At 68.9% G+C, this 56,983-nt stretch carries 48 protein-coding genes and 1 riboswitch (2 of these 49 only partly in view); of the genes, 13 read left to right on the top strand and 35 right to left on the bottom strand.

All coding sequences use genetic code 11. From position 1 onward, the window contains the following. The 3 genes from ACZL02_RS03590 to ACZL02_RS03580 form a co-directional block, all read left to right on the top strand. A protein-coding gene (locus tag ACZL02_RS03590) for an ABC-F family ATP-binding cassette domain-containing protein (protein ID WP_472938805.1) crosses the window boundary here: on the top strand, window positions 1-856 show its 3' end. 1,028 nt of this gene lie to the left of the window's left edge; only the last 856 of its 1,884 coding nucleotides appear in the window; its start codon lies off the left edge, out of view; its stop codon occupies window positions 854-856. 229 nt (window positions 857-1,085) lie between these two features. Further along, the gene (locus ACZL02_RS03585) at window positions 1,086-1,451 is read left to right on the top strand and encodes a winged helix-turn-helix domain-containing protein (protein WP_472938804.1); all 366 of its coding nucleotides are present in this window, start codon (window positions 1,086-1,088) and stop codon (window positions 1,449-1,451) included. 30 nt (window positions 1,452-1,481) lie between these two features. Then, a complete protein-coding gene (locus ACZL02_RS03580; protein WP_472938803.1) occupies window positions 1,482-2,378 on the top strand; it encodes an alpha/beta fold hydrolase in 897 nt (298 codons plus the stop codon). Window positions 2,379-2,392: 14 nt separating this feature from the next. Here ACZL02_RS03580 and ACZL02_RS03575 read toward each other — a convergent pair whose 3' ends face one another. The 4 genes from ACZL02_RS03575 to ACZL02_RS03560 form a co-directional block, all read right to left on the bottom strand. Beyond that, on the bottom strand, window positions 2,393-3,364 hold the full coding sequence (locus tag ACZL02_RS03575) for a helix-hairpin-helix domain-containing protein (RefSeq protein WP_472938802.1): 972 nt from the start codon (window positions 3,362-3,364) through the stop codon (window positions 2,393-2,395). Between the two features lie 310 nt (window positions 3,365-3,674). Continuing rightward, window positions 3,675-4,904: a porin gene (locus tag ACZL02_RS03570; protein ID WP_472938801.1), complete on the bottom strand. Its 1,230-nt coding sequence runs from the start codon at window positions 4,902-4,904 to the stop codon at window positions 3,675-3,677. A gap of 377 nt (window positions 4,905-5,281) precedes the next feature. Next, a complete protein-coding gene (locus tag ACZL02_RS03565) occupies window positions 5,282-7,924 on the bottom strand; it encodes an AAA family ATPase (RefSeq protein WP_472938800.1) in 2,643 nt (880 codons plus the stop codon). Next, entirely contained in the window at window positions 7,924-9,054 is a 1,131-nt protein-coding gene (locus ACZL02_RS03560) for a metallophosphoesterase family protein (protein ID WP_472938799.1), read from the bottom strand. Before ACZL02_RS03560 ends, ACZL02_RS03565 begins: the two co-directional genes overlap by 1 nt. A 175-nt stretch (window positions 9,055-9,229) precedes the next feature. On the opposite strand from ACZL02_RS03560, the gene ACZL02_RS03555 reads away from it, so the two are divergent. Then, window positions 9,230-9,775, top strand: coding sequence for a gamma carbonic anhydrase family protein (locus ACZL02_RS03555; protein ID WP_472938798.1), 546 nt, complete (start codon window positions 9,230-9,232; stop codon window positions 9,773-9,775). Here the strand turns inward: ACZL02_RS03555 and ACZL02_RS03550 are convergent. The 4 genes from ACZL02_RS03550 to ACZL02_RS03535 all read right to left on the bottom strand — a co-directional run bounded on the left by ACZL02_RS03550 (window position 9,772) and on the right by ACZL02_RS03535 (window position 13,450). Further along, entirely contained in the window at window positions 9,772-10,497 is a 726-nt protein-coding gene (locus ACZL02_RS03550) for an energy-coupling factor transporter transmembrane component T family protein (RefSeq protein WP_472938797.1), read from the bottom strand. The two genes, ACZL02_RS03555 and ACZL02_RS03550, sit on opposite strands and share 4 nt — an antisense overlap. After that, window positions 10,497-12,179 carry an ABC transporter ATP-binding protein gene (locus ACZL02_RS03545; protein ID WP_472938796.1) on the bottom strand — a complete coding sequence of 561 codons (1,683 nt, stop codon included), beginning with the start codon at window positions 12,177-12,179 and terminating at the stop codon, window positions 10,497-10,499. Before ACZL02_RS03545 ends, ACZL02_RS03550 begins: the two co-directional genes overlap by 1 nt. Further along, window positions 12,172-12,750, bottom strand: a complete 579-nt coding sequence (locus ACZL02_RS03540) for an ECF transporter S component (protein WP_472938795.1) — start codon at window positions 12,748-12,750, stop codon at window positions 12,172-12,174. Before ACZL02_RS03540 ends, ACZL02_RS03545 begins: the two co-directional genes overlap by 8 nt. Window positions 12,751-12,787: 37 nt before the next feature. Then, entirely contained in the window at window positions 12,788-13,450 is a 663-nt protein-coding gene (locus ACZL02_RS03535) for a YkoF family thiamine/hydroxymethylpyrimidine-binding protein (RefSeq protein WP_472938794.1), read from the bottom strand. After that, a riboswitch (TPP riboswitch) is annotated at window positions 13,442-13,552 on the bottom strand. (Overlaps the previous gene by 9 nt.) A gap of 159 nt (window positions 13,553-13,711) precedes the next feature. Here ACZL02_RS03535 and ACZL02_RS03530 point away from each other — a divergent pair. Next, the gene (locus tag ACZL02_RS03530; protein WP_472938793.1) at window positions 13,712-14,836 is read left to right on the top strand and encodes a pyridoxal phosphate-dependent aminotransferase; all 1,125 of its coding nucleotides are present in this window, start codon (window positions 13,712-13,714) and stop codon (window positions 14,834-14,836) included. A gap of 54 nt (window positions 14,837-14,890) precedes the next feature. Here the strand turns inward: ACZL02_RS03530 and ACZL02_RS03525 are convergent, their stop codons facing one another. Continuing rightward, entirely contained in the window at window positions 14,891-15,166 is a 276-nt protein-coding gene (locus ACZL02_RS03525) for a sel1 repeat family protein (protein ID WP_472938792.1), read from the bottom strand. A 404-nt stretch (window positions 15,167-15,570) separates the two neighbouring features. On the opposite strand from ACZL02_RS03525, the gene ACZL02_RS03520 reads away from it, so the two are divergent. After that, window positions 15,571-15,909: a DUF2147 domain-containing protein gene (locus ACZL02_RS03520; protein ID WP_472938791.1), complete on the top strand. Its 339-nt coding sequence runs from the start codon at window positions 15,571-15,573 to the stop codon at window positions 15,907-15,909. 57 nt (window positions 15,910-15,966) lie between these two features. On the opposite strand, the gene ACZL02_RS03515 is transcribed toward ACZL02_RS03520, so the two are convergent. The 3 genes from ACZL02_RS03515 to ACZL02_RS03505 form a co-directional block, all read right to left on the bottom strand. Further along, window positions 15,967-17,163 carry a diguanylate cyclase domain-containing protein gene (locus ACZL02_RS03515; RefSeq protein WP_472938790.1) on the bottom strand — a complete coding sequence of 399 codons (1,197 nt, stop codon included), beginning with the start codon at window positions 17,161-17,163 and terminating at the stop codon, window positions 15,967-15,969. An 11-nt stretch (window positions 17,164-17,174) separates the two neighbouring features. Further along, a complete protein-coding gene (locus ACZL02_RS03510) occupies window positions 17,175-17,684 on the bottom strand; it encodes a putative pterin-binding protein (protein ID WP_472938789.1) in 510 nt (169 codons plus the stop codon). Between the two features lie 194 nt (window positions 17,685-17,878). Continuing rightward, complete coding sequence (locus tag ACZL02_RS03505; RefSeq protein ID WP_472938788.1) at window positions 17,879-18,580, bottom strand: glutathione S-transferase family protein; 702 nt, start codon at window positions 18,578-18,580, stop codon at window positions 17,879-17,881. A 177-nt stretch (window positions 18,581-18,757) separates the two neighbouring features. On the opposite strand from ACZL02_RS03505, the gene ACZL02_RS03500 reads away from it, so the two are divergent. Beyond that, window positions 18,758-20,260 carry an AMP nucleosidase gene (locus ACZL02_RS03500; protein WP_472938787.1) on the top strand — a complete coding sequence of 501 codons (1,503 nt, stop codon included), beginning with the start codon at window positions 18,758-18,760 and terminating at the stop codon, window positions 20,258-20,260. Window positions 20,261-20,268: 8 nt separating this feature from the next. Next, a complete protein-coding gene (locus ACZL02_RS03495) occupies window positions 20,269-21,267 on the top strand; it encodes an endonuclease/exonuclease/phosphatase family protein (protein WP_472938786.1) in 999 nt (332 codons plus the stop codon). A gap of 38 nt (window positions 21,268-21,305) precedes the next feature. Here the strand turns inward: ACZL02_RS03495 and ACZL02_RS03490 are convergent, their stop codons facing one another. Continuing rightward, the gene (locus tag ACZL02_RS03490) at window positions 21,306-21,698 is read right to left on the bottom strand and encodes a lysozyme inhibitor LprI family protein (protein ID WP_472938785.1); all 393 of its coding nucleotides are present in this window, start codon (window positions 21,696-21,698) and stop codon (window positions 21,306-21,308) included. Window positions 21,699-21,758: 60 nt separating this feature from the next. Then, on the bottom strand, window positions 21,759-23,411 hold the full coding sequence (locus tag ACZL02_RS03485) for an electron transfer flavoprotein-ubiquinone oxidoreductase (protein ID WP_472938784.1): 1,653 nt from the start codon (window positions 23,409-23,411) through the stop codon (window positions 21,759-21,761). Between the two features lie 365 nt (window positions 23,412-23,776). On the opposite strand from ACZL02_RS03485, the gene ACZL02_RS03480 reads away from it, so the two are divergent. Continuing rightward, entirely contained in the window at window positions 23,777-24,682 is a 906-nt protein-coding gene (locus ACZL02_RS03480; protein ID WP_496258405.1) for a uracil-DNA glycosylase family protein, read from the top strand. A gap of 61 nt (window positions 24,683-24,743) precedes the next feature. Here the strand turns inward: ACZL02_RS03480 and ACZL02_RS03475 are convergent, their stop codons facing one another. Beyond that, window positions 24,744-25,583 carry a helix-turn-helix transcriptional regulator gene (locus ACZL02_RS03475; protein WP_472938782.1) on the bottom strand — a complete coding sequence of 280 codons (840 nt, stop codon included), beginning with the start codon at window positions 25,581-25,583 and terminating at the stop codon, window positions 24,744-24,746. A gap of 98 nt (window positions 25,584-25,681) precedes the next feature. On the opposite strand from ACZL02_RS03475, the gene ACZL02_RS03470 reads away from it, so the two are divergent. Further along, window positions 25,682-26,575, top strand: coding sequence for an SDR family oxidoreductase (locus ACZL02_RS03470; protein ID WP_472938781.1), 894 nt, complete (start codon window positions 25,682-25,684; stop codon window positions 26,573-26,575). Window positions 26,576-26,842: 267 nt separating this feature from the next. Further along, on the top strand, window positions 26,843-28,090 hold the full coding sequence (locus ACZL02_RS03465) for an MFS transporter (protein WP_472938780.1): 1,248 nt from the start codon (window positions 26,843-26,845) through the stop codon (window positions 28,088-28,090). An 85-nt stretch (window positions 28,091-28,175) separates the two neighbouring features. On the opposite strand, the gene ACZL02_RS03460 is transcribed toward ACZL02_RS03465, so the two are convergent. Beyond that, entirely contained in the window at window positions 28,176-29,126 is a 951-nt protein-coding gene (locus ACZL02_RS03460; protein ID WP_472938779.1) for a DMT family transporter, read from the bottom strand. Between the two features lie 333 nt (window positions 29,127-29,459). Here ACZL02_RS03460 and pepN point away from each other — a divergent pair, with 333 nt between their 5' ends. Both pepN and ACZL02_RS03450 read left to right on the top strand, forming a co-directional pair. Further along, the gene (gene pepN, locus ACZL02_RS03455) at window positions 29,460-32,108 is read left to right on the top strand and encodes an aminopeptidase N (RefSeq protein WP_472938778.1); all 2,649 of its coding nucleotides are present in this window, start codon (window positions 29,460-29,462) and stop codon (window positions 32,106-32,108) included. Window positions 32,109-32,370: 262 nt separating this feature from the next. Next, the gene (locus ACZL02_RS03450) at window positions 32,371-34,608 is read left to right on the top strand and encodes a sensor histidine kinase (protein ID WP_472938777.1); all 2,238 of its coding nucleotides are present in this window, start codon (window positions 32,371-32,373) and stop codon (window positions 34,606-34,608) included. A gap of 131 nt (window positions 34,609-34,739) precedes the next feature. Here the strand turns inward: ACZL02_RS03450 and ACZL02_RS03445 are convergent, their stop codons facing one another. From ACZL02_RS03445 to ACZL02_RS03355, 19 genes are all read right to left on the bottom strand, one after another. Next, on the bottom strand, window positions 34,740-35,540 hold the full coding sequence (locus tag ACZL02_RS03445; RefSeq protein ID WP_472938776.1) for an EF-hand domain-containing protein: 801 nt from the start codon (window positions 35,538-35,540) through the stop codon (window positions 34,740-34,742). Between the two features lie 40 nt (window positions 35,541-35,580). Continuing rightward, the gene (locus ACZL02_RS03440; RefSeq protein WP_472938775.1) at window positions 35,581-38,550 is read right to left on the bottom strand and encodes a bifunctional [glutamine synthetase] adenylyltransferase/[glutamine synthetase]-adenylyl-L-tyrosine phosphorylase; all 2,970 of its coding nucleotides are present in this window, start codon (window positions 38,548-38,550) and stop codon (window positions 35,581-35,583) included. Further along, entirely contained in the window at window positions 38,525-39,955 is a 1,431-nt protein-coding gene (locus ACZL02_RS03435) for a sensor histidine kinase (RefSeq protein WP_472939100.1), read from the bottom strand. Before ACZL02_RS03435 ends, ACZL02_RS03440 begins: the two co-directional genes overlap by 26 nt. Window positions 39,956-40,004: 49 nt before the next feature. Continuing rightward, window positions 40,005-40,679, bottom strand: coding sequence for a winged helix-turn-helix domain-containing protein (locus ACZL02_RS03430; RefSeq protein ID WP_472938774.1), 675 nt, complete (start codon window positions 40,677-40,679; stop codon window positions 40,005-40,007). A gap of 127 nt (window positions 40,680-40,806) precedes the next feature. Further along, window positions 40,807-42,339 (bottom strand): Do family serine endopeptidase, encoded by a 1,533-nt coding sequence (locus ACZL02_RS03425; protein WP_472938773.1) that lies wholly within the window; start codon window positions 42,337-42,339, stop codon window positions 40,807-40,809. Window positions 42,340-42,660: 321 nt separating this feature from the next. After that, the gene (locus ACZL02_RS03420; protein ID WP_472939099.1) at window positions 42,661-43,128 is read right to left on the bottom strand and encodes a cytochrome c-type biogenesis protein; all 468 of its coding nucleotides are present in this window, start codon (window positions 43,126-43,128) and stop codon (window positions 42,661-42,663) included. A gap of 53 nt (window positions 43,129-43,181) precedes the next feature. Next, window positions 43,182-45,173, bottom strand: coding sequence for a heme lyase CcmF/NrfE family subunit (locus ACZL02_RS03415; RefSeq protein ID WP_472938772.1), 1,992 nt, complete (start codon window positions 45,171-45,173; stop codon window positions 43,182-43,184). Further along, window positions 45,170-45,667 carry a cytochrome c maturation protein CcmE gene (gene ccmE / locus ACZL02_RS03410; protein ID WP_472931440.1) on the bottom strand — a complete coding sequence of 166 codons (498 nt, stop codon included), beginning with the start codon at window positions 45,665-45,667 and terminating at the stop codon, window positions 45,170-45,172. Before ccmE ends, ACZL02_RS03415 begins: the two co-directional genes overlap by 4 nt. Further along, the gene (ccmI, locus tag ACZL02_RS03405; RefSeq protein WP_472938771.1) at window positions 45,664-46,890 is read right to left on the bottom strand and encodes a c-type cytochrome biogenesis protein CcmI; all 1,227 of its coding nucleotides are present in this window, start codon (window positions 46,888-46,890) and stop codon (window positions 45,664-45,666) included. Before ccmI ends, ccmE begins: the two co-directional genes overlap by 4 nt. Window positions 46,891-47,102: 212 nt before the next feature. Further along, window positions 47,103-47,498 carry a hypothetical protein gene (locus tag ACZL02_RS03400; RefSeq protein WP_472938770.1) on the bottom strand — a complete coding sequence of 132 codons (396 nt, stop codon included), beginning with the start codon at window positions 47,496-47,498 and terminating at the stop codon, window positions 47,103-47,105. A gap of 79 nt (window positions 47,499-47,577) precedes the next feature. Then, window positions 47,578-48,960, bottom strand: coding sequence for an ATP-binding protein (locus tag ACZL02_RS03395; RefSeq protein ID WP_472938769.1), 1,383 nt, complete (start codon window positions 48,958-48,960; stop codon window positions 47,578-47,580). After that, window positions 48,941-49,612: a response regulator transcription factor gene (locus ACZL02_RS03390; protein WP_472938768.1), complete on the bottom strand. Its 672-nt coding sequence runs from the start codon at window positions 49,610-49,612 to the stop codon at window positions 48,941-48,943. The genes ACZL02_RS03395 and ACZL02_RS03390 overlap by 20 nt, the downstream gene beginning before the upstream one ends. Window positions 49,613-49,687: 75 nt before the next feature. After that, complete coding sequence (locus ACZL02_RS03385) at window positions 49,688-50,044, bottom strand: hypothetical protein (RefSeq protein WP_472938767.1); 357 nt, start codon at window positions 50,042-50,044, stop codon at window positions 49,688-49,690. A 271-nt stretch (window positions 50,045-50,315) separates the two neighbouring features. After that, window positions 50,316-50,522 carry a hypothetical protein gene (locus ACZL02_RS03380; RefSeq protein WP_472931434.1) on the bottom strand — a complete coding sequence of 69 codons (207 nt, stop codon included), beginning with the start codon at window positions 50,520-50,522 and terminating at the stop codon, window positions 50,316-50,318. A 93-nt stretch (window positions 50,523-50,615) separates the two neighbouring features. Beyond that, the gene (locus ACZL02_RS03375; protein ID WP_472938766.1) at window positions 50,616-54,515 is read right to left on the bottom strand and encodes a baseplate multidomain protein megatron; all 3,900 of its coding nucleotides are present in this window, start codon (window positions 54,513-54,515) and stop codon (window positions 50,616-50,618) included. 3 nt (window positions 54,516-54,518) lie between these two features. After that, window positions 54,519-55,073 carry an NlpC/P60 family protein gene (locus ACZL02_RS03370; RefSeq protein ID WP_472938765.1) on the bottom strand — a complete coding sequence of 185 codons (555 nt, stop codon included), beginning with the start codon at window positions 55,071-55,073 and terminating at the stop codon, window positions 54,519-54,521. Beyond that, a complete protein-coding gene (locus ACZL02_RS03365; RefSeq protein WP_472938764.1) occupies window positions 55,070-55,957 on the bottom strand; it encodes a phage/gene transfer agent baseplate hub protein in 888 nt (295 codons plus the stop codon). Before ACZL02_RS03365 ends, ACZL02_RS03370 begins: the two co-directional genes overlap by 4 nt. Further along, window positions 55,954-56,580 (bottom strand): phage distal tail protein, Rcc01695 family, encoded by a 627-nt coding sequence (locus ACZL02_RS03360; RefSeq protein WP_472938763.1) that lies wholly within the window; start codon window positions 56,578-56,580, stop codon window positions 55,954-55,956. The genes ACZL02_RS03365 and ACZL02_RS03360 overlap by 4 nt, the downstream gene beginning before the upstream one ends. Window position 56,581: 1 nt before the next feature. After that, window positions 56,582-56,983, bottom strand: the 3' portion of a protein-coding gene (locus ACZL02_RS03355; RefSeq protein ID WP_472938762.1) for a phage tail tape measure protein. Its footprint extends 177 nt past the window's final position; the window shows 402 of its 579 coding nt (coding positions 178-579); its start codon lies off the right edge, out of view; its stop codon occupies window positions 56,582-56,584.

Genomic DNA, 56,983 nt, shown 5'->3' with positions numbered 1-56,983 from the left:
CGGTGCCAACGGCAACGGCAAGTCGACCTTCGCCAAACTCCTGGCCGAGCGGCTGACGGCGCAGTCGGGCGAGGTGGTGCGCGCGCCGGGCCTGAAGATCGCCTTCTTCGCCCAGCACCAGATCGACGATCTCCGCCCGACCGAGAGCGCCGTGCAGCACGTCCGCCGCCTGATGCCGGAAGCACCTGAGGCAAAAGTGCGCGCCCGCGTCGCCCGCATGGGCCTTGCCACCCTGAAGATGGACACGCCCGCCGACACGCTGTCCGGTGGCGAGAAGGCGCGGCTCCTGATGGGCCTCGCCACCTTCGATTCGCCGAACCTCCTGATCCTCGACGAGCCGACCAACCATCTCGACATCGACTCGCGCGAGGCGCTGGTGCACGCGCTGAACGACTTTCCCGGCGCCGTCATCCTGATCAGCCACGACCGGCACATGGTGGAGGCGACCGTCGACCGGCTCTGGCTGGTCGGCGACGGCACGGTCACGCGCTACGAGGGCGATCTCGACGAGTACAAGCAGCTGATTCTGTCCGCCCGCCGCGGCGGCGACGCCAGGGATGCCGGCGACGAGGGCAAGACGACAAAGGTCGACCAGCGCCGCGACGCCGCGCAGAAGCGCGAGACGCTTGCTCCCTTGCGCAAGGAGATCAAGGCGATCGAGACGAAGATGGCCAAGCTGCAGACGAGCGTCGCGGACCTCGACCTGAAGCTCGCCGATGTCGCCCTCTACACCCGCGATCCCTCGCAGGCCGCCAAGCTCGCCAAGCAGCGTTCGGACGCCGTCAAATCGATCGGCGAACTGGAAGAGCAGTGGCTGGCGCGCTCAGAGGAACACGACAGCGCGATGGCCGACTGACGCTTTCTGGGTGAAACCAAACGCACGGCCTACGCTCCCGCCGATGGGGAGCATCGTCGTGCGGTGGAACGGGCACTTTCGGAGCACAAGACGCGGTCGGGCGACATCACCTGCGGCTGAGCCGCGACCGCCGCCTCGGCGGTACCAGACCAGCGTTGAGCAAAACCACATCCCCGGCCATCATGGCCAACGGCTCTCCGGCAGGGCAACACCATATGAGAGGCCTTGGATGTCCGCGCAGGTGACCCTTCGCTTCGACTTTGCTGCCGACCGTCGCCTCGGCCACGGCAAGGTATCGCTGCTCGAGGCGATCCGCCGGACCGGATCGATCGCCGCTGCCGGGCGTGATTTCGGCATGTCCTACCGCCGCGCCTGGCTGCTGGTCGACGAGATGAACCGGATGTTCCGCGAACCCGTGGTCGAGGCCCGTGGCGGCGGCCGCAATGGCGGCGGGGCGGTTCTGACGGCGCTCGGCGAGAGCGTCGTCGCTCTCTATCGGTGCGCCGAGGCGAAGATCATGGCGGGCGCGGCGGCTGAGATTTCCGCGCTGGAAGCCGTCTTGTCGTCCCCCGAGCCCCCCAGCGTGATAGGCTGACGCCGGCGGATCACGCGAAGGCGGCAGCCCATGACCGACGTCGAAACCTTCTTCTTCGAAAGCGATGACGGTCTGCGTCTGGCGGGACGGCGTCACCCCGGTGGGACACGGCCCTCCCTCCCCCTCGTCTGCTTGCCCGGCCTGACGCGCAATGCCCGAGACTTCGACGCCCTGGCCGAGGCGATCGCGCGACAGCCCGGTTCTCCGCCGCTGATCGCCTTCGACTATCGCGGCCGCGGCCGCTCGGCTTGGGCCGCAGACCCCGGATCCTACACCGTGCCGCGCGAAGCCGCAGACGTGCTGACGGGCCTTGCGCATCTCGGCATCGATCGCGCGGTGTTCGTCGGCACGTCACGCGGCGCGCTGATCATCCAGGTGCTGGCCTTGCTCCAGCCGAGCCTGATCGCCGGCGCCGTCCTCAACGACGCCGGTCCGAGGATCGAAGCCGAAGGTCTGGCGATGATCCGGACCTATCTTGCCGGTCAGCCTCCCGCACCGGACTGGGAAACCGCGACCGCCCGCGTCCGCGCCGCGCTCGGCCCGACGTTTCCAGCGCTCACGGACGCGCATTTTGCCGGAATGGCCAAGGCCGGCCAGATCGAAACGGCGGCCGGCATCGTCGGGGATCACGATCCACGTCTGACCGAAGCCTTGGCTCTGCTGGATCTCGACCAGCCTCTGCCGGAACTCTGGCCGGCCTTTGCGGCACTGAGCACGGTGCCGCTCCTGGTTATCCGCGGCGAGCACTCCCGCCTCCTCAGCCGGGAGACGGTGAAGAGGATGGGCGAGCAGCATCCGGACCTGCGGGCGATCGAGGTCGCCGGTCAAGGCCACGCGCCGTTGCTGGAGACCGGGCAGCTGCCATTGGAAATCCTGGCGCTGGCAGCCCGGGCTGCTTCGGCCAGGGGTGCAGCCCCAACCGACTGACTGGGGGCGCGGGGTTACAGAGGAAGCGGCTGCATCAGGCGAGCGGCCTGCTCGGCCCATTTCTCCCGCGCCGCCCGGCCGCGGAAGCCGGTGAGATCATCCGCCCAGCGCTCCTGCTCGGTCGACCAGCCGGCGATCTGCTGGAAATGGAAGACGCCGTTGTCGAACAGCAATCTTTCGATCGACGGGCCAATGCCCACGATGCGCGTCAGGTCGTCGGGAACCCCATCGCGAGCCATTTCACGTCGGGCCAAGAGCCCCTGATCGGCCGACGACGAGCCCGACTGTGTTTTGGTCGTGCCATCGTCTTGCACCGCATCGTCATCGCCGCGAGAAGCGTCGGGGTCAGGCGCCCCGTGCACCGTGCCCGAGCCGCCACCGGACTTGAAGGCCGCCGGGCTCTCGTCGTAAACGGGCCGGCTCTCGCCAACCGCCTCCTCGGGGACAGTCCAGCCATCGTCGCGGGACCGCGCTTCTGCCGCCGATCGCTCTGCCGCCTTGGCATTTCCGTAGTCGACGGTCCGGAAGTCCAGCTCGTCGCTGCCGTGCCGCGATGCCAGTGGATCGTCCGGCAAACCCGAGCGCGCCTCGGCAGTGCCCGTCCTGCCGTGCGGATCGGGCGCCGCGAGGAGCTCGGGGTCGCCGTTCAGCAAGGAGGTGTCCCTGCCCGCGTCGCCATCGATAATCACGGCGGCCGAGAAGCCACTTCCGCCGTAACTCGCAAAGGTCGGCTGCGAGACGCCAGCGACCGGTTCGGGTTTCTCACCGGAAGACGTCCTCGTCTCCGTTGCCGAACCCGCCCTGCTCGCAACCCTCCGGAGGGTGTCCGTCCGATCATTGCCTTCGAGCCGAGTACCCCTCTTCGGAACAGCACTTGCGCGCTCGGTGCCGCCTCGCCGAGTCTTGCGCGTTCCGCGCCCGCCGATGAGGCCAAGACTGAAGGCCGCAGCCAGCAGCAGGAAAATTCGGGTGAGGAAGGTCAGCATCGTGGCGTCTCCGCAAGCCGGACGTCGATCCACCCAAACTAGTGCGGTGCGGGGGAAACGCTAGCGCCGGCGCTGCAGGCCGATTGCGGTCGTACGACCAGAGGACGCCATCCCGTCCGGCCGGCCGGCTTGAAAGGACAAGGAAGGTTCCTTCAACACAGGCCGGGGACGTTGATGGGCCGGGCAACAAGCGTCTCAGCCGACAGGCAGATGCGGACCGGCGTTCATCAACCGGCCAAAGCACGTGCTGAAACGCAAGAGGCCCGGCGTTGCCGCCGGGCCTCTCGTCAGATCGATCTTTTGGGATCGATTAGAAGGTGCGCTTCAGTTCCAGGAAGCCGCCGGTCTGGTCGTAGTTGTCGATGCCAGCTGGCAGGTCGACGTCGCGGTACGAGACTTCGCCGAGAACCGAAAGGTTCGTGGTGATCTGGTAGCCGAGGTTGACGGCACCGCCGTAGTAGTCAGCACCGCTCGAGTTGAAGCTGTTGATGCCAGCAACGTTGAACACGGTGGTGTTCAGGTCGAAGGTCTTGCCGTAGACGCCGGAGATGGCAGCGAAGACCTTGCCGAACTGCTGCTGGTAACCAGCACCGATCTGGTACTCGCTCGGCAGGTTCGAAGCGTAGGTGTTGACGCCGAGGCCGTAGTTGTCGCCGAAGACGTAGTCGGTGACAGCGTACTCGGTCGGGTCGGTGGCGTAGTGGCCTTCAACCTTGAACTGCGAGTCGGCGACGAAGATGTCCTTCAGGGTCACGCCGGCCTTGATAGCGAACGCGTCGCTGTCAGACTGGAAGTCACGGGTACGAAGGATGTTGATGTTGCCATCGGTGTAGTCGATTTCGTTGCTGAAATCGCCGTAGGTGTTGCCGAATTCCTGCTCGTCGTAGACGCCCGAAGCGTAGATTTCGCCCCATGCGCCTTCGTAGGCGAGCTGAGCAACAACGTCAGGAACGAAATCGCCCGTGCCGTCGTCTTCGAGCGACAGAGCGGCCGAGAAGCCGTTCGCGGTGTAGGTGTAGGAAATGCGGTTCTGCTGGTAATCACCAACCGACCAGTCGGCGTCGGTGAAGAGGCCGTCACGCTCGGCCCAGAGCGAGTCGAGGTAACCGACGGTCAGGCCGCCGAGCTGGATGTAGGCTTCGTCCATGCCGTAGCCGGCGTCGTTGGTGCCGAAGCCGTCGCCGCGGTTGGTAGCCTGAACGCGGACCTTGGCGCGCAGGGTGCCGAGCTCGGTCTCTTCGCGGGCATCGAAGTCGAGGCGGGCACGAACGCGGGTGTTGAAGCCCGAGTTGCCGCTATCGTTGTCGAGGTCCGAGATGTTGGCGTGGTCGCCAGCGTTAACGCGCATGCGGACGTAGCCGCCGATCTTCAGGCAGGTCTCGGTGCCCGGGATGTAGAAGAAGCCAGCGCCGTAAACGTCGCAAACGCGAACGTATTCAACCGGCTCCGGCTCGACCATTACGACAGCGTCCGCAGCACGGGCGCCGGAAACTGCGACGAGAGCCGCAGCGGATCCAAGCAGGATGCTCTTGATGTTCATGTCCTGACCTCCAGTCAAGTTAACAGGTTAGGGTTGGGCCTTGCTTTTCGAGGACAAAACCTGCCCCTGCCGCATCCCCTGATTTGAAAGGTCCGAAGCACCGCCCCGTCTCTCTCTGAAATGACCATCACCCAGCGAGAGATTCGATGCAATCACGCAATCGCCATCCGGGGGGTCATGAGCCGTATTGAACACACCCCTGTGGCGTGAATGCCACGATTTCGTTCACCCCCTCTTAACCATGATGAAGAAAGGGTTAATTTTGGCGCTGAACCGGCGATGGCGGGGCAAATGAGGCCGGTTCATTCGCTGAATCCGGCCAAAGGCGGGCAAACTTGGCCGACGGCCTCATTTGACAGTTTGGGGGTTTCGTCCGGCTAGATCCGGAAGATCTTGCCACCGAGGCCGCGGAAGTCACGCTCGCGGCAGGTCAGCACGATGATCTGCATCGACTCGGCCGCCAGCTGCAAGACGAGATGCATCCGGGCGAGGCGCTGCTCGTCGGTGTTGACGAGCGCATCGTCTAGAATCACCAAAGCGGGGTGGCCGCCGGACTTCAGCACCTTGGCGAGCGCCAGCCGGGTGACCACCGCCACCTGCTCGCGTGCGCCGGCCGACAGCCGCTTGAACTCCTCGGCGACGCCGCGGCGGTGAAGGCCGGTGATCGCCAGCGTCGCGTCGTCGAAAGCGACCTCGCTCTCGGGGTGGATCAGCTTCAGATAGGGCGCGACCTGCGCCTTGATCGGCCCGAGCCAATGCTCGCGGGCATCGCGCTGGGCACCGATCAGCGTCTCGTGCAGAAGCCGCGACGCTTCCGCCTCCAGCGCCAGGCGCTGCCGGCGCGCATCGAGCCTCTCGATCTCGCCACCGATGCGCTCGATATCCTCGCCGAGGGCGCTGAGCCCCTGGGCCCGCAACTCGCCTTCCAGGGCTGCGGTCTCGTCCTTCAGCTGGCCGACGACCCGGCGAACCTCCTCCAGCGCACGGCGACTGGCCTGCAGCGAGCGGACGGCGGTCTCGGGGTCGGCTTCGTCAAGGTCGCGCTGGCGCAAGGCGACCACGGCGTTCTTGGCGCTGCGCTCCAGCTCGGCGGCGGCCAGATCCTCGTTCAGCGCCACTTGTCCGCGCGCAGCCTCGGCGTCGCCGAGTTCGCGCTGCAACCGGGCGGCCGCCTCGGCAAGGTGCTCGGCCTCGGCTTCCGCCTTGGCGAGCCGCGCCGCGTGGGCGGAAGCTTCGCTTCGAGCGAGTTCCAGCGCGGCATCGGCGGCGCTCGAGCGGGACTGCGCCTGCTTGCGAAGGGCCCGCGCGGCCTCGGCAGCATCGGGGCCGGCGTCGCTCGCTCCGCCGACAGGCTGCGGCGCGAGACGGGAAAGCTTGGCGCGGGCTTCGGCGAGCGCCTTGGCGGCAACGGCCTCCCCCTCCGGCAGGATGGCTTCGACCTGGCGCCGCAGCAGGACGATCTCGCGCTGGCGCGCCTCGATCTGTGCCAGCCGGCGACGCGCGGCTTCGACATCGGCGACGCGGTGACGCGCCAGCAGGGACGTCAGGGCGGCATCGGCCGCCTCGAAACCGCGACGAAGCTCGCCGGCATCGCCGCCCGGCTCGATCGTCACCGCGCCGAAACCCTCGAGCAGGAACGTGCTGAGCGCCAGAACCGGCAGCGGCGCAGCCCCATCGACCGACGCGCCCGACGGCAGCTGCACGCGCCTGCCCGCGTCGGGCGCAAAACTGATCGTCGGCGCAGCGGCGGTGACCAGGATCTCGGCCTCGCGGCGCTTTCGCTCGGACTGTTCGAGGGCCTGCAGCGCCTTCGCGTCGAGCGGAGGCCCCAGATCCTCCGCCGAGAGGGCGGCAAGCTGCCGTGCGAGCGCCGCCGCCTGGCCGAGCCGCGTCTCCAGCGCCAGGATATCGGCGGTCAGCCGGCGATGCCCGGCGCCGGCTGCAGCGGCCTCGTCGCCGGCCTCGGCCGCTGCAAGGGCCGCGCGGGCTCTCACGCGCTCCTCCTCGAGACGGCCGAGCCCTTCAAGGCCCGCCTTCTCGGCGCTGCGGCTATCGGCGAGCCCGGCCGCCGCTTCCTGCGCCGCAGTTCCCGCCAGCCGGACGCGGCGGGCGAGGTCCTCGCGGGCCGAAAGCCGCTCGCCCGCCGCCTGGCGCTGCAGGGCGGCGTGGTCGAGCGCCCGCCGCGCCTCCTGCAGCTCGCGCTCATAACCCTCGATGGTGCGCGCGCGGCGCTCGCCAACCTCGACCGTCCGCTCCGCGGCGCCGATCGCGTCCTCGCTGAGATAGGCATGCAGGACTTCGCGGCGGCTGCGCAGCCGGTCGATCTTCTCCTCGTAGTCGCGGCGCAGCGCCTGCTTCTCCGCAAGCTCGGACCGCAGCGAGGCGAGAGCCTCCTCGGCCTTGCCGAGCGGGCTCGACGACGCCATCCGGCCGGTCGTGGTGAAGAAGCGGTCCTGCAGCGCCTTGGCCGCGCCGAGCAGCGCGCGCCCCCGGTCGCCGCCGAGGATCTGGCCGATCTCGCCCTCGAGCGAGGCGGTCACCGCGTTCTTGCCGACGCCAAGGTTCAGGTCATGCTCGTGCGACCGTCCCTGTTCGACCCAGAGCAGGCCGAAGGCGCCCTGGTGCTCGTCGAGCTTGGGGCGGCCGCTGCCGGGATGGGCGAAGCGCAGCAGCTCGGCGAGACGCTCCTCGACGGCATCGCCCGACAGCGCGCCGCCCGGCCAGGACAGCTCGGCCTCCGGCCGCTGGAGGAAACTCTTGCGCAGCTGGTAGCGGGTCCCCGCGGTCTCGAAGGCGACCGAGATCTCAGGCCGCGCGGCCCGCCCATAGGGCGCCAGCGCCTTGGTCGCCTCGCCGCTCGCCCGGTGCTTCTGAAAGAAGGCGGCCCTTAGCGCCAGCAGCAAGGTCGACTTGCCGGCCTCGTTGTCGCCGACGATGACGTTCAGCCCCGGCTCGAAGCCGTCGAGATCGACAGCACCGAGCCCGGCAAAATCCTTGAGCGTGAGATGGCCGAGATACATCAGGCGTCTCCCGCATCCGCAGCGCTCACGCGCGCGTGTTCTATATATGCCATTCGCAGTGCCAGCGCCGCCGCCGCGCGCTGCGGGTCGGCGGGGTCGGCGGCCTTCAGGCGCAGCCGGTCGATGGCGACCCGCACGAAGCCGGCGACGTCGATGCGGTCGAGGTCCTCCTCGTCCGGCGCGTCGATCAGGCCGGCGTCGGAAACCCTGAGGTCGAAGACACTGGCGCCGAGGGCCGCCAGGCGCTCGTCGAGGACGACGCGCTCGCGCAGCGGCATGGCGCCGGACAGGTTGAGGTCGAGGAGCGTGTCTCTCGGCCGGCGCAGATCGGCCATCGCATCGTCGAGACCCGCGGCCTCCGTCAGCACCACGTCGCGCGAGATCCAGATGAAGTGGCCGGTCGCGACCGGTTCGACGCGCGGCGCGGCGCCCGGCGCGTCGATCTCCACCAGAGCGACGAAGCCCGGCCGGTTGGCGGGATAGCGCTCGGGCTCGGGCGTGCCGCTGTAATAGGTGCGCGCGGCGATCTCGAGGAAGCCGTGCCAGTCGCCGAGCGCGAGATAGTCGAGGCGCGCACGGACGGCGCGGTCGTCGGCGATCGGATTACCGCTCTCGGCCTTCTCCGGCAGCCGGTTGGCGACGGAGCCGTGCGCGAGGCCCACCCGCACCGCACCCGGCGGCGTTTCGGCCTCGTCGAACCAGGCGGTGAGGTCGGCGCCCTCGTGCCGGCGGGTGAGCGGCGCGGGCAGCACCACGAGCCGCCCGTCGGCAAGCGTCAGCGGCAGCGGCGCATCGGCGATCAGGAGGTTGGCCGGCGGCCCCATCCGGCGCAACCGGCTCCAGACCGAGACGCTCAGCGCCGCATCGTGATTGCCGGGCAGCATCACCCATGGCCCGGCGAAGCCTGCCATCGCCTCCAGCGTCCGGCGGATTTCCCGCTCGCTCACGGTATTGTCGTCGAAGGCGTCGCCGGCGACCAGCACGGCGTCGCAGCCGCGCTCGGCGGCCAGCCGCGCGATGCGCTCGACGGCGCGGAAGCGCTCCGCCTTCAGCTCGCCGCGGGTATCGGCGTCATAGCCGCCGAAGGGCTTGCCGATCTGCCAGTCGGCGGTGTGCAGGAAGCGGATCACGGTCGCCCAATCTGAAGCTGTGCCAAGCAACCTTGCTGCGAAACGGCGCGGGCAAAAGCAAGGCGTCCCTCCTGCAACCCTTGGATATCAACCGCTTTCCCGCAACTCGGCCCTTGTCGCTTGACCCTCCCTCCTAGCTGCCGCACGGTTCGGGAGACGGACAGGAGGATACGGCATGGCGATCTATTCGCTCGACGGCGAGGCACCGGACATCGCGGAGGGCGTCTACGTCGCCGATGGCGCCCGGGTGATCGGACGTGTCCGGCTGGGGCGCGGCGTCGGCATCTGGTTCGGCGCCGTCCTGCGCGGCGACAACGAGTGGATGACCATCGGCGCCGAGACCAACGTGCAAGACAACGCCACCTTGCACAGCGATGCCGGCCTGCCGCTCGCCATCGGCGCCGGCTGCACCATCGGCCACGGCGCCATCGTCCATGGCTGCACGATCGGCGACAACACGCTGGTCGGCATGGGCGCAACCATCCTCAACGGCGCCAGCATCGGTCGCAACTCGATCGTTGGCGCCAATGCCCTGGTTACCGAAGGCAAGGCGTTTCCGGACAATTCGCTGATTGTCGGTTCGCCGGCGAAGGTCGTGCGCGAACTCGACGACGCCACTGCCGAGGCGCTCAAACTCTCGGCGGCGCACTACGTCGCCAACGCCCGCCGCTTTGCGGAAGGGCTGAAGCGGATCGACGGCGTACCCTCGGACGTCGACTAGCCCCACACGGCAAGGGCGACGCCGAGCAGCAGCGCGCTGGCCACGGCAAAGCCGGCATCGCGCCAGGAAAAGCCGGGTACGTCGGTCAGCGTCCGCTTTCGCCCGGGCGAGAAGCCACGGGCTTCCATGGCGATGGCGGTGCGCCCGGCGCGGCGGATGGCGAAGGCGAGAAGCGGGATCAACAGCCGCAGGATCGCGCCGGGAGAGGGAAAGCGGCGGAGCGGGCGCCCCCGCCGCATGGCGTCGGCGATGCGGATCTGCTGCGCCTTGGCGGCAAGGTCCGGCACCATCTGCATCGCCGCAAACAGCGCATAGGCGATGCCGGCGGGCAGCCGGAGATAGGCCATCAACGCCCGCACGAAGCCGCCGGGATCGATCGCCCGGGCAAAGAAGATCGAGACCATCCCGCCGGCGATCGCGCGCAGGAACAGCACCAGCCCCGCCCGCCCCGCCTCGGAGGCCGCAAGGTCGGCGGAGAACACGGCGACGGCGGAGTTCTCCTGCCGGAAGAGGATGTTGGTGGTGAGGAAGCCGAAACCGAACAGCACGAAGGGCACGGTCAGGCCGAGAAGCACCAGAACCCGCGTGCGGGTGAGCGTCACGGTCATCCCGGCAAACAGCAGGATGGCGAAGAGCTGGAAGCCGGGGGTGAACACCATGGTCGTCGCCAGGATCCAGGCGAGGCAGGCGCCGAGCACGGTCAGCGGGTTGACGGCGCCCATCACCGTGCCGCCAGCCAGCGAAGCGCCGGCGCGAGCAGCGGCTCGGCGAGGCCGTTCTCAGTCATCAGCGCCGCATCCAGCAGCAACTCGCGCGCCGGCCCGATCGCCTGCAGGCGTCCCTCCCCGAGGATCGCCACCCGGTCCGCCAGCCGCAGCGCCAGGTCCATATCGTGGGTGATGACGACGATGGCGCGGCCGCAGGCGCGGAGAGCGTCGATCCGCGCGGTCAAATCGGCCGTGCCGGCCGCGTCGAGCCCGGCGCTCGGCTCGTCCAGCACCAACAGCGGCCAGCGGTCGGCGGCATCGATCGCGGCCAGCGCCAACCGCCGCTTCTGGCCCTCGGACAGCGTGAAGGGATGGCGGTCCTCGAGCCCCCCGATGCCGAAGCGGTCGAGAGCGACGTTGAGACGCGCTGCCCGCTCCGCCGCGGGCATGGCCGGCGGCAGCATGGCACCGATCTCGTCGCGGACCGAGCCGGTCGCGAACTGGTCCTCGGGATGCTGCAGGGCGATGGCGCCGGGCGGGCCGCTCCGCGCGCCGCGTTTCAGGCGCAGCAGCCCGGCAAGGCTTGCACCGAGCGTCGACTTCCCCGCCCCGTTGCGCCCAAGGAGCACCAGCACCTCGCCGGCATAGACTTTGAGGGAGATTTCCCGCAGCACGACGGGGCCGAGAAACGGCGCGCAGTCGGCCTTGTCGAGGCGGACGATTTCCGCGCCCGGCTGCGTTCTCCCTTGCAAAGGAAGCCGCTCGGCCAGGAAACCTGCCACCGCGGCCCTTGCCGCCGCCTGAAGCTCGGGCGGCAGCCGCTGCAGCGGCGCGAGCGCTTCGGCAGGGGTCAGCGGCGGCGGGTCGAGGGTGATGCCGGCCGCGATCAGCGCCGCGTCGAGATGGGCGGCCAGCGGCTGCCAGAGCCCTTCCGCGCGGAGGACGGCATGGCTTGCCCGGAACACCTCGCGCGGCGGCCCCTCGGCGATCACCTGCCCGGATCGGCCGAGCACGACGACGCGGTCGATGGCGTCGATCAGCCCGTCCAGCCGATGGTCGACGACGAGGCAGGCGCGGCCTCCCGCCGTGTCGTGCAGGACCGCATGCAGCCGCGCGGCCGCCTCGGGCGAGAGGTGCGCGGTTGGCTCGTCGGCGAGGAGGATCGGCGCGTCCTGCGCAAGGATTGCCGCGAGCGCCACCAGCTGCCGCTCGCCGCCGGACATCGAGAGCGAGCGCCGCTCCCGCCATTCGCCGGGCAGGCCGAGGCGCTGCATCACATCCGACACCCGGGCCTCGATCGCATCCGGCGCCATGCCGAGGTTCTCGCAGGCGAAGGCGATCTCGTCGCGCACGCGCATGCCGCAGAGCACCTGGTCGGCGTCCTGGAAATAATGCCCGACGGTATCGGACCACTCGGCCGGCGAGCGGCTGTCACCGGGCCGGCCGAACAGGCGCGTCGAGCCCGAGACGTCGGCGGGAAGGTTCGCCGGCACCAGCCCGGTCAACGCCAGCAGCAGCGAGGACTTGCCGGAACCGGAGGCGCCGAGCAGCAGCACCCGCTCGCCCGGCAGGAGCCGCACGTCGACCGGGCCGATGGTCGGCGTGCCGGCGAAGGTGATCGCCGTCCGCCGCCATTCCGCCGCGGCCACCCCGTCGCCGGAGGGTGCGCCGGCGCCGAGGGGGTGTGCGTCAGGCAAGCGCCGCCCGCCGGTCGGTATCGATCTTCAGCCCGTGCAGCACGCCGGTCCGGTAGAGCGCGGCGACGATGGCGTGGCCGAGCCAGCCGCCGAGCAGCGCGCCCGACAGGCAGCGCAGCGCGAACATGGCGATCAGCAGGCCGGGCGCCAGCGCGCCGTAGTCGAAGCGGATCCAGGTGTAGATGAAGCTCGCGATCGCCGCGCCGACGCCGGCCGCCATCAGCACCGGCAGCGAGTAGTTGCGCCAGCGGGTCGCGGCGAACACGGCTTCCGCACCGGCGCCCTGGATCATGCCCGAGAGGATCAGCAGGAGACCGCCGGGGCTGCCGAGCAGGATCTCGACCGCCGCCGCCATCACTTCGGCGGCGAAGGCGACGCCGGGCTTGCGGATGATCGCCGCGGCGACCACCGAGGCGATGAACCAGAAGCCCATGAAGACGTCCATCGAGACGGCGCCGAGGGCGGCCTGGGCGATCAGCCAGATCTGCACCCAGCCGAGATAGAGCACCGCAAAAACCGCGCCGAGGACGGCGACGACGAGCGTTTCGCGCAGGGTCCAGCCTGTTCGCATGGCAGTTCTCCGGATGTGAGGGGGCAGTCTGGGGACGTCAGGAAAGGCTGGCGACCGCCGGGCTAACAGCCGAAGGACTGTTCGCCGGGCTAACAGCCGAAGGACTGTTCGCCGACAGGGTCACGTCGAGGGCGACATGGGCCCCCTCGGGTGCAAAGCGCAGAAAAGCTTCCGACAGCGTCGCGAAGACCATCCCGGCATCACCGGACAGTTTCGTGCAAAAGTTCTTAGAGCGGTCGAAGACGCCGGACTGCTTGAGGAAGTCAATGCAGGCGTAGATCTCGTCCATGTGCTCGCCGCGGCCGAGCGGATAGTAGGAGAACTGCGCCGATATTGTCTGGCCGGTGGGGGCAGCAGCCGCGACGGCGGCAAGGCTTTGTGCGACGCGCTGGTCGAGCGGACCGAGCGGGGCGAAGCCGCCTTCCGGCGGCGAGCAGATCGCATCGTCCGGCTCGCCGGGACAGCCGCGCGACACCGTGGCCGACAGCACCGTGTGCACCCCGCCACGGGCGGCGGAGACGAAGAGGTCGCGCATGGCCGGGAAGAGTTCCTCCGGCGGGCCGACGACGAGCGTCGAGAGGTCGTCGGTCTCGATCCTGAACCGCGGGCGGTAGGGATCGAGCGCGCCAAGCGCACCGAGGATGACGGCGACGAAATCGTCGGTCATCGGATAAAGGGAAATCTGTGCGCCTGAAAACATCGCTCGCCTCGCTCCGCTGGCATTACCCAGATCAGCTTGAGGGTTTGAAGGCCTGCGCCCTCGTCTCAGCCCCGGCATTGCGGAGCACCCCTGTCGTGACGGCGTTTCTACGCCCCGCGGAGGGCGGGCACAAGGGCTTTTCGAGAGGGCGCGCGCACCCCGACGTTGCCCGGCGGCGCCGCGGGCAGCCTTGCGTCTCCCGCCGCAACTGGCACTCCTGCGAAAAATTCGGCAGAAGGGGCGGCCAACCAGGACCTTGCCATGACGCGCACGCTGTTTTCGCCCCTCACCCGCTCGCTGCCCGCCAGCATTCCCTTCGTCGGGCCGGAAGCACTGGAGCGACAGGCCGGCACGGCCTTCAAGGCGCGTCTCGGGGCGAACGAGAGCGTGTTCGGCCCTTCCCCTGCCGCCATCGAGGCGATGCGCGCTGCGGCCTCGGAAAGCTGGGCCTATGGCGATCCCGAGCAGGCCGAGCTGAAGTCGGCGCTCGCCGCGCATCATGGGCTAAAGCCGGAGAACATCACCGTCGGCGAGGGCATCGACGGCCTGCTGGGCCTCTTGGTGCAGCTCGCCACCGAGCCGGGCGATGGCGTGCTGACCTCGCGCGGGGCGTATCCGACCTTCAACTACCACGTCGCCGGCCATGGCGCGGTGCTCGACATGGTGCCCTACCGCGACGCCCGTCCGGAGATCGCCGAGAACATCGACGCGCTGATCGAGCGCGCCCGCGAGACCCGGCCGCGCCTCCTCTACTTCGCCAATCCGGACAACCCAACGGGCTCTTGGCATTCGGCCGAAGCGGTCGGGCGGCTGATCGCCGAGACGCCGGAGGAGACGATCCTGGTGCTCGACGAGGCCTATTGCGATTTCGCGCCGGCGTCCGCGCTGCCGCCGATCGATCTTCTCCGGCCGAACCTCCTGCGCTTCCGCACCTTCTCGAAGGCCTACGGCATGGCGGGCGTCAGGGTCGGCTACGCCATCGGCGAGGCCGGCTCGATCCGCCAGTTCGACAAGGTGCGCAATCATTTCGGCGTATCGCGGATCGCGCAAGCCGGCGCGCTCGCGGCGCTCGGCGACCAGGCGTTTCTCGCGGATGTCGTGCAAAAGGTTGCGGCGGGACGCGCGCGGCTGGCCGCGATCGCGACGGCGGCAGGGCTTTTACCGCTGGCCTCGGCGACGAACTTCGTCGCCATCGACTGCGGCCGGGATGCGGCCTACGCCAAGGCGGTGCTCGCCGGCATTCTGGCGGAGGGCGTCTTCATCCGCATGCCCGGCGTCGCGCCGCTCGACCGGATGATCCGCGTCACCGTCGGCCGTGAGCCGGACCTCGCGCTGTTCGAACAGGCGCTGCACACTGCCCTGGACGGGCTCGGTCGCAACGGCTGATGCAGCTGGCCTCGCGGGCCGTGGGTGCAATGCCAGCCGCTTAGTTCCAAGCGATCAGTGCCGGGCGATCCAGTCGCGGGCGGCGCGCAGCGCCTTGGCGAGTTCCGCCTTCGACATCTGGTCGGCGACTTCCTGGCGGTGGAAGGCGGCATCCTCGACACCGTCGCGGGCGGCGAGGTTGAAGTACATGTGGGCGGCCACGAGATCGACAGCGCCGTCGCGGCCGAGCGCGCAGAGCAGGCCCATCTGGAACAGGACGTCCGGCGACGGGGTAAAGACGGTGGCGCCGATGGTGCCGGTGGAGTGATCCGAGAAATCGAAGCGTGCCATGTCCGAAGGTCTCCTGATGGTGCGGTTCGCCGGTTGCCCCGGCCGCTCTCTGCTGCCCTGGAGAATGCACCCTTCGCTTCAACACCCGCTTAAAAGGCGTGGCTAATTTGAACTAAACACCATGCTCATCTTTCACTAACCTTTGGCCATCCGCCCATCTGCAGCCCCTATACGCCAGCGGCGACAGCAAATGCGGCGGGATACGGGCAAGCGGACGGTGAACGCTTGCGTAACCATTCCGAGAATCAAAGCGTCATCTTCGGCGTTTGCGCCGAAACGCGAAAAGCCCTGTCGCGCAGCGGCCAAATCACGCTTTGTCAGCGCCACCCGCCTGGTTTACGTCTTTGCTCCGGGGACAGCGCAAGCGCCGGCATGGCGCCGCATCCCGGCTGGGGAGGATGAGAATGAATCGCATCATGATCGCTGCCGCATCGCTCGCGATGATCAGCTGGAGCGCCGTGGCCGCGGAGCCGGTCGTCGGCAGCTGGAAGACCGCCAGCGGCGAGACCGCAAAGATCGCGCCGTGTGGCGGCGACTACTGCATCACGGTGACCACCGGCAAGTTCAAGGGCAAGCAGATCGGCAAGATGAGCGGCTCGGGCGCGGACTACGAAGGCGAGATCCTCGACCCGCAGGCGGACAAGACCTATTCCGGCAGCGCAAAGGTCGGCGGCGCCTCGCTGAAACTCACCGGCTGCGCGCTGAAGATCTTCTGCAAGAGCCAGACCTGGTCGCGGTTGTGACCCCCGGCAGATAGCCGCGCGCCGCCACGGCGGATGTGCGGGCGGGCGAATTGGTGCTCAGGCCGCCCGGCGCTCTGCCCGCTCGCAGCGGCCCTTGCCCCGGCGCTTGGCGTAGTAGAGCGCGTCGTCGGCATGCCGGACGAGATCGTCGGGGGCTTCCAGGCTGTTCTGGTCGCAGCCGACGAAGCCGATGCTGACGCCGATCTCGGCGGCCGTGCCTTCGATCATGAAGGGCATGGCGATCTCGCGGACGATCGTGCTGGCCAGCAGCGCAGCGCTCGACCCGACCTCCTGCGCGTCACTGCAGAGGACGGCAAACTCGTCGCCGCCGAGCCGTGCGCAGAAGGCGTCGGCCGGGGCCAGCGCCCGGATGCGATCGGCGACCTGGCGCAGCAGCTCGTCCCCGGCGTAATGGCCGAGCGTATCGTTGATGTCCTTGAAGCCGTCGAGGTCCAGCAGCAGCAGCGCGAAGCTGTGCCCCTCGCCGCGCACCCGTTCGATCTGCCGGGTCAGTTCCGTCGCAAACAGCGCCCGGTTGGCGAGCCCTGTCAGCGGATCGAAATGCGCCATGCGGTCGAGTTGCTGGTTGCGCACCGTCAGTCTGTCGGAGGTCGCCCGCAGTTCGTCCAACAGCAGCTGCCGCGCATCGTGCGCTTTGGCCAGCAGGCCATTCGCCCGCAGGACCATCGAGAGGAGCAGCGCGCCGAGGGCGACGAGCGCGAGGGTGATGTAGACGGACACTTCCTGCAGGCGAAGCAGGTCGCGCTGGCCGTCGGCCGCCGTCTGCGCGCCGTACTGGTTGGCCTCGGAGGCAAGGCCCATCAGCGGGCGCTCGTAGAACGCCAGCATGTCGCTCATCCGGTTAGCCGAGGCCGGCGACAACCCTTCCGCCATCACGCCGCCGACCTCGGCGATCGCCTCGGCGTAGGATCCGAGCAGCAGGTCGCGCCGGGGCGAGGCCCGCATGAAGGCGCCGAACTCACCGTTGGAAATCGTCGCCAGCCGGTTCAGCAGGATGTCGAAGCGCAGGCGGATCTGCTGGGCGGAGGCGTCCGTCGGGGTCGACACGTAGTCCCGCAACTGACCGCGAAACCGCAGCAGCTCGGCCACCGACTGGCTGCCGATGAAGACGGTGTTGTTGTTGGAGATCTGCGCGATGGCCAGGTGCTGGCGCTCGATGATCAACGAAACATAGGCGAAGGCAGCGATCGTGACCGCCACCAGCACCAGAAGGATGATCTTGAGCTGTCGCATGCCGCCGATGTCTACTCGACGATAAAGCTGGCGACCTGCCAGACCGAGCGCGTGTAGAAGACGTCGCTCCTGAGGTTTGAAGCGCTGTCATAGGGATAGACGATGAACAGCGGGCCCTTGTCGCTGACCGGCATCGGGACACCGTTGCGCCGGTAGGCCAGGATCGGGCGATAGTTTTTGAAATCGGAGATCGGCACGCTGACCTGGTAGTCGTTCAGCGCCGTGACGATGATCGTATCGCCCTTCGCGCCCACCGCCTGCATCAGCTTGTCGAGGTCGACGCCGACGAAGGTCTGCTCGCCCTCCGTCCAGGGGGTGGTGGTGACGATCTCGGTCGCGTCCAGCGCTTCGAGCGACGCCAGGTCGAAACGCGCCTGGCCTTCACCGTTGTGATTGTCGATCTTACCGCCGATGCTGAGGACGATCTCGCCCTTCGGCACCGGCAGTTCACCCGCCGACGCCGCCGGCAAAAACGCCGAGGCAGCGACGCAGAGAACAAGACCTATCGCAAACCTGACCATGCTTCCCCCGGCTTTCCGTTGGGTTCACAATGGGTGCGGACACCTAAGTTTGCTTTAAGAAGTAATTGTCAAAGGTGCGACGCGAAGCAATATTTCGCGGCGCACCCAACACAACTGTAGCAACCGTACCGAGATTGCCGGAGGTCGTAAGCTAACCTGTCTATTCGGGCAGGCGCTGGGAATGTCCGAAAGTCCTACTCCGCGCGCTGGCCGAACAGCACCTTCTGCGCATCGGCATCATCAGCGAGGTTCTTGCGGTGCTCGGCGCCGATGGCAAGGCCCTTCTCGACCGCAGGACGTGCCTTTACGGCCTCGAACCAGCGCTTGAGGTTCGGGAATTCCTCGAGGTTCTGCCCCTGATTCTCGTGCGGCACGATCCAGCCGATCGAGGCCATGTCGGCGATCGAATAATCGCCGGCGAGATATTCGACCGCGCCGAGACGCTTGTTCATCACGCCGTAGAGCCGATGCACCTCGTTGGTGTAGCGGTCGATGCCGTAGGCGATCTTCTCGGGCGCATACTGGCGGAAGTGATGCGCCTGGCCGGCCATCGGGCCGAGGCCGCCGACCTGCCAGAACAGCCACTCGTCCACCGCAACGCGCGCGCGCTCGTCGGTCGGATAGAACTGGCCGAACTTGCGTCCGAGATACTGCAAGATGGCGCCGGACTCGAAGACGGAGATCGGTGCGCCGCCCGGCCCTTCCGGATCGACGATCGCGGGCATGCGGTTGTTCGGGGCGATCTTCAGAAAATCCGGCTCGAACTGCTCGCCCTTGCCGATGTTGACGTAGTGCATCTCGTAGGGAACGCCGAGTTCTTCCAGCATGATGGAGACCTTCCAGCCGTTCGGCGTCGGCCAGTAGTGCAGCTCGATGGGCTTGGTCTGGGTGGTCATGTCGGCTTCCTCTTGCGGATGGCAGATGCGTCTGAGCTAGGGCGGCAGACGGATGGCGCAATCGCCGCGTCCCTGAACGAAGCGTTCAACGGCCCTTGCCCAGCCTGGCGCCATCGTTCCGGCGCATATTTGACGTCTCGGCTTCCGCCAGGGACCCCCGGCGATTAGAGATATGGCATGACAAAGTTCTTCACCGCCCGCCCTGCCCCGATCCTCGCCACGCCGCCGGCCGCGCCCATGAAGGTGTTCGAGGACCCGGCCGCGGCCGTCGCCGAACTGCAGCGGCTCTACCAGCGCGCCGTCTCCTTTCTGTGCGAGAGCTTCGAGGAGGTGCTGGCGAGCGGCGATACCACGCGACGCTTCCGGGCCTACTACCCGCAGGTCTCGCTGGTCACCGACAGCCATGCCCGCGTCGACAGCCGCCTCTCCTTCGGCCATGTCCCCGGCCCCGGCAGCTATGCGGCGAGCATCACCCGGCCCGACCTCTTCGAGACCTATCTCACCGAGCAGATCGGCCTCCTCATCCGCAATCACGGGGTCCCGGTCTCGGTGGGCGACTCCGGCACGCCGATGCCGCTGCATTTCGCCTTCCCCGAGGGTTCCTATGTCGATGGCGCCTCGGCCGAGAAGCTCGACAAGCCGCTGCGCGATATCTTCGACGTGCCGGATCTCGCCTCGACCGACGACCGCATCGTCAACGGCAATTACGAGCCGAGCCCCGGCGAGCCGATGCCGCTCGCGCCGTTCACCGCGCAGCGCGTCGACTACTCGCTGCACCGCCTGGCGCACTACACCGCCACCAGTCCGAAGCATTTCCAGAACTACGTGCTGTTCACCAACTACCAGTTCTACATCGACGAGTTCTGCATGCTGGCGCGCGAGCTGATGGGCCGTGGCGGTGGCGGCTATACCGGCTTTATCGAACCCGGCAACATCGTGACGCTGCCCGGCCACGATGCGCCGGAAAAGGGCATGGCGCCGCTGCGGCTGCCGCAGATGCCGGCCTATCACCTGATGCGCGAGGGTGGCGCCGGGATCACCATGGTCAACATCGGCGTCGGCCCGTCCAACGCCAAGACCATCACCGACCACATCGCCGTGCTGCGACCGCATGCCTGGCTGATGCTCGGCCATTGCGCCGGCCTGCGCAACAGCCAAGCCCTCGGCGACTACGTCCTGGCGCATGCCTATGTCCGCGAGGACCACGTGCTCGATGCCGACCTGCCGGTCTGGGTGCCGATCCCGCCGCTCGCCGAGGTCCAGGTCGCCCTGGAGGAGGCGGTCGAGGAGATCACCGGGCTCGAGGGCTACGAGCTGAAGAAGATCATGCGCACCGGCACGGTGGCGACCATCGACAACCGCAACTGGGAGCTTCGCGACCAGAAGGAGCCGGTCGAGCGGCTGTCCCGGTCACGGGCGATCGCACTCGACATGGAATCGGCGACGATCGCGGCCAATGGCTTCCGGTTTCGGGTGCCCTATGGGACACTGCTCTGCGTCTCCGACAAGCCGTTGCACGGCGAATTGAAACTGCCGGGCATGGCGACCGACTTCTACAAGCGGCAGATCGCCCAGCACCTGCGCATCGGCATCCGGACCATGGAGAAGCTGGCGGACATGCCGCCCGAGCGGCTGCATTCGCGCAAGCTGCGCTCCTTCTTCGAAACCGCGTTCCAGTAGGCGCCCGCATGGCCCCGCTTTCCCAGCGCCGGCAGATCGCCGGCGGCGTCTTCCTGTTCGCGGCTGTCGGCCTCGGTTTCGGCTTGCTCGCCGGCTTCTTCGGCGACCGCGTCCATCTGTTCGACACCGCCGCGCACTTCCGCGCGCACGCCGCCGTGCTGCTGCTGGTCGTGGCGATCGCGCTGATCTGGTCGCGGCTCTACGCGGCAGCGCTCGCCTCGGTCGTCGCCGCCGTGCTCGGTCTCGCAACGGTCCTTCCCTACATGCTGCCGCTGCCCCAAACCTCGATCGCCGCAGCCGGTGCCCCGCGCTACACGCTGCTGCAGATGAACCTGCGCTACGACTCGCCGGACAAGCCAGCAGCCGTCAGGCTGATCGGCACGCTCTCGCCGGACGTCATCACCGTGCAGGAGGTCTTCGACGGCTGGCGGCCTGTCTTTGACGCCATTGCCGAGCGCTATCCCTACCAGTTCTACTGCAACCATTCCGACGGCTCGAGCGACGTCGCGATCCTGTCGCGCCGGCCGTTCGCCGATGGCGATGTCGGGGTCTGCGATCCCACCAGCGGCTTCACGGCAAAGCGTGTCGACTTCAACGGGCTGCAGGTGATCGTCGGATCCCAGCACCTGCGCTGGCCTTCCCCCGGGCGGCAGTGGATCCAGGTGGCGCGGCTGACCCCGACGCTGGCAAAGCTAGGCGATCCGCTGGTGATCGCCGGCGACTTCAACGCCGCGCCCTGGAGCGCTTCGGTGCGCACCATGGCGGCCAACAGCGGAACCCGGATCGCCACGGGCATCGGCCCGACCTGGTTCGTCAACTTCCTGCCGCCGGTCTTCGCCCGCTTCATTGGGCTGCCGATCGACAACATCCTGACATCGGCCGGGATCGAGATCATCAAGATCGAACGCACGGAAGCGACGGCCTCCGACCACCTGCCGGTGCTCCTGACCTTCACTTTGCCCTTCGCCGATCCGGAAGAGCCGAAAGTGCAGACCGTCGCCCGGTAAGTGGCTTGGGCGGGCCAGCCAACTGTCCGGCCGGCCGGCTATTGCGGCTCGATGTTCTCCAGAACCGACTTCAGCGCCTCGGTCCGCTGCTCGATGATCGCGGCCCGGCAGGCGGGATAGGAGAGATCGCGGCCGTTCGAGCCGTATTCGGCCTGGTCGAGATAGATCAGGCAGGACTTGTCGCGGTAGGCGAGCCACGCCCGCTGCTCGTCCAGCAGCGCCGGCTTGCTGTCCTCGGCGATCCCCGCCATCAGCTTCTTCCAGGCGACGTTGAGGCGGGCGTCCTCCCGGTCCACCCAGGCCCCGCCGCATTCGCCCATGTCCACCATCGTGGCGTCCGCATCGCCGACGCACGCATCGTATTTCTCATCCGCCAGAGCCGGCGCGGCAAGGAGGGGCAGGAGCAGAAGGAGCGGCGAGAAAAGGCGCATGTTGGTCTCCATCAGGGATGCCCTCCGGATCGGGCTGAGGTCTACGCCGGCAAGATACCATCACATTGTCTGGTAGACCGGTCCCTCGCCACCCTGTGGCGGCACCCAGTTGATGTTCTGGTTGGGATCCTTGATGTCGCAGGTCTTGCAGTGGACGCAGTTCTGCGCGTTGATCACGTAGCGCGGCTCGCCCTCGGCCTCGACCCATTCATAGACGCCGGCCGGGCAGTAGCGCTGCGAGAGGCCTGCATAGACGTCGTGCTCCGAGGTCTTCTGCAGCGCCATGTCCTTCACCTGAAGGTGCACGGGCTGGTCTTCCTCGTGGTTGGTGTTCGACAGGAACACCGAGGAAAGCCGGTCGAAGGTCAGCTTGCCGTCCGGGCGGGGATAGTCGATCGGCGTGTGCTCGGCCGCCGGCTCGGTCGAAGCGTAGTCCGGCTTGCCGTGTTTCATCATCCCGAACAGCGACACGCCGAGAAGCTGGTGCGCCCACATGTCGATGCCGCCGAGCGCGACGCCGAGCGCCGTGCCGAACTTCGACCAGAGCGGCTTGACGTTGCGCACGCGCTTCAGGTCCTTGCCGATCGAGGAGGTCCGCCAGCCCGCCTCGTAGTCCGACAGCCGGTCGTGCGCGCGGCCCGAGGCGATCGCGCCTTGCGCCGCTTCCGCCGCCTGCATGCCCGAGGCGATGGCGTTGTGGACGCCCTTGATCCGCGGCACGTTGACGAAGCCCGCCGAGCAGCCGATCAGCGCGCCGCCGGGGAAGACCAGCTTCGGCACCGACTGCCAGCCGCCCTCGGTGATGGCTCGGGCGCCATAGGCGATGCGCTTGCCGCCCTCGAGCAGCGCAGCGATATCGGGATGCGTCTTGTAGCGCTGGAACTCTTCGAAGGGCGAGAGATACGGGTTCTTGTAGTTGAGGTGGACGACGAAACCGACATACACCTGGTTGTTCTCGAGGTGGTAGAGGAACGAGCCGCCGCCTGTCTTCATGTCGAGCGGCCAGCCGAACGAGTGCTGCACGAGGCCGGGCTTGGCCTTTGCCGGATCGATCTCCCACAACTCCTTGATGCCGAGGCCGAACTTCTGCGGCTCGCGGCCCTCGGCGAGGCCGTAGGTGCGGATGAGGTCCTTGGCCAGCGAGCCGCGCACGCCTTCGCCGATGAAGACGTACTTGCCGAGCAGCGCCATGCCGCGCTGGTGCATCGGACCGGGCTCGCCGGATTTCTCGATGCCCATGTCGCCGGTGGCGACGCCGATCACCGCATTGGATTCGTCGTAGAGGATTTCGGTCGCGGCAAAGCCCGGATAGATCTCGACGCCCAGTGCCTCGGCCTTCTCCGCCAGCCACTTGCAGACGAGGCCGAGCGAAACGACGAAGTTGCCGTGGTTGTCCATGAGCTTGGGCATCAACGCGTTCGGCAGCCGCATTCCGCCTTGCGCGCCATAGAAGTAGAAGCGGTCCTCGGTCACCTCCTGGCGGATCGGCGTCTCCTCGCCGCGCCATTCCGGAAGGAGGACGTCGAGCGTCGAGGGATCGAGCACGCAGCCAGAGAGGATGTGGGCACCGACCTCGGCAGCCTTTTCGAGGACGACGACCGTCCGCTCGGGGTCGAGCTGTTTCAGCCGGATCGCCGCGGCAAGACCTGCCGGCCCTGCGCCGACGATCACTACGTCGAATTCCATGCTTTCGCGCTCGGGGGTCTCGCTCATGTCGTCTCCATCGTCATTCGGCAGAAGTGTCCGGGCCCGCCGGTGTGGGCGAGGGTCCGGGCCGTCGGTCGAGGCTGTGCAGGTGGTGCCGCGCGCGGCGGACTATGCATCGGTCGCCCGGGAGAGGCGGCGTTTCCTGCTCCATCCGATGCCGCATTTAGAATAGCTCGAAAATTGCCCAAAGCGAGGCCCGATCAGCGCTTTCGCACCGCTGACCCCGCGCCCGCAACCGACTGAGGCGGTCGGCTTGCCCGGCGTCGCGTCCTTGCGCGCGCCGAGCCACCGCCGGACAGTCGCGCTTTTGCCGCCGGTGGCACCCGGTCGCGCTTTGCCGCCGGCCCGGCTTGCGCTAAGACGATCGCATGATGCCGAGCGGAACCCCTGCCCAGATGCGTGCCGCCGCGGCCGCCCTTCTCGACTGGTACGCGGCCGCCGGCATTGACACGGTGATGCTGGATGCGCCGCGCGACCGCTTCGCCGAGACCGAGGCGGAACTCGCCGCCCGCGCCGGCCGCCGCCAGGGTTCCGCCGAGGCGCCCGCCACGGCGAGAGGCGCTGCGTCGGCGCCGGCAGAACGGGTCGCGCCGCCGCCGCGACCGGCGCCGATCGAGAGCTTCCCCGCCGCGGGCATTGCCGTCCCCGACGAGATAGCCATCGCCGACGCGCATGCCCGCGCTACCTCCGCCACGACGCTCGCCGAGCTCGAGACGGCGCTGGCCGGCTTCCAGGGCTGCAACCTCCGCCTCACCGCCCGCTCGCTGGTCTTCGGCAGCGGCCGCGAGGATGCCGATATCATGCTGATCGGCGAGGCCCCGGACCGCGACGAGGATGTCGCGGGCGAGCCCTTCGTCGGCAAGTCCGGCCAGTTGCTGACCCGGATGCTCCAGGCGATCGGCTTCACCCGCGAGGATGTCCGGCTGGCCAACGCCGTGCCCTGGCGCCCCGCCGGCAACCGCCCGCCGACGGCGCTCGAGACCCAGATCTGCCAGCCCTTCATCGCCCGGCAGATCGAACTGGTGCAGCCGAAACTCGTCGTCTGCTTCGGCCCCTATGCCGCGAAAGCGATCCTCAACCTCGACGAAAGCTTCCTGCGCCTGCGCGGTCAGTGGCAGACCTACAGTTTCGGGGTGGACTGCAACGAATCGATTCCCGCTTTGCCGATGCTGAGCCCGACCTATCTCCTGAAGCACCCGAACCAGAAGAAGCTCGCCTGGCGCGACCTCCAGTCGGTCAAAGCGCGGCTCGACGAACTGATGGCGCCGGCAGTCTAGCGCGCTCTGGATCCGACGGCTGGATCCGACGAGATGCCCGAAGACGCCCGATCCTCTGGATCTAAAGCGCCGTGCGCAAGACACCGGCGGCTGCCAGCATGCGGATCTGGTCGGCGACGGACGGGTCGACCGGGTTGTAGACGATCATCCCGAGATCCGGACGGCCGTCAACGGCGAAGGCCGAGTATTCGAGCTCGATCCAGCCGAGCACGGGATGCCGGATCCGCTTCAGCCCTTCTCCATGCGCATTGACGTCGTTGTCCTGCCAGAGCGCGGCGAATTCGGGGCTGGCCCTGCTGAGTTCGTCCACGAGGTCGGCGACCTCCGAGGCGGCGCCGGCCCGTGCCGCATCCGCCCGGAACGCGCCGACGACGAACCGTGCCAGGCTGTCCCAGTCGTGCTGCACGGCACGGACCGCCGGGTCGCAGAAGATGCGGCGCAGGATGTTGCGCTCGGCTGGGGGAACCGCGCCATAGTCGGTCAGCACCACGGCTGTGGCACGGTTCCAGGCGACCACTTCCCAGGTCGCGGTCTTGATCAAAGCGGGACAGACCTCGAACGTATCGAGCAGGCGTTGCAGCCGCGGGGTCACCGCACCGACGGGTTTGTAGCGGGTTTCCGGAGGCCGCCCGAGGCCCAGCATGAAGAGATGCTCGCGCTCGGTCTCGGTCAGCATCAGGCCGCCGGCGATGCGGTTGAGCACGTCCGCCGAGGGCGCACCGCCACGCCCCTGTTCCAGCCAGGTGTACCAGGTCGGGCTGATGTTGGAGCGCTGCGCCACCTCTTCGCGGCGCAGTCCCGGCGTGCGGCGTCGCCCCGAAAACCCGAAGGCCGCCGGATCGAGCTTGCCGCGCCGGTCCCTCAGATAGGAACCCAGAGGATTATCGACCTCGATCGTCATCATCGATCCTGTTAGTTCTTATAATAGGATAAGATCACTACTTTAATGGAAAAGTATTTAGCGCATTTGATGTGACCAGACAACAAAGGAGACTTCAGATGCGCATCTTCCTGACCGGAGCCAATGGCTTCATAGGCTCCCGGATCGTTCCCGAACTCATCGGTGCCGGCCATCAGGTGCTCGGCCTGACGCGGTCGGACTCAGGCGCCCGCGCGCTCGTCGAGGGCGGGGCCGAAGTCCACCGCGGCGTGCTCGAGGACCTCGAAAGCTTGCGCAGCGGCGCGGCCCAGGCGGACGCGGTGATCCACACCGCCTTCGACCACAACATGACCGACTTCGCCGCGAACTGCGAGAAGGACAGCCGCGCCATCCTCGCCCTTGGTTCGGCGCTCAAAGGCTCCAACCGCCCCCTCGTCATCACGTCGGGCACCGGCTTGGGCAACGGCGCGCCGGGCCAGCCCGCCACCGAGGACGCCTTCGACACCGCGCACGCGACCCCGCGCATCGCCTCGGAACTCGCCGGCGCGACACTTCTCGCAGAGGGCGTCAACGTCTCGGTCGTAAGGCTCCCGCAGGTGCACGACACGGTCAAGCAGGGCCTCATTCCCTACTTCATCGCCTTGGCCCGGGAAAAGCGCCTCTCGGCCTATGTCGGCGAAGGGCGCAACCGCATGTCGGCAGCGCACGTGCTGGACGTCGCCCGCCTCTATAGGCTGGCCGTCGAGCGGGGGGAGGCAGGCGCCCGCTATCACGCCGTCGCCGAGGAGGGCATTTCGGTACGCGAGATCGCCGAAGTCGTCGGACGCGGCCTCGGGGTCCCGGTGGCTTCGATCCCAAAAGAGCAAGCCGTCGCGCATTTCGGATGGCTCGCCGCGTTCGCCGGCATGGACCTTGCCGCATCGAGTGCCGTAACGCGGGAAAAGCTCGGCTGGCACCCATCCGGCCCAGGCCTGATCGCCGACCTCGAGGCCATGGACTACGCGGCGTCCTGAAGCATAGCCTGCACCCGCGGCTTCGAGATCCAACGTCATTTCGGCAGATGCCCGCCGGAATGACGCAGCCGGACACGCCGCTGTCCAAATCACCGGGCATGGGTTAGGGGTCGGCACGCGATCCGCCCGCCACACCTCGACAGGTCGACCGCCTTTCCACTTCGGGGCGGCACACCGACGGTTCGTGCTTCGCCCCGCTGTTCGTGGGGAAATGTCTACTGTCGCTTGTGCCGCTGGCGCGCGCCGGCCCGTCGTCGAAAGCCTGCCATGTCGTCGTTGCTGCCCATCGTCTCGCTGCTGATCTCGACCTTCTTCCTGATGGCGGGTGCAGGTCTGCAGGGCATTCTCCTCCCCGTTCGCGGCGCGATCGAGGGCTGGTCGACCTACGAGATCGGCTTGCTCGGCACCGGCTACGCCATCGCCTTCACCATCGGCTGCCTCGTCGTGCCGCGCATCGTGCGCCAGGCCGGGCACGTCCGGACCTTTTCCAGCCTCTGCGCGCTGCTCGCCATCGGCGTTCTCATGCTGGCGATGATCGTCCACCCGATCGCCTGGATCCTGATCCGCGGCCTCGCCGGCTTCGCGCTGGCCGGCAGCTACATGATCATCGAGAGCTGGCTGAACGAGCGCGTCACCAACGACACCCGCGGCCGGGTGTTCTCGCTCTACATGATCATCTCGATGCTCGCGATGGCCGGCGGCCAGTACGTCATGCCGCTCTCGCGCCCCGAGCTGACGACGCCGTTCATGATCTGCGCCATCCTGTTCGCGCTGGCGGTGATCCCGACCGCGCTGTCGAAAGCGCCCTCGCCCAAACCGCTGACCACGACCAGTCTCGACCTGAAGCTCATCTACCGCAACTCGCCGGCGGCAGCGGTCGGGGTGTTCCTCGCCGGCGTCCTGTCGGGCGCCTGGAACAACATGTCGCCGGTGTTCGGCCAGCGCCTCGGCTTCTCCAACACCGAGATCGCGACGCTGCTCGCCGCCACCATGGCCGGCGGCATCGTCTTCCAGTACCCGCTCGGGCGCCTTTCCGACCGCATGGACCGGCGCTACGTGATGACCGTCGCCGGCCTCATCGGCGTCGCCATCGCGCTCGTGGCGCTGGTGTCGCAGAGCGGCAATGCCTACTGGCTTTTCGCCACCGCCTTCGTGCTCGGCGGCGTCATCTACCCCGCCTATTCGCTGACCGTCGCGCACGCCAACGACTATGCAAGGCCGGAGGACTTCGTGAAGGTCTCGGGCGGCCTTCTCATCCTCTACGGGTTCGGCACCATGGGCGGGCCACTGCTCGCCGCCTGGCTGATGGAGACTTTCGGTCCCTCCGGCATCTTTGCGGCCACCGGGGCGGCGCATGCGATCTTCGCCGGCTATGCCTACTACCGTACCTTCCGCCGCAGCGCGCCGCCGGCCTCCGAGCGGTCGGACTTCCAGACGACGCCGCTGGCGAGAACGCAGACGCCCGCCTCCTTCGCGCTCGATCCCCGCGCCGAGAGCGCGCCGCAGAACGCCTGAGGCAGCAGCTTCGACAGGCCCGGCCGCCCTGCGCCGATGAAACGGCCTGGCTTGCGGGCCCCCAAGGCGCCTGTTCCCGGTACGCTCACCCCGCCGGCGGCGAGACCTTGCGCGCCTTGTTGCGCTCGATGCCGAGGCGGTGCTCGCGGTAGATGATGAAGATGCCGGCGCTGACGACGATGAGCGAGCCGAGGAGCGTCGTCCACGTCACGTCCTCGGCGAACAGGAAGTAGCCGAGCCCGACCGCGAGGATCAGCGAGGTGTACTCGAACGGCGCGATGGTCGAGGCGTCGGCGTAGCGGTAGCAGGCCGTCAGCAGCAACTGCCCGACGCCGCCGCAGAGGCCGGCGAGCACCAGGACGCAAGCCTGGCCGGGCGTCGGCCAGACCCAGCCGAAGGGAAGGCTGACCAGCGAGATCGCCGAGCAGGTCAGCGAGAAGTAGATGACGATCGTCGCCGTCTTCTCGTGCCGCACCAGGCGCCGCACCTGGATCATCGCGACGGCGGCGACGGCGGCCGATCCCAGCGAAGCGAGGATGCCGACCGCCTGCGCCCGGTCGAAGCCGGCCTCGAAGAAGGTGAGGTTCGGCAGCGCCACCACCAGCACGCCGACAAGGCCGACCAGCACCGCCGACCAGCGGTAGAGCCGCACGACCTCCTTCAGGAACACCGCGGCGAAGACGACGGTGAGGAGTGGCGAGGCATAGGAGATCGAGATCCACTCGGGATAGGGCAGCCGCGTCAGCGCGAAGAAGCCGAGCGACATCGAGCTGACGCCGATCACCCCGCGCCAGACATGGCCCGGCAGATCGTCGGTCTTCAGCGCGGTGCGGAGATCGCCGAGCCAGGCGAGATAGGCGACGACCGGGATGAGCGCGAAGAACGAGCGGAAGAAGACGATCTGGCCGGGGGGAATGTCGTCGCCCGACAGCTTGATGAAGGTCTGCATCCCGACGAAGACCACCACGGAGACGATCTTCAGTCCGATGCCCCGCGCCGGGTCCGATTGGAGCCCGCTCGCCACTGCTCTGCTCATGCCGCTCATGCCTCTCGGCAGCACGTCCGCGCCGCCTTCTCGCCGGGCGCGGCGTGATGCCGGCCAGTCCGGCTGCGCTGGCGCCCGCGTCCCTTGTCGCCGAGGCCGCCGGCCGTGGCAACCGTCGTGGCAAACCGCCGGCGTCACCATTTGTCTCCCGCCATGCCGCTTCGTCATCACCGGCATAGCGCCGCATTCTCGCGGAAACGGCGGAAGACGGTTACAGCCGAAGATTGCAGGCCTACAGTCCCTGCGACGCGTCACGCCATTTGCAAACCCCGCGGGGCAGTCTATCCCGGCTGACCAAACGCTGGCCGCTCCGAAGGATTCTCCATGCTGCGCACCGAACAGGGCCTCGCCATTCGCCTCGAGGACTATCGCCCGACCGATTTCGTCGTGCACACGGTGGACATGCTTGTTCAACTCTTCGACGGGCACACCGACGTCCTGACAACGCTGGTGCTGGAGCGGCGCGCCGGTACGTCTGAGGCGGCGCCGCTGGTGCTCGCTGGCGACGAGCTGGCGCTGGCCTCGCTGACGCTGGACGGCGTTGCGGTCGCGCCGTCGGCCTATGCCGCCAGCCCGCGCGAGCTGTCGGTCTCGGGCTTGCCGCCCGCGGGCCGTTTCTCGCTCGCCATCGGCACCCGGCTCGACCCGGCCGCCAACACCAAGCTGATGGGCCTCTACCGCTCGAACGGCGTCTGGTGCACCCAGTGCGAGGCCGAAGGCTTTCGCCGCATCACCTATTTCCTCGACCGGCCGGATGTCCTCGCCACCTACCGGGTGCGGCTGGAGGCGGACAAGGCGAGCGTCCCGGTGCTGCTGTCGAACGGCAATCCCGGCGAGCACGGGCCGCTGGCGGACGGCCGCCACTTCGCCGTCTGGGACGACCCGCACCCGAAGCCGGCCTACCTCTTCGCCCTCGTCGCCGGCGACCTCGACCGGCTCGACGACCACTTCACCACGCTCTCCGGCCGCCGCGTGGCGCTGGCGATCTACACCGAGAAGGGCCGCGCGCACGAATCGCTCTACGCCATGGATGCGCTGAAGCGCTCGATGGTCTGGGACGAGCAGCGTTTCGGCCGGGAATACGATCTCGACGTGTTCTCGATCGTGGCGATCTCCGACTTCAACATGGGCGCCATGGAGAACAAGGGGCTCAACGTCTTCAACCACAAATACGTGCTACTCGACCCCGAGAGCGCCACCGACGCCGACTATGCCGGCGTCGAGACGGTGATCGCGCACGAGTACTTCCACAACTGGACCGGCAACCGCATCACCTGCCGCGACTGGTTCCAGCTCTGCCTGAAGGAAGGCCTCACGGTCTTCCGCGACCAGGAGTTCTCGGCCGACGAGCGCTCGGCGGCGGTCAAGCGCATCGCCTCGGTGCGCGGCCTCAAGGCGCATCAGTTCCCCGAGGACCAAGGCCCGCTGCAGCACCCCGTCCGGCCGCGCGAGTACCGCGAGATCTCCAACTTCTACACCGCGACGATCTACGACAAGGGCGCCGAGCTTGTGCGGATGATCGAGACCATCCTCGGGGCCGACGGCTTCCGGAAGGGGATGGACCTCTATTTCGACCGGCACGACGGCGATGCGGCGACGATCGAGGACTTCATCCGCTGCTTCGAGGACGCGACCTCCGCCGACCTCAGCCAGTTCGCGCTCTGGTACGACCAGGCGGGCACGCCGACCCTGTCGGTGCGCGAGGAGTATGACGCAGCGCTCGGCCAGCTGACCTTGACGCTCTGCCAGTCGCTCACCCAGGGCACCGCCCGCACCGGCACGAAGCCGATGCACATACCGGTCCGTTTCGGTCTGGTCGGCTCGAACGGGCAGGACATGGCGGCGCGGCCGCTGCGCGGCGCCGAGGTCGAGGGCGACGTGATCCATCTGCGCGAAGCCGAGGAGACCGTGGTGTTCGAGGGCCTCGGCGAGCGGCCCTACGTCTCGATCCTGCGCGACTTCTCCGCGCCGGTCACCTTGCGCTTTGCCCAGAGCGGCACCGACCGGCTGGCGCTGGCGCGCCTCGACCCGAACCCGTTCAACCGCTGGCGGGCGCTGTCCGATCTCGCCGGCGAGGCGCTGGAGGCGGCGGCCCGCGACGCCCGCGGCGGCCGCGCCCCTACGATCGATCCGGCGATCGTCGATGCGCTCGTCGCCACCGCCACCGACCCGTCGCTGGAACCCGCCTTGCGCGCGCAGACGCTGGCGCTGCCGAGCGAGGCCGACATCGCCCGGCTGATCGGCGACAACGTCGATCCCGACGTCATCCACACCGCGCGCATCGCGATCATCGGCGCCATCGGCGAGCGCGGCCGCGCGGCCTTCACCGCGTTGCGGGCGGAGCTTGCCGATGCCGCCGACTTCGCGCCGGACGCGGCGAGCGCCGGACGCCGGTCGCTGCGCAATGCGGTGCTCGACTTCCTCTGTGCGGCCGCCGGCGAGCCGGACCTTGCCGCCGAGCAGTACGGGGAAGCCCGCAACATGACCGACAGGCTGGTCGCCCTCACCGTGCTCTGCCACCGCTTCCCGGATGCCCCGGCGACGCGCCAGGCGCTCGCCGACTTCTACGACCGCTTCGAGACCAATGCGCTGGTCATCGACAAATGGTTCTCGCTGCAGGCCACGGCACCGACGACGCGGGCGCTCGAGACGGTGAAGGCGCTGGCCAGCCACCCGAAATTCCAGCTCGCCAACCCCAACCGGGCGAGAGCGCTGATCGGCGCTTTCGCTGCCGGCAACCAGGTCGGTTTCAACCGGGCCGACGGGGCTGGTTATGCCTGGGTGGCGGAAATGATTCACTCGCTCGACGAACTCAATCCGCAGATCTCCGCGCGCATCGCCACGGCCTTCCGGTCATGGCGATGCTTCGAGCAGGGCCGGCGCGAGCAGGCCCGGGCTATCCTTGCCCAACTTGCTGAAAAGAATGATCTTTCGGTTGACCTGCGCGATATTGTGGACAGATCCTTGGCCTGATTGACTCCAAGTCAACGGTAAAAATTCACCTTTTCTCAAGCTATGGACAAGGTGATTCGCGTCTGATCAAGTGGCAGTGATTCGGATGTGCGGCGTGCCGGATCGTCGAGGTGTCTTTCAAAGGTTTGGCGGTATGGGTGCGGACGCAGCAAGCGTGCCGGCAGGGGGACGTTTGTCCCGATTCGAGGGTCTGCTGAAACGTTTTTCGGACATCGTCCTTCGGGCCAGGGGGCTCGTTCGACCAAGCCATACCGGCACCCTCATGTCGGCGGAACCGGCGCTGCGGCGCGCCATCCCCATCCTCATCGTCTGCTTCCTGGCGGTCCTCGCGATCGCCCGCTTCCTGTCGCTGGTCGAGGACCGGCGGCTGGTCGAGGACGAGGCGGTCCAGAGCCTGAAGATCGGCGCCAGCCTGATGCGCGCCGAGCGCGCCGCGCTGATCAACACCGCCCCGCTGGAAGGCGCGACGCTCGCCGACGAAGCCGACGCCCTCCTGACCAGCGCCTTGCCGGGCGAGCTGATCGAGAACGGCCGCTTCGCCCTCATCTCCGATCCCGCCGGCACCGTCGTCGGTGCCTTGCCGGGCTACGAGCGCCACCTCGGCGCCAGCCTCGACACGCTTCTGTCCGGCATCCAGCCGCTGATGATGTTCGGCGAGCGCGCCGGCGTCATCGAGACCAGCTTCGAGGGCGAGCCGGCCCTCGTCTCCAGCGCCACCCTCGCCGTCCCGCTCGGATCGATCACCTTCATTCAGAAGGAGAGCGACCTCTACGCCGACTGGCGCCGCTCGGTCTCGATCAACGTCACCCTCTTCGCCCTCACCAGCCTCGTGATGCTGGTCGTGCTCTACGCCTACTTCCGCCAGACCGTCCGGGCGCGCGAGGCCGACGCGCTCTACATGATGGCCCACCAGCGGGTCGACACTGCCCTGTCGCGCGGCCGCTGCGGCCTCTGGGACTGGGACCTCGCCCGCGGCCGGATGTACTGGTCGCGCTCGATGTACGAGATCCTCGGCATGCCCGCCAAGAACGGCGTCCTGTCCTTCTCCGAGGTCGCGCAGCTTCTCCACCCTGACGACGGCAGCCTTTTCCAGGTCGCCCGTGCCGCCGCCTCCGGCAAGGTGCTGAACCTCGACCGCTCCTTCCGCATGCGCCGCAGCGATGGCCAGTACATCTGGCTGCGCGCCCGTGCCGAGGTCACCCGCAACGCCGACAACGAGATCCACGTCATCGGCGTCGCCGTCGACGTCTCCGAGCAGCATGCGTTGGCCAAGCGCACCGACGAGGCGAACACCCGCCTGCAGAACGCCGTCGAGAACATTTCCGAGAGCTTCGTGCTCTGGGATAGCCGCGGCCGGCTGGTGCTCTGCAACAAGCGCTACCAGGAGGTCTACGGCCTCGCCGATGCCGAAGTGACCGCCGGCACCAGCTACGAGACCGTGATGGCGCGCGCCCGCAAGCCGATCGAGACGCGCCAGCTGACCAGCCCGAGCTTCGTCGCCGGCGAGCGTGCGGCAGAAGCGATGCTCGCCGACGGGCGCTGGCTGCAGGTCTCCGAGCGGCGCACCAGCGATGGCGGCTTCGTCTCCATCGGCACCGACGTCACCCAGCTGAAGGTCCACCAGGAGCGCCTCAGCGATTCCGAGCGCCGCCTGATGGCGACGATCAACGACCTCTCCGCCGCCCGCCGCGATGCCGAGGCCAAGGCCCGGCAGCTGTCCGACGTCAACGAGTCCTACATCGTCGAGAAGGAACGGGCGGAAGGCGCGAACCGCGCCAAGACCACGTTCCTCGCCAATATGAGCCACGAGCTGCGCACGCCGCTCAACGCCATCATCGGCTTCTCCGAGATCATGCGCGACGGCTCCTTCGGGCCGATCGGCTCGGCGAAATACACCGAGTATGCCGCCGACATCCACGACAGCGGCCACTACCTCCTGAAGCTGATCAACGACATCCTCGACATGTCGAAGATCGAGGCGGGACGCCTGATGCTCTCGCCCGAGCCGATCGATCTCAGCGAGATCATCGGCGAGGCGACGCGCTTCGTCGAGATCCAGGCTGAGCAGAAGCGGCTGGCCTTGCGCACCGTCGTGCCGCGCCAGCTGAACCTTGCCGCCGACCGCCGCGCCACCAAGCAGATCCTGCTCAACCTCCTCGCCAACGCGGTGAAGTTCACCGATCCCGGCGGCACGGTCGATCTCAGGGCCCGCCAGATCGGCGAGACGGCGGTCATCACCATCCGCGATTCCGGCATCGGCATCCCGCGCACCGCCCTCGGCAGCCTTGGCCGCCCGTTCGAGCAGGTGGAAAACGAGCTGACGCGCACCAACAAGGGCACCGGCCTCGGCCTCGCCATCGCCCGCTCGCTGGTCGAGCTGCATGGCGGCACCATGCGCATCGCCTCGCAGGTCGGCATCGGCACCGTCGTCTCGGTCCGGCTGCCGCTGGATGCCCGCTTCGTCGCTCCAGTCGACAGCTACCGCGCCGAAGCTGCCTGACCCCCGAGACGCCCGCCCGCCCCATCGAACGCCCGCCACAATAACCGCCCACCACAATGACGGCCCGCAAAAAGGCCCCGGATCGCTCCGGGGCCTTTCTCATGTCGTCATCGTCTCCGGGTGCCTGCGGACTATTCCCCGCGCGGGCCTTCCATCGACTTGCCGTGGTGGTGACGCCACTCCTTGCCGCCGTCGTGACGCCCGCCGTGATGGCGGCCCTCCCCGTGCGGGCCCTTGCCATGACCCTTCATGCCGTGACCCTTCATGCCATGCCCCTTCATGTCAGGGCCGATGCCCCGGTGCGCCTCGCGCAGTTCGCGGGCATCGATCTTGCCGTCATTGTTGAGGTCGAGCACGGCGAAGCGCTTGTCGCGCATGCCCTCGCTCTCGGCCAGCGTGACGACGCCGTCGCCGTCGATGTCGAGGCGCTTCATCATCCGCGCCGCGCGGCGCTCGGCCATCTGCTTCAACACCATGGCCTCGAGCTCGTCCTCGGACAGCGTGCCGTCGCCATTGGTGTCGGCCGCCTTCAGGCGCTCGAGCTTGCCAGCCTGGAACTCGGCCTTGTCGATGGTGCCGTCCCGGTTCTTGTCCATCCAGCCCATCGGTCCGCGCCGGCCCTGTTCGGCCGCGGCACCCGGGCCCGGCATCGGCCGCACGTCCGCATCATCGGCGTCGTCGTCGTCATCGCCGGCCATGGCGTCGCCCTGCATGTCATTGCCCGGCATGTCATTGCCCGGCATGTCGTCGCCCGGCATCGCTTCGTCGGACATCTCGCCCGCCGGCGCGGTGGCGCCCGGCATCGCTGCATTGGGGGCGGGGGCAGCGGCGGCCGGTGGCGCCGGCGGTGTTGCGGTCTGCGCATAGGCGAGGCCGGACGCGCCGATCGTCATGACGACGCCGCAGAGAGCCAGTTGCTTGATACGGTTCATGTAAACTCCTTCTGCACCGCGGGGTGCACTCCGGGCGGCGTCAGACGCCGTCCTCGGAAACCAGGGGAAGCAGCCGCTCGAACGTCGAACGCACGAGGGCCGCGGTTTCTCCAATGACCGGCTCGATCCCCTCGGACCCGTCGACGCCGAGGGCTTTCGCCACCCGCTCGGCCAGGCCTTGCGGGAGAGAGGCGATCCCATGGACATCGGACGGGCCGAGCCGGGTCAGTTGAATAACCCTGGTGTAGGCGTCCATCGATGAACGCAGACTGACTGCCGCCTTACCAATTCGTAAGGCTGGCAGATCATCGAGCGCCGCCAGCACGCTTGCGGTGGGCATCCCCACCATGTCCGCGCCGACGAGACCGTCGAGCACCGCCCACTGCGCCAGGAATTCGAGGTCGGTCAGCCCGCCGGACAGCCGCTTCAGATCGAGAGCGCCCCGCGGCGGCTTGTCGCGCGACAGCCGCGCCCGCATCGCGGCGACGTCGGCGCGCAAGGTGTCGGCATCGCGCGGCGCGGCAATGACGTCGCGCACGGTCTCGTCCACCGCCGCGCAGAGATCCGCATCGCCGGCAAGGTTGCGCGAGCGGGTCAGCGCCATCCGCTCCCAGGTCCAGGCCTCGGTCTGCTGGTAGCGCCGGAAGGCGTCGACATGGGTGGCGAGCGGACCCTTGTTGCCGGACGGGCGGAGACGGAAGTCGACGTCGTAGAGCACGCCCTCTCCCATCGGTGCCGTCAGCGCCGCGATCAGCCGCTGCGTCAGGCGGATGTAGTAGACGCTGACCGGCAGCGGCTTCGGGCCGTCGGACTCTTCGGCCTCGACGTCGTGGTCGTAGAGCAGCAGCAGATCGAGGTCGGAGCCCGCCGTCATCTCGCGGCTGCCGAGCCGGCCCATTCCACGCAGCACGACGCGGCCGCCCGGGACCCGCCCGTGCCGCTCGGCAAAATCCGCCTGGACCGCCGCGAATGCCGCCGCCAGCACAACGTCGGCGATGGCCGAATATCCGTAGCCCGCCGCCTCGCCCTCGATCGCCCCGACCAATAGCCGGGCGCCGACGAGGAACTTTTGCTCGGACGTGAAGATCCGCAGCCGGATCAGGCTGTCCTCATATCCATCCGCCTCGGCGAGGAAGGCGGCCAGCCGCCCGGCGAGATCGGCCGCGCGCGGCATCTCGCGGAAGAAGGCCGGCTCCAGCAGCGCATCGAAGACGTGCGGCCGGTGCGAGATCGTCTCGGCAAGGCGCGGCGCCGCGCTCATGATCAGCGCGAGCAGATCGAGCAGCCGCGGATTGGACGCGATCAGCGAGAAGAACTGCAGCCCCGCCGGCAGCTTGCCGACGAAGCCGTCGAAGCTCGCCATCGCCGCGTCCGGGTCGCCGGCCTTGGCGAAGGCCGAGAGCAGTGCCGGCAGCACCCGCGCCAGATGCTGGCGCGTCGCCTCCGCGCGGGTCGCGCGCGTGCGCCCCTCGCCCCAGTTGCGCAGCATCCTTGCGACGTCACCGGGGCGCTGGAAGCCGAGCGCGCTCAAGCGTTCGAGCAAGGCCGCATCTTCCTCGCCGCCGAGCAGGCTGTCGACCGACGGCGCGTCCGATCCCCTCTCCTCGCCGGCGAAGAGCTGCGAGAACCGTCGCTCCACCGCCCGCATCCGGCCGAGCAAGGCGCCGGAAAACCCGTCGAGATCGGCGAATCCCGCCAGCCGCGCGACGCGCTCGAGGCCCGGCACGTCGTCGGGCAGCGTGTGGGTCTGATCGTCGGCGACCATCTGGATGGCATGCTCGACGCGGCGCAGGAACCAGTAGGCCTCGATCAGCTCGTCGGCGACCGCGCGGTCGATCCAGCCGCCGTCCGCCAGCGCCAGCAGCGTCTCCTCCGTCCGCCGCAGCCGAAGCCCCGGTGCCCTCCCGCCGGCGATCAGCTGCTGGGTCTGGGCGAAGAACTCCACCTCGCGGATGCCGCCCGGCCCGAGCTTGACGTTGTGCCCGGCCACCGCCACGCCATCGAAGCCGCGGTGCCGGTCGATCCGATGCTTCATCGCCTGGATCTCGGCGATCGAGGCGAAGTCGAGATATTTGCGCCAGACGAAGGGCGTCATCTCGTCGAGGAAGGCGTCGGCTGCCGCCGCGTCGCCGGCCACGCAGCGCGCCTTGATCATCGCCGCCCGTTCCCAGTTGCGGCCCGACGCCTCGTAATAGGCGATCGCCCCCGGCACCGGGATGGCCAACGGCATGGCGCCCGGATCGGGCCGCAGCCGGAGGTCGGTGCGGAAGACGTAGCCGTCGCCGGTGCGCTCGCCGATCATTTGGATCAGCCGCCGCACCGCCCGCGAGAACATGTCGATCGCCTCGTCCGCGTCGAGGATGGCCGGAGCCTCGGGATCGAACAGGACGATGAGGTCGATGTCGCTCGAATAGTTCAGCTCGCCCCCGCCGAGCTTGCCCATGCCGAGCACGAAGAGGCCGCAGCCGGTTTCGGGCCGCAGCGGATCGGGCAGCGACAGCTTCCCCCGGCCGTGCAGATCCAGAAGCAGAAAGCGCACCGCCGCCCGCACCGAGGCCTCGGCAAGGTCCGACAGGTCGGCGGTGGTCTCGCGCCCGTCCGCCGCGCCGAAGAGGTCACGCAGCGCGATCAGCATCGAAGCCTCGCGCTTGGCCTCCCGCAGCAGCGTCATCAGCGAGCTCTCGGTCGCGGCCTCGCCCGGCAAGGCGCCGAGCCCCGCGATGATCGCGTGGATCTGCGCGCGCGCATCGCCGTCGAACAGCTGCTCCAGCCAATCCGGCCGCGCGAGTAGGATGGCGTTGAGATGGCCGGAAAGGTCGAGCACCGCGCCCAGCCGGTCGCGGTCGGCTCCCGGCACCGAGAGGAGCGCGGACAGGCGCGCGCAGCCGTCCTCGTCTGCCCGGCGGCGGAGATCGTCGATCCACGCCGTAGCGCGCGCGGCATCGAGCGGCAGCAGCTGCGCCCTGCCGCCGATCCTCAGGCCGTCAGCCGGCGTCGGTCCTTCTGGCATCGTCGCGGGCCTTTCCGTCGAGGGGGAAGTCGAGCACGACCTTAAGGCCGGGACCGGCATCCTCAAGCGAAACATGCCCGCCATGCAATTGCGCGATCGCCTGGACCAGCGACAGGCCGAGCCCGGAGCCCGGTTTGGAACGGCTGTCGTCGAGCCGGTAGAAGCGCTCCAGCACGCGGCCACGCTTGTCCTCGGGAATGCCGGGACCATTGTCGGCGACCGACAGTAGGCAGCGGTCGCCCCGCGTCTCCAGGCCGACCGTCACGACGGTCTCGGCACCCTCCCGCGGCGCGTATTTCAGGGCGTTGTCGATGAGGTTCGAGAGCGCCTGGCTGATCAGCTCGCGGCTGGCATGCGCCTCGACCGGCCCCGATGCCCGCACCTCCAGGCGCCCGCCGGCATCCTCGGCCATCGGCTCGTAGAGCTCGGCGACGTCGGCGACGATCGCCGCGACGTCCGTCGTGTCCTTCTCGGCGGGATGGAAGCCGGCCTCGACGCGGCTGATCATCAGCAACGCGTCGAAGGTGCGGATCATCTGGTCGGCCTCGGCGATGTTGCTCTCCAGCGCCGCCCGCGGATCGCCGCCGGACGCGGCATCCGCCAGCGCGCCTTCCGCACGGTTGCGCAGCCGTGTCAGCGGCGTCTTCAGATCATGCGCGATGTTGTCGGAGACCTGGCGCAAGCCCTCCTGGAGCAAGGCGATCCGCGCCAGCAGCGTGTTGAGGTTGGCCGACAGCCGGTCGAACTCGTCTTCCGCCCCGGTCACCGGCAGGCGCTCGCCGAGGTCGCCGGCGAGGATCCGCGCGCTCGACGCCGACATCTGGTCGAGCCGGCGCAGCGCGCGCCGACCGACGACGAACCAGGCGAACAGCGCCCCGGCGCCCATCAGCGCCAGCGCCAGGATCAGCGCCCGCTGCACGATGTAGCGAAACCGAACCTGCTCGCTCTGGTCACGCCCGACCAGCACCCGCATGCCGTTCGGCAGGCTCACGATCTCCGCCAGCGCCATGTGGTAGCGGTCGTTGACGTCGTCGGCGTAGCGCTCGTAGCCGAAAGCCTTCTCGGTAAAGCCGCTGTCGTCGAGGACGCCCGGCTCGAGGCTCTCGACGTTGCCGGCAAGAATCCGCCCGGTCGCGTCGGTGACGAGGTAGAGCGAGGCGCCCGGCTGGCGCGAGCGGCGCTCGATCGCCCGCACCAGGCCGACGATGCCGCCATTCTGGTAGATCTGGCCGAGCTCGGCGATCTCCTCGGAAATGGTCTCGTGGCTCTGGTTCTGCAGGATGCCGCCGGCGGTCGCCGTGACGTAGACCACCAGCACCACCGCGAAGATGGCGAACAGCGCGAGGTACACCGCCGAGAGACGGACGGCGGTCATCCGCATCAGCGCGCGCAGGCGGCGCATCAGGTCGCCCTTCCCGTCGCGGGACCGATCAGGGCATGGGCGATGCGCACGGCTACTCGGCGCGCATGATGTAGCCGGCGCCGCGCACGGTGTGCAGCAAGGCAGAGCCGAACTCGCGCTCGATCTTGGAGCGCAGCCGCGAGACGTGGACGTCGATGACGTTGGTCTGTGGGTCGAAATGGTAGTCCCAGACGTTCTCCAGCAGCATGGTGCGGGTCACCACCTGGCCGGCATTCTTCATCATGTATTCGAGCAGGCGGAACTCGCGCGGCTGCAGCACGATCGGTTTGCCGCCGCGCTTGACCTCGTGCGACAGCCGGTCGAGCTCGAGATCGCCGACTTTGTACGCGGTCTCGACGTCGCGCCCGCCCCGGCGCCGGCCCAGCACCTCGACGCGGGCGAGCAGCTCGGCGATCGCATAGGGCTTGGCGAGATAGTCGTCGCCGCCGGCCCTGAGGCCCGTCACGCGGTCGTCGACCTGGCCCAGCGCCGAGAGGATCAACGCCGGCGTGCCGTTGCCCTTCTCGCGCAGGCCGGAGATCACCGACAGCCCGTCGCGCTCGGGCAGCATTCGGTCGACCACCATGACGTCGTAGTCGCGGGTGTCGGCCATGTGGAAGCCGGACGCGCCGTCGGCCGCATGGTCCGGCACGTGCCCGGCTTCCTTCAGCGCCTTGACGAGATAGGCCGCCGCCTCGCGATCGTCTTCGATGATCAGAATTCGCATGCACTCGGATGTAGCGGATTCAGCGGACAACGCCATGGCGCTGCGCTCCTTTCATCATGCCCCATGAAAAAGGGCGGCGGAACAAGCCGCCGCCCCTACTCAAACGACTGGGCTTTCGCCCGGCCTGTTAGCCCTTGGCGATCGGCAAGGCGACGAAGCGGTTCTGCTCGCCATTGCGCAGCTGGAACAGCGCCGCCTTGCGGCCGCCCTTGTCGGCTTCCTTCAGCGCGGACTGAACCTGCGCCTGCGAGGTCACCGCCTTGCCGTTGACCGAGACGATCACGTCGCCGGCCTGCACGCCCTTGTCTGCCGCCGAGGAGGACGGATCGACCTCGGTGACCACGACGCCGCTGCCGTCTTCCGAGGGCGTCAGCGTCAGGCCGTAGCCCGACAGCGCCGACGGATCGACCGGTGCGCCCTCGCTGGAGCCTGCCGCCGACGAAGCCTCGTCGAGGCTGGCGATGTTGCCGAGCTTCACCGCGATCGTCTTCGCCGCATTGTCGCGCCACACCGTGACGTCGATCGAGGTGTTCGGCGCGAACTCGGCGACCTTGCGCGCCAGCTCCTTCGGGCCCTTGACCGTCTCACCGTTCACCGCGGTGATGACGTCGCCGGTCTTGATGCCCGCTTCCGACGCCGGGGTCGAATTGTCCGGCAGCGTCACGATGGCGCCGTCCTCGTTGGCAAGACCGACCGCGTCCGAGATGTCGCCGGTGACCGAGGCGATCTGCACGCCGAGCCAGCCGCGCTGGACCGAACCCTTGTCGCGCAGCGACTGGACGACGCCCTTGGCGGTCGAGGCGGGAATTGCGAACGCGATGCCGACATTGCCGCCCGACGGCGAGAAGATCGCGGTGTTGACGCCGATCACCTTGCCCGAGAGGTCGAAGGCCGGGCCGCCGGAATTGCCGCGGTTCACCGCCGCGTCGATCTGCAGGAAGTCGTCGTAGGGACCCGCGCCGATGTCGCGGCCACGCGCCGAGATGATGCCGGCCGTCACCGAGCCGCCGAGGCCGAACGGGTTGCCGACCGCCACGACCCACTCGCCGACGCGTGCCTTGGCGTCGTCGCCGAACTCGACATAGGTGAACTTGACGTTCTTGGCGTCGACCTTCAGCACCGCGAGATCGGTCCGCTTGTCGGTGCCGATCAGCTTGGCGTCGTATTCCTTGCCGTCGTTCATCACCACGGTGAAGTTCTCGCCGCCCTCGACGACGTGGTTGTTGGTCACGAGGAAGCCGTCATCGCTGACGAAGAAGCCCGAACCCTGCGCGGTCGCCTGGCGGTTCTCGCGGCGCGGCTGGCTGTTCTTCGGCATGCCGGGCTTGCCCTGCTCGCCGCGCTGGCCGAACTCGAAGAAGCGGCGCATCGGGTGATCTTCGGGGAGGTTCTCGAAGGGATTGGCCTGGTCGCTGTCGCTGTCGTTCATCGCGACCGTCGCCTTCTCCTTGACGCGGACAGACACGACGGCGGGGGTCACCTTCTCGACGACGTCGGCAAAGCCGAAATTCGTCATCGGAGCGTCGATGGTCACCGGCGCCGCGTAGCTCGGCACCATGTTGACCATCACGCCGCCGGCGAAGGCGGAGCCGGCGACGCCCGCGGCGAGGGCAGCGGCGAGGAGGCGATTGCGCTTGGACTTCTGGATCACGTCTGGCATCGAAATCATCCTTTTCCCTAAGGTCCCCGAAAACGACGATGCCCAACCGGCGCTTCGTCTTTTTCGTGAGTTCTCTCGCGGCGGCATCCTCGATGTCTCCCGCTTCGCAGATAGAAATAGGGGAGTTCAGATTACGGGACCCCTTCGGATGCGTGAAAGCTTGGTAATGTTGCGGAACATCGCCAGGGCTGCCGGACGTGGCCAGCCGGGCCGCCCCCTGCCCCGATGGCCGAAGCGCGACAACCGCACCGTCCGCCTGGCCCGCCAGTTAACACCGGGTGCAATTGCCGAAACCCAGCAGCTGCCGAGAACGCAGAAAGCCTAAAGGCCGCGCTCCGCGAGCGCCCGCTCGACCGCATTCTCCTCGTCTGCGGTCAGCCCGGCGCTCGCGCCTTCGCGCTGGCGTCGCCGCGAGGCGAATAGGGCAAAACCGGCGCCCGCCAGGATCAGCGCGACCGGCGTCGACCAGAGCAGCACCGTCGCCATCGACAGCCGCGGCTTGAGGAGCACGAACTCGCCATAGCGCGCGACGATATAGCTGATCACGCCCTCGTCGCTGTCGCCGGCGACCAGGCGCTCGCGCACGAGGATTCGCAGATCCTTGGCGAGGGCGGCATCGCTCTCGTCGATCGACTGGTTCTGGCAGACGAGGCACCGCAGCCCCTCGGAGAGTTTTCGCGCCCGGATTTCCAGCCCGGCATCCGGCAGCACCTCGTCCGGCTGAACGGCGAAGGCCATGCCGGAGACGAAGAGGCCGTCGGATGGCACCGGGGGGATCGCCGGCAGCATGACCGGTGCCATCAGGAGCCCAGCCGCGACCATGGCGATTTCCGCCAGCCGCTTCATGCCGGCACTTCCTGGCCGCGTTTCGGCCGGGCCTTCGCCCGTGCCGGCGCGCCGACCCGCAGGCGCCGGTCCGCGAGCGAGACCGTGCCGCCGAACGCCATCATCACGGCGCCGAGCCAGATCAGCGTGATCAGCGGCTTGTACCAGATGCGCACCACGGTCTTGCCGCCGTTCGAAATGGTATCCCCGAGCGAGACGTAGGTCTGGCTGAACCAGTGGGTGTGGATGCCGGCTTCCGTCGTCGGCATCTGCCGCGCGGGGTAGAAGCGCTTGGCGCTCTCCAGCGTCTTCTGCGCCACCCCGCCTTGGCTGAGTACGAAGGTGCCGACTTCCTCGGTGTAGTTCGGCCCCTGGCGCGGCGTGATGCCGTCGAAGCGCACCTGGTAGCCGCCGGCATCGCGTACCTCGCCTGCCTGCATGGTGGTGATCGTCTCGGTCTGGAACGCCGAGGTGGTGACGATGCCGAGCACCGTGATGCCGAGGCCGCAATGGGCGAGCGCCGTCCCGAAGGCGGAGCGCGGCAGCCCGGCAAAGCGCCGCAGCGCAACGCCCGCCTTCGCCTTCGGCAGGCCCGAGCGAAGCGCGAGGTCGACGCCGGCACCGGCGATCAGCCAGACCGCGAGGCCGAAGCCGAAAGCGGCGACAATGCGCGTCCCTTGCGTCACCGCCAGCGTGACGATGACCGCGGCGAGCGAGACGCCGACGGCGAAGTACAGCCGCTGCGCCGCCGCCAGGAGGTCGCCGCGCTTCCACGCCATCAGAGGCCCGAAAGGCACCGCCAGCAGCAGCGGGATCATCAGCGGCCCGAAGGTCAGGTCGAAGAACGGCGCGCCGACGGAGATCTTCTCGCCGGTCAGCACCTCCAGTGCCAGCGGGTAGAGAGTGCCGATGAGGACGGTCGCGCAGGCCGTTGTCAGGAACAGGTTGTTGAACACCAGCGCGCCCTCGCGCGAGATCGGCGCGAACAGCCCGCCCGATTCCAGCGACTGCGCCCGGAAGGCGAACAGCGCCAGCGATCCGCCGATGAAGATCGTCAGGATGGCGAGGATGAAGACGCCGCGCGACGGATCGGTGGCGAAGGCGTGCACCGAGGTCAGGACGCCCGAGCGGACGAGGAACGTGCCGAGCAGCGACAGCGAGAAGGTCAGGATCGCCAGCAGCACCGTCCAGATCTTCAGCGCCGCCCGCTTCTCCATCACCAGCGCCGAATGCAGCAGCGCGGTACCGGAGAGCCAAGGCATGAACGACGCGTTCTCGACCGGATCCCAGAACCACCAGCCGCCCCAGCCGAGCTCGTAATAGGCCCAGTAGGAGCCCATCGCGATGCCGAGCGTCAGGAAGATCCATGCCGTCAGCGTCCACGGCCGCACCCAGCGCGCCCATGCCGCGTCGATCCGCCCGTCGATGAGGGCGGCGACCGCGAAGGAGAAGGCGACGGAGAAGCCGACATAGCCGAGATAGAGCATCGGCGGATGCACCGCGAGGCCGATGTCCTGCAGCACCGGGTTGAGGTCCTGTCCCTCGAAAGGCGCCGGCGACAGGCGCTGGAACGGGTTCGACGTCGTCAGGATGAACAGGAGGAAGGCCGCGGTGATCCAGGCCTGCACCGCCAGCACGTTGGCCTTGAGGCTGCCCGGAATGTCCCGGCCGAACAGCGCGACGAGGCTGCTGAACAGGCTGAGGATCAGCACCCAGAGCAGCATCGACCCCTCGTGATTGCCCCAGACGCCGGTGAAGCGGTAGAGCATCGGGATCGCCGAATGCGAGTTCTCGAAGACGTTCTTGACGGAGAAATCCGAGGTGACGTGCGCCGCCGTCAGCGCGCCGAAGGAGAGACCGATCAGCGCGAAGCAGGCGATGGCGGTGACCTCGCCGGTCTCCATCAGCCTGTTGTCTCCAGTCCTCGCGCCGATCAGCGGCAGGATCGACTGGACGATGGCGGTGGCGAGCGCCAGCACCAGGGCGTAGTGGCCGATCTCGACGATCATGTTCCAGCTCCCGTCGGCGCGGCCGCCGCGCCCATCGCCTTCGACGGCATCGGCTTGCCCTTGCCGTCTTCCCAGAGGCCACGCTTCTTCAGGTCGTCGACGACTTCCTTCGGCATGTAGGTCTCGTCGTGCTTGGCCAGCACGGTGTCGGCGACGAAAACCCGGTCGGGCCCGAGCACGCCCTCGGTCACCACGCCTTGCCCCTCGCGGAAGAGGTCCGGCAGCAGGCCGTGATACTCGACCGCCACGCTCTCGACGCTGTCGGTCACGCGGAAACGGACGAGTTCGCCGGCCTCGCGGTCGACCGAGCCTTGCTCCACCAGCCCGCCGAGCCGGATACGCTGGGTCGAGCCCACCTGATGCGCCATGATGTCGGTCGGCGAGTTGAAGTAGGCGACGCTGCTCGACATCGCCGAAAGAACCAGCGCCACCGCGCCGCCGATGACGACGAGGATGGCACCGATGGAGCCCAGCCGCTTCTGCTTGCGCGTCATTTCACCCCCCCGGCGGGCGCCACGCCCAGCTGTGCCGCCACCCCGTCGATCGCCGTCCGCTCGGGCGTACCTTGTGCAAACGCAGCGCTCGCCTCGGCATAGGCACCGCGAACCCGGTCGCCATCGCCGAGCACGCTATAGGATTGCATCAGCCGCTTCCAACCCTCGACATCGTTCGGGGCGGTTTTCAGGCGCTCGGCCAGTTGCGACACCATTCCCTCGATCATCGCCTTGCGGTCGTCCTCGCTCATGCCGGACGCCGCCGCGATGTCGCTGCCGCTCGGCCCGCGCGGCGCCGTGCTTGCAATCTCAGGGGCCGCGGCGACTTCGGGAGCCCCAGCAGCCCCTTGAACATTCTCTGCGGGTGCGCCGTTGGCCGCGGCGATTTTCTGCTGCGCGTCGGCCAGCGCCATTTCCGCAAGCTGCAGCCAGGGGGAACCCGGAGGGCTCGCCGCGATCAGCTTCTGCCAGGCGGGGCCGGCTTCCTGGAAGCGGTTTTCCTGCGACAAGTCGAGCGCCAGGAAGAATTTTGCCGGCAGGTAGTCGGCGTTCAGCGCCAGCGCCCGCTCGAAGCTCGCCTTGGCGAGATCCGTCACCTCGCCCGACGCCACCTGGGTCAACGCCTCGCCCAGCCCGGCCTCGCGCTCGGGGCTGTCGCCGAGGATCCGGATGGCGTTCTGGATCGCCGTCACCGCCTCGTCGGCGCGGCCGCTCCGCAGGTAGATCGGGCCTAGCAGATCCCAGCCGGCGCCGTCATTGGGGTTGCTGCGCAGCCGTGCCTCGGCCTGCGCCACGAGGGTCGGCAGATCAGCCCGCGCCGGATCGACCGCGAGGCGCGCCTGCAGCGGCAGGTCCGGCATCTCCGGCGAGCCGGTTTCGAAGTAGAAAGCCACCGCCGCAACGGGCATCGCGGCGCCGACGAGCCCGGCCGCCATCCAGCGCCTGATCTTGCCAGGCGTCCGCTTCGTTGCGCCGGCCGGCGTCTCGGCCTCGGCCGTCGCCTTCAGCAGCCGCCGGCCGATCTCGGCGCGGGCGATTCCCGCCTCGTCGGCCGAGATCGTGCCGCGCGCCAGATCCGCCTTCAGTTCGCCCATCTGCGCGGAATAGACCTCGACGTCGTACTCGGCCCGCAGCGGCGTCGGGACGTCGCGCTTGCGCAGGATCGGCCAGACGGCGGCGAGCGTCACGACGACGGTCAGGAGGACGACGATGATCCAGAACAAAACGATGCGATTCCTCCCGCGGGCCGTGCGCCCGTGGCTTTCCGCCCGGCCCAAGGCCGTTCGACGCCACTCTTCAGGGCGTTGACATAGCAAGCCCTGCGCGGCCCTGCCACCGTCAGGAGAAGATGCCGCAACGGGGAGGCAGCCCTACACCGTCACTTTATGGCGATCACCGGTTATGCCGGCCGCCTGCTGACGAGAAACACTGCGGTTCAGACCACAGGCCGCCACAAGCCGTCTTCGCCCCGGCAGGCAGTGCCCACCGTCTTGGTCGACGCGCCCTTGGCGACCAGCGTGTGGGCATAGCCGCGGCAATCCTTCTCGCCGATGCGGTAGAGCTGCGTCGGGACGACGGAGCCCTGGTAGCGGTCCTCGGTCCAGTCGACGGGCGTTCCGGCCGGGGCGAACTGCAGGGCCTGGAACTCGGCCTCCAGCGCCTTGGCCCGGACATCGCCCGGCAGGCGCACACGCGTCTGGCCGACCAGGCCGTCGCCGAGCGCCACGACGCCCTCCGACGCCGGGGCGAGACGGCTGGTGCCGCCGGTCAGGCAGCCGCCAAGCGTAGCGGCAAGGGCGGCGATCAGAAGCGGGCGCAGAACGTTCGACATGGTATTTTCCCAGTGTGACCACCCGTCACCGGCTTCGGCAAACCGCGCCGGGCATCCGTGGTTCCCGCGCATTCCCTATCTATGGACTCTCGCTGCCGAGAGCCAGCGGCAGAACCACCTCGGCCTTCAAGCCGCCAAGGGTGGAGCGCTGGAGCAACAGCGCGCCGCGGTATTCCCGCGCGGTGTCCGAGACGATCGACAGGCCGAGGCCGCTTCCGGGCTTCTTCTCGTCCAGCCGCCGCCCGCGCTTGACCGCCTCCACCATCTCGGCCTCGGTCAGGCCCGGCCCGTCATCCTCGATCACCGTCCGGAAACGGCCGTCGCCGGCGGTCTCGGCCGACACGCGAATCGTGTCTGTCGCCCATTTAGCGGCGTTCTCGAGAAGATTGCCGACGATCTCCTCGTAGTCCTGGCGCTCGCCGGCGAAAACCGGCGCACCGGCGAGATGCGGCCCGTCGAGATGAAGCTCCGGGTTCAGCTTGGCCATCACCCGCACCAGCCGCTCCAGCGCCGGCCGGACCGGCGAGCGGAACACTACGCCCTCGCTCTGGGCGGCGACCTGCGCCCGGTCGAGATGGTGCTGCACCTGCTGGCGCATGCGCTCGGTCTGTTCGCCGACCAGCCGGCCCTTCTCGCCGCCGATCGCCGCCACCTCGTTGGTCAGCACCGCGATCGGCGTCTTCAGCGAATGCGCGAGGTTGCCGACCTGGGTGCGCGCGCGCTCGACGATGCGGCGGTTGTTGTCGATCAGCCCGTTCATCTCGAAGGCGAGCGAGCGCAGCTCCGCCGGGAAAGGCCCTTGCAGCCGCTCCGCCCGCCCTGCCCGCACCTCTCCGAGCGCCCGCCGCACTTTGGCGAGCGGCCTGAGGCCGAACAGGATGGCGCCGCCGTTGATCAGGATCGAGCCGAGGCCGAAGCCGCCGAGATAGAAGCCGAGCCGCCAGTCGAACTGCGCGATGTCGGCGTTGAGAAGGCTCGCATTGCCCATTACCCGGAAGCGGGCGATGTGGTTCTCCTGGTCGAGCACGATCTCGGTCTCCACCACCTTCAGCGTCTCGCCGTCGAGCCCCACCGCCTCGTAGTCGCGGCGATAGTAGAGGTCGAACGGCTTCTCCTTGGGGTCGGGCGCGGCGATGTCGGCCGGCCCGATCGACACCGAGGCGAGCCGTCCCTTGGTGTTCGGGCTCGCCGGCAGCACCTCCCAGTACCAGCCCGACAGCGGCTGCGAATAGCGGAGGTCGCCAAGATCCGGCGATCCCGCGAGCTGTCCCTCAGGCGTGACGGTGACGGCGTTGACGATGTTGTAGAGCTGCGCCGTCAAGAGTTCCTCGAAGCCCCGCGACGCCGTCTGGCTGTAGAGCGCCGAGATCAGCCCGCCGATCACGGTAAACGCGGCGATCGCCCAGAAACTGGAGAACGCGATGACGCGGACGGTGAGCGAATCAAACGCCCGGAGCTTCATCCCGCATCCTGTAGCCGAGGCCGCGCACGGTCTCGATGAGGTCGATGCCGATCTTGCGGCGGAGGCGCCCGACGAAGACCTCGATCGTGTTGGAATCGCGGTCGAAGTCCTGGTCGTAGAGGTGCTCGATCAGCTCGGTGCGCGAGACGATCTCGCCGTGATGGTGCATGAGATAGGCGAGCAGCCTGTACTCGTGCGAGGTGAGCTTCAGCGGCGTGCCGTCGACGGTCGCCTTCGAGGCTTTGGTGTCGAGCCGCAGCGGCCCGCAGTTGATCTCCGACGAGGCATGTCCGGCCGCCCGGCGGATCAGTGCCCTCAGCCGCGCCAGCACTTCCTCGATGTGGAAAGGCTTCGTCACGTAATCGTCGGCCCCGGCGTCGATGCCGGCGACCTTGTCGCTCCAGCGGTCGCGCGCGGTCAGGATCAGCACCGGCATGGTCCGCCCGTCCCGGCGCCAGCGCTCGAGCACGCTGATCCCGTCCATCGACGGCAGGCCGACGTCGAGGATCACCGCGTCGTATGGCTCGCTGTCGCCGAGGAAATGCCCCTCCTCGCCATCGAAGGCGCGATCGACGACATAGCCGGCGCCGATCAGCGCCTCGTGCAGCTGGCGGTTGAGGTTGGGATCGTCCTCGACGATGAGAATGCGCATGGGTATCCGTTCAGTCTCGTCCGCGACGCCCGTCCGCGGAAACGCCCCGGCGTTCCCGTTTCCGGCGAGCCCGCACTATTGCGGAAGGGTGATCGTCTGCTTGCGCGGCCGGCCCCCGTCGGAGCCCGGCACCAGCACGGTCACCACGCACACCGTCCGGCCGTTCTGCTGCCGGCTCGACACCGACAGCACCTGCCCGCCGCTGTCAGCCGCCGCCTGCGCCGCCGCGCCCGAACAATCCGCCGCCGCCATCAGCACCGGGATCTCGATCGGCTGAAGGCTGCCAGGAAGGTCGCTCGCCCTTTCGAAGGCCTCCGCCGTCCGCACGGGTACCCCGTCACGCCCGAGGTTTGCCATCGCCGGAAAACAGATTCCCAGCCCAGCCAGAAGGCTGGCGAGGCGAAGAGCGCGGGAGGAAAGGCGGATGATCATGATGGGTCCGGAGTGTGAGCAGGATCAACCTATCGCAGCGGCACTGAATGTCGAATGAACAGGCCTGGCGCGTCCGATACGACGTTCTCGCAAAGCCATCCGGCCCGGATCCGATGCCGTCAGACCAGCTCGACCAATCGCCCCGCCATGCGCTCCGACTTGCCGCGGTCCAGCATCGCGTTTGCCATTCCACAGCAAGCATGCAGCTCTGACCGTCCACAACCGGAATAAAGGGCCGCGGACAACCATCCCCGCGCCCCTCCTTCTAACCTCAGCGGATCGTTTTCACCGCGTCCAGCCGGCCGAGGATCGCCACCACGGCGCCGACAGCCGCCGCCGCATTGGCGAGGCCCAGCGCCAGCGCGTCGCTGGTGGCGGCGTCGATGTCGATGCCGGCAATGCCCGCCAGCGCCGCGCCGAGGGCGACGAGGCCGCCCCAGATGGTCCTCGACTGGTACCAGTGTTTTTCGTCCGTCATCTCTCGTCCTTCCCTGTTGATGATGTCGTCGATGTCCGGTGGGCGCGCGTGGCTGAGAAAGGCTAGTTCCGAAGGCCCCTGCGCCGTGCCGTCTCAGGACGGACGCGCCACCGTCGCGTGCCGCGCGGTGCCAGCGCCTGAGGACAGCGACAGCTGCGCCACCCCCACATCGAGCGCCGCCGGCGCCGTGCCGAAGGCGGCGACCTGCTCGGCCAGGCTGACCGTCGCCGCCGGCCCCGGCGTCTCCAGCACCAGCCGCGTCCCCGCCGCATCGACGAGGTCGACCCGGTAGCGCTCGATCTCCTCGCCGAGCGGCACGTCGAGCCCGTCCCAGCCGTCGCCGCCGAGGCGCGTGCGCCGGATCCAGCCGAGCGCCAGCGCGCCACCCTCGAGGAACCGGCCGGACAGCTGCACCGGCGACAGCGGCCGCACCGCGCGCAGGCCGAGCGTGACGGTCCGCACGAGCACCGCGGGGTCGTCGAGCGGCCGGCCGGCCGGCGACAGGCGCCAGTCGAGCGCCCGCCCGATCTCGTCCGCCCGCAGCCCCGGCGACACGGGGCCCCCGTCGAGCAGCACGAAGGCAGCGCCCAGCACCGCGCCTGCCGCCATCGCATCCTCGGTTCCGCCCTGCGCCCGCAACAGGCCCGTCAGGCGAAACCGCATCGGCGCCACCTCCTCGGCGGTCTCGAACTGCAGCACCTCCCATTCGCCGTTGGCGCACAGCACCGCCGACAGATTGCCGCCTGACAGCAGCGCGTCCCGGCCGATCGAGGCGAGCGCACCGCGGGAGAGGTCGACGGTGAGGCTGTTCGCCGCGTCGATCCGCCCCTCCGGCCCCGGCGGCAGCGCGGCCGTCAGCGTGCCGAGCGTCGCGGCGGCGCTGATCACCAGCCGCCGGGCAAAACCGCCGCCTCCCGCCGCCTCGACCACCACCGGCAGGAAGGGCGCGGCGAAGACGGCAAGCCGGGGCGCGGCTTCCGGCAGGCTGTCCGTCCCCATCGGCAGGTCGAGGAAATGCGCCAGCGGCCGCGACGCCGTCGTCGGCCCCGTCGGCACCGGCGCCGGCGGCGCAGCTGCCGTCCGCTCGGCCGCCCGCTCGCCGGCCTCCGGCAGCCGCCGGGCCTCGACGCGCCGCGTCGCGCCGCTCTCGATCCGGGTAATCAGCCAGCGCCCCGGCACGTCCGACAGCTGCAGCACATCGCCGGCCTCGGCAGCGATCTCGGCCGGCGACAGCGAGAACCGCGCCGTCTCCCGCGACCCCGCGAGGTCCGCGAGGAGATCGGCGGCAAAGCGCCGCGCCTGGCTCTCCTCCAGCGTCACCGGCAGCTCGATCGTCTCCTGCCGCGGGCTGTCGGCCAGCGCCAGCAAGGCCTCGGCGGCCGCCGGCTGGTAGCTGCGGCCGGGATCGGAGAAGCCGACCACCACCTCGTCCGGGATCTCGCTCGCCTCGCGGCGGCGGAACTCGACCAGCGGCCCGTCCTCCTCCTCGGCGTAGACCGAGATCGGCCGCCCCGCCGGCAGGTTGGCGAGCGAGCGGAACACCAGCCGCGTGCCGTCGGCATGGCAGACGACGCCGGTCAGCCGCAGCAGATCCTCCAGCTGCGCCCGCGCCGTGCCGGGACCGCCGACGACATAGCCGCCGACCAGCGCGTCGACGCCGGCAACGTCGACATCGGTGAAGCCGTGGTCGGCGAGCAGCCGTCGGATCAGGTCGCCGACCGGCGCCGTGCCGAGCCGGCCGTTCAGCCAGTGGCCGAGCCGCCAGTTGTCGCCGTCGCGCCAGACGTCGGTGCGGCCGGGGAACGCCGGATAGGGCCGCGCATCCCAGGTCCAGAGATGGATCGCCGACGGCTCCACCATGCGCCCGCCATAGACCGGCGATAGCGGGTTGGCGGCCCCGTCGAAGCCCGGCACGGCCGGGTCCCACCAGCCAAGATGCGCGTCGAGGAACCGGCGCTGGATCAGATCGTCCCGCGCTCCCGTCGAGAAATAGGGGATGAAGCTCTCCGAGGATTTCGGGTCGACGAAGACGTTCGGCTGGTTCGCGCCCTTGTCGACGGCGGGACAGCCGAGTTCGGTCAGCCAGATCGGCTTGGACCGCGGCATCCAGGCGGTCTGTCCGCCCACCTCCACCCCGCCGCGCCGCTCGACATGCGGCTCGGCCCACCAGCGGGCGATGTCCTTGGCGCGGTAGACCCAGGGCTTGGCCGCCGCGCCGTCGGTGATCGCCGTGCGGGTCCGTGCCGCCCGGTCGGCGTCACTGCGATAGTACCAGTCGGCATGCTCGCCGCCGGTGATCCCCCGCCGCAGCGCATCGAGGTCGTAGGCCGAGCGCGCGCCGTCCGGGCCGCCCCCGCCGGCATCCTCGGCCCGCCAGTCGGCGAGCGGCAGATAGTTGTCGATGCCGACGAAGGCGATCGCCGGATGCGCCCAGAGCGGGTCGAGATTGTAGAACACGTCGCCCGAGCCGTCCGCCGGCTGGTAGCCGAAATACTCGCTCCAGTCGGCGGCATAGCCGAGCTTTGCCTCCGGCAGCACCGTCTTCACGTCGGCGGCGAGCGCCATCAGCGCGGCGACGAAGGGGAAGCCCCCGGCGCCGTCGCGCACCCGCGTCAGCCCGCGCATTTCCGAGCCGATGACGAAGGCGTCGACGCCGCCGGCGAGCTTGGCGAGGAACGCCTGGTGCAGCACCATGCGCCGGTGCGACCACTCCGGCGGCCCGCTGTAGGAAACCCGCCCGCCGGCGAGACTGAAATGCGCCGGCAGCGCGGTCCCGGCGAAGCGGGCGATGTCGGCGGCCGCCGCGGCACTGCCGTCCACCGAGCCCGGCCGCCCGACCGCGACGTCGAGGCTGATGCGCCCGCGCCAGGGATAATCCGCCTGTCGCGCGGCGCCGTAGGGGTCCGGCAGCCCGTTGCCCGCCGGCACGTCCATCAGCAGGAACGGGTAGTAGGTCACCGCCAGCCCCCGCGCGGCCAGCGCCCGGATCGCGTCGACGACGCCGGCATCGTTCGGCGTCCCGCCATAGGCCGGCCCGCCGCCGCTCCAGCTGACCAGCGGCGCGTCGGCGCGCCCGACGCCGTTCACTTGCCACGCCCGCGTCTCTTCGCGCTGCGCCACCTCGACCGCCGGCCGGATCCGGCAGTGCCCGGCGCGCAGGTCGTCGCCGAACCAGGTCACCGCCAGCGCCACGCGCTGCAGCTTCGGGCAGAGGCCCTCAAGATCGTCGAGCGCCGCCTCGAGATCCGTCGCGGCGGTCGTCGCATGCCGGTTCAGCACCACGTCCTCGCCGCCGCGCAGGGTCTCTCGCACCGGCGCCGGGTCCAGCCCGTGCTCGGTCGCGCCGGGGATAAGTGTCACCGCGCGCACCCGCTCCTCCAGCGTGCCGACCGGCCGGATCACCTCGCAGGCGATCTGCGGCAGGCGGTTGCCGAAAGGCTCCAGCGCCAGCCGCTCGAACACGGCATAGGCGAGGCCGCGATAGGCCGGCGCGTTGCCCATGCCTTGCTTCGCCTCGATCAGCGGATCCGGCATCTGGTCCTCGCCGCCGCGGTAGACCCGCAGCGTAACGCCGGTGAGGTCCAGCTCCTCGCCATCCGCCCAGACCCGCCTGATGCCGGCGATCGGCCCCTCGGAGAGCCCGACCGCGAAGTTGCCGGCATAGCTGTAGGTCGTCGTCTCGCTGGTCTGCCCGCCGCCCTTGCCGCCTTGCCGCTCGGTCTGGCTGGTCTCCTCGAAGCGCGTCGCCCAGATCACCTGGCCCGCGATCCGCGCCGTGCCGTAGAGCCGCGGCACGCCCGCCCCCTCGTCGGCTTCCATGATGCGGCTGGCGCCGAGCCTTGCGCCTTCGCTCCGCCGCGTCGTGCCGAACAGCGCGCTGTCGAGTGCGTATCCGCCGAGCCCGCCGACCGCCCGGCCGAGAACCGCGCCGAAAGGCCCGCCGATCAGCCCGCCGACGGCGCCGCCCACAGCCTGCAGAAGGATCGTCGCCATGGCCTACTCCGGAAATCTGAAAGCGGCCGCGATCCTGCGGACCCAGGCCATCGGCATCGGCGATGACACCACCGCCGTGCCCTCGTAGGCGTGGAGGAGACGCGAGCCGCCGCCGGGCCGTCCCTGCCCCACACCGCCGACATCCCGGGCTTCCCCAGCATCGCCGATGTCGAGGACACCGCAGTGCTTGGCCGTCATCCCGGTCCGCCAGCGGAACAGCACGACATCCCCCGGCAGCGCGTCGCCGACCGCGATCGGCCGCAGATGCCGCCCCGCCGCCTCGATCAGCGGCTCGCCGGGCGAGCGCTCGGCCCAGTCGGGCGTATACGGCCCCGGATCCTCCGGCTCTTCCCCGTAGAGCTCGCGCCAGATTCCCCTGATCAGGCCGAGGCAGTCGCAGCCGATGCCCTTGCGGCTGCCCTGATGCCGATAGGGCGTCCCGATGAAGCCGCGCGCCGCCGCCAGCACCCGCTCCCGCACCGCGTCGCCGTGGTCGCTCCCGCCGCCCCGCACCGCAGCGGTTTCCGGCAGAACGCCATCCGCCTCCCCGCCGCTCATGGCACCACCGGTCCGCCATCGTGCCGGCCGTCCGAGCGGGCGTAGTTCATCGCCGCGTCATTGCCCGGCAGGTGCGGAAAACCGCGAAAATTCAGCGCATTGCTGAAGCGCGCCTTGCAGGTGGCGAAACTCTTGTCGCAGCCGGCAAACAGCCGCAGCGGATCACCGGCGACGATGCCCGCCGACGTCCCGCCCACCAGCGACAGCCGCACCCTCCCGTCCAGCCCCCGCTGCGCCGCCGAGACCTCCGCCTTCAGCCCCGCCGCCGCCCCGCCGAGCCAGAGGAGATGCCCTTGCCCGAAACGCTCAAGATCGCCGTCGATGCCGGGCACGACCAGCGCCCCGCCGGACAGGGCGAAGAGCACCGTGTCGACCGACCGGCCCGCGGCCGACAGGTCGACCCGGCAGCGCGTATCGCCCAGCACCGCGTCGCAGCGGCGCCGGTAGAGCCGGCCGCGCTGGCGGTCGAGCCGGCTGGCGATGCCGCGCAGCTCGGCCGTGAACGCCTGCCCGCCGCGCTTCACCTCGCCCAGCATCCACGCATCGATCCGCAGCATTTGCTCCGGCGCCTGCCAGTTGACGAGGAACACCTCGACCCCCGCCCCGTCATAGCGCCCGTCCAGAATGTCCGCCTCGCGGATCGCCAGCGAGGACAGCGCCCCCTCCACCTCCTGCGTTCCGGCCGACAGGCCGAGCGCGGTCTCCGCCTCGCTCGCCGTCAAACCCGTGGCCGCCTGAAAATCCGTTCCATCGAAGCGGATCGTCTCGTCGTGGTCGGTGAAGCCGAGCACCACCCCGTCCGTCCGGGTCAGCCGCCAGCACTGCGCCGTGGTCGTCGCTTGTCCCGTCAGATGCGCCTTCAGCGCCTCGGGCACGTCTCTCATGGCCGGATCTCCACCAGGGGAATCGTCGGGATGTCGCCGGCCTCGAAGGCCGCAAGGTTCACCACCAGCTGGTCGAGGTCGAAGCGCACCGGCACGTCGAAGGCGAACCCCGCCGTCACCACGGTCCCCGCCGCCGGCGCCGTCGCCAGCTGGACGATCCCGGTCGCGGCATCGACCGTGAAGGCCGCCGTCACCGCCCCGTTCACCGCCACCACGACGCTCCCCGCCACCGGCTTCGTGACCGGCCGGACATAGGCGTCGGCCCCCGTGCCGTAGCGCTTGCAGAGCGCGAAGCTGCTGACCGTCCCGTCGCCCGTCCCGATCGCCTGGTCGAACGCCGTCGGCGCGTGGCCGTAGGTGGCGGACCCATGGTCCAGCGGATCGCGGAACCGGAAGCCGACGAGCTTGCCCCGCCGCGCCTCGAAGAAGCCGAGCACGGCCGAAAGGTCGGCAAGGCTCCTGACGCCCGATCCCGCGTCGTAGCGGCGAAAGGCGTGCCGGTGCCGCTGGTTGCGCGTCTCGAAGCCCGTCGACAGCCGGACGACGTCGGTCCGCCGCTCCGGCCCGCCCGACGTGCCGAAGGCGATGCGCAGGGGAAAGCGTTCTTCGCTGAAGGATTCCATCTCAAAGCCCCCGCCGTCCGCGCTGCGTCGCCCGTGCGAGCATCGCCTGGATCTGCGCCTCGGAGCGGCGGAAGCTCGCCGCATCGCTTGCCGTCACGTTGAAGACGATCGTCGGCGCCGCCTTCGCACCTCCCCCGCCCGCGGCGACGCCGAGCGAGCCGTCGGCGCCGCGCTTCAGCGGCAGGATCGCCTCGGCCCCCGCCTCGCCCATCAGCCCGATCTGCCCGCCGCTCGGAAAATAGCTGGGGGACGCGACGACGCCTCCCTTGGCGAACGGCGTCACCGTGGCGCCCGCCCCGCCGCCGCCGAACAAGCTGCCGAGCCCGCCGAAGATCTGCCCGGCGACGCCGCCGAGCGCGTTCTCCAGCGGCTTCAGCGCCGCGCCGAGCGCGATCGAGGAGAG

This window comes from Mesocryomonas fontinalis (assembly GCF_055730125.2).
This window is presented reverse-complemented; position numbering and strand designations above follow the sequence as displayed.

Coding starts and splice junctions, on each gene's coding strand:
- ACZL02_RS03380 (WP_472931434.1), bottom strand. CDS start 50,522: ATGACGGACGAAAAACACTGGTACCAGTCGAGGACCATCTGGGGCGGC.
- ACZL02_RS03555 (WP_472938798.1), top strand. CDS start 9,230: ATGGCGATCTATTCGCTCGACGGCGAGGCACCGGACATCGCGGAGGGC.
- ACZL02_RS03460 (WP_472938779.1), bottom strand. CDS start 29,126: ATGAGCAGAGCAGTGGCGAGCGGGCTCCAATCGGACCCGGCGCGGGGC.
- ACZL02_RS03540 (WP_472938795.1), bottom strand. CDS start 12,750: ATGCGAACAGGCTGGACCCTGCGCGAAACGCTCGTCGTCGCCGTCCTC.
- ACZL02_RS03400 (WP_472938770.1), bottom strand. CDS start 47,498: ATGTCGAACGTTCTGCGCCCGCTTCTGATCGCCGCCCTTGCCGCTACG.
- ACZL02_RS03570 (WP_472938801.1), bottom strand. CDS start 4,904: ATGAACATCAAGAGCATCCTGCTTGGATCCGCTGCGGCTCTCGTCGCA.
- ACZL02_RS03470 (WP_472938781.1), top strand. CDS start 25,682: ATGCGCATCTTCCTGACCGGAGCCAATGGCTTCATAGGCTCCCGGATC.
- ACZL02_RS03550 (WP_472938797.1), bottom strand. CDS start 10,497: ATGGGCGCCGTCAACCCGCTGACCGTGCTCGGCGCCTGCCTCGCCTGG.
- ACZL02_RS03420 (WP_472939099.1), bottom strand. CDS start 43,128: ATGCTGCCGGCGATCCCCCCGGTGCCATCCGACGGCCTCTTCGTCTCC.
- ACZL02_RS03375 (WP_472938766.1), bottom strand. CDS start 54,515: ATGGCGACGATCCTTCTGCAGGCTGTGGGCGGCGCCGTCGGCGGGCTG.
- ACZL02_RS03515 (WP_472938790.1), bottom strand. CDS start 17,163: ATGCGACAGCTCAAGATCATCCTTCTGGTGCTGGTGGCGGTCACGATC.
- ACZL02_RS03370 (WP_472938765.1), bottom strand. CDS start 55,073: ATGAGCGGCGGGGAGGCGGATGGCGTTCTGCCGGAAACCGCTGCGGTG.
- ACZL02_RS03585 (WP_472938804.1), top strand. CDS start 1,086: ATGTCCGCGCAGGTGACCCTTCGCTTCGACTTTGCTGCCGACCGTCGC.
- ACZL02_RS03465 (WP_472938780.1), top strand. CDS start 26,843: ATGTCGTCGTTGCTGCCCATCGTCTCGCTGCTGATCTCGACCTTCTTC.
- ACZL02_RS03395 (WP_472938769.1), bottom strand. CDS start 48,960: ATGAAGCTCCGGGCGTTTGATTCGCTCACCGTCCGCGTCATCGCGTTC.
- ACZL02_RS03525 (WP_472938792.1), bottom strand. CDS start 15,166: ATGGCACGCTTCGATTTCTCGGATCACTCCACCGGCACCATCGGCGCC.
- ccmE (WP_472931440.1), bottom strand. CDS start 45,667: ATGACGCGCAAGCAGAAGCGGCTGGGCTCCATCGGTGCCATCCTCGTC.
- ACZL02_RS03475 (WP_472938782.1), bottom strand. CDS start 25,583: ATGACGATCGAGGTCGATAATCCTCTGGGTTCCTATCTGAGGGACCGG.
- ACZL02_RS03485 (WP_472938784.1), bottom strand. CDS start 23,411: ATGAGCGAGACCCCCGAGCGCGAAAGCATGGAATTCGACGTAGTGATC.
- ACZL02_RS03360 (WP_472938763.1), bottom strand. CDS start 56,580: ATGGAATCCTTCAGCGAAGAACGCTTTCCCCTGCGCATCGCCTTCGGC.
- ACZL02_RS03415 (WP_472938772.1), bottom strand. CDS start 45,173: ATGATCGTCGAGATCGGCCACTACGCCCTGGTGCTGGCGCTCGCCACC.
- ACZL02_RS03490 (WP_472938785.1), bottom strand. CDS start 21,698: ATGCGCCTTTTCTCGCCGCTCCTTCTGCTCCTGCCCCTCCTTGCCGCG.
- ACZL02_RS03565 (WP_472938800.1), bottom strand. CDS start 7,924: ATGTATCTCGGCCATCTCACGCTCAAGGATTTTGCCGGGCTCGGTGCT.
- ACZL02_RS03480 (WP_496258405.1), top strand. CDS start 23,777: ATGCCGAGCGGAACCCCTGCCCAGATGCGTGCCGCCGCGGCCGCCCTT.
- ACZL02_RS03510 (WP_472938789.1), bottom strand. CDS start 17,684: ATGGTCAGGTTTGCGATAGGTCTTGTTCTCTGCGTCGCTGCCTCGGCG.
- ACZL02_RS03450 (WP_472938777.1), top strand. CDS start 32,371: ATGTCGGCGGAACCGGCGCTGCGGCGCGCCATCCCCATCCTCATCGTC.
- ACZL02_RS03445 (WP_472938776.1), bottom strand. CDS start 35,540: ATGAACCGTATCAAGCAACTGGCTCTCTGCGGCGTCGTCATGACGATC.
- ACZL02_RS03505 (WP_472938788.1), bottom strand. CDS start 18,580: ATGACCACCCAGACCAAGCCCATCGAGCTGCACTACTGGCCGACGCCG.
- ACZL02_RS03530 (WP_472938793.1), top strand. CDS start 13,712: ATGACGCGCACGCTGTTTTCGCCCCTCACCCGCTCGCTGCCCGCCAGC.
- ACZL02_RS03500 (WP_472938787.1), top strand. CDS start 18,758: ATGACAAAGTTCTTCACCGCCCGCCCTGCCCCGATCCTCGCCACGCCG.
- ACZL02_RS03390 (WP_472938768.1), bottom strand. CDS start 49,612: ATGCGCATTCTCATCGTCGAGGACGATCCCAACCTCAACCGCCAGCTG.
- ACZL02_RS03580 (WP_472938803.1), top strand. CDS start 1,482: ATGACCGACGTCGAAACCTTCTTCTTCGAAAGCGATGACGGTCTGCGT.
- pepN (WP_472938778.1), top strand. CDS start 29,460: ATGCTGCGCACCGAACAGGGCCTCGCCATTCGCCTCGAGGACTATCGC.
- ACZL02_RS03495 (WP_472938786.1), top strand. CDS start 20,269: ATGGCCCCGCTTTCCCAGCGCCGGCAGATCGCCGGCGGCGTCTTCCTG.
- ACZL02_RS03535 (WP_472938794.1), bottom strand. CDS start 13,450: ATGTTTTCAGGCGCACAGATTTCCCTTTATCCGATGACCGACGATTTC.
- ACZL02_RS03425 (WP_472938773.1), bottom strand. CDS start 42,339: ATGCCAGACGTGATCCAGAAGTCCAAGCGCAATCGCCTCCTCGCCGCT.
- ACZL02_RS03520 (WP_472938791.1), top strand. CDS start 15,571: ATGAATCGCATCATGATCGCTGCCGCATCGCTCGCGATGATCAGCTGG.
- ACZL02_RS03575 (WP_472938802.1), bottom strand. CDS start 3,364: ATGCTGACCTTCCTCACCCGAATTTTCCTGCTGCTGGCTGCGGCCTTC.
- ACZL02_RS03385 (WP_472938767.1), bottom strand. CDS start 50,044: ATGATCATCCGCCTTTCCTCCCGCGCTCTTCGCCTCGCCAGCCTTCTG.
- ACZL02_RS03430 (WP_472938774.1), bottom strand. CDS start 40,679: ATGCGAATTCTGATCATCGAAGACGATCGCGAGGCGGCGGCCTATCTC.
- ACZL02_RS03365 (WP_472938764.1), bottom strand. CDS start 55,957: ATGAGAGACGTGCCCGAGGCGCTGAAGGCGCATCTGACGGGACAAGCG.
- ACZL02_RS03440 (WP_472938775.1), bottom strand. CDS start 38,550: ATGCCAGAAGGACCGACGCCGGCTGACGGCCTGAGGATCGGCGGCAGG.